This is a genomic window from Streptococcus sp. IsoGale021 (assembly GCF_031142795.1).
Lineage (GTDB): Bacteria > Bacillota > Bacilli > Lactobacillales > Streptococcaceae > Streptococcus > Streptococcus hominis.
This window is the reverse complement of the sequence record NZ_JAKZJH010000002.1, coordinates 115,343-173,013: the sequence shown is the minus strand read 5'-3', so window position 1 is coordinate 173,013 and position 57,671 is coordinate 115,343. Positions and strand designations below refer to the sequence as shown.

Annotated in this window: 55 protein-coding genes, 1 pseudogene and 1 riboswitch (2 of these 57 running past the window's edge); of the genes and pseudogenes, 44 read left to right on the top strand and 12 right to left on the bottom strand. The window is 38.0% G+C overall.

The annotated features are described in order from the left end of the window. From RG565_RS02480 to RG565_RS02380, 21 genes are all read left to right on the top strand, one after another. Positions 1-504: the 3' portion of an NAD(P)-dependent alcohol dehydrogenase gene (locus tag RG565_RS02480; protein WP_247936636.1), read on the top strand. Its footprint begins 462 nt before the window's first position; the window shows 504 of its 966 coding nt (coding positions 463-966); its start codon lies off the left edge, out of view; it ends in the stop codon at positions 502-504. A 258-nt stretch (positions 505-762) separates the two neighbouring features. Beyond that, positions 763-1,968, top strand: a complete 1,206-nt coding sequence (locus RG565_RS02475; protein WP_268732137.1) for a multidrug efflux MFS transporter — start codon at positions 763-765, stop codon at positions 1,966-1,968. After that, positions 1,952-2,101: a 50S ribosomal protein L33 gene (gene rpmG / locus RG565_RS02470; RefSeq protein ID WP_003024746.1), complete on the top strand. Its 150-nt coding sequence runs from the start codon at positions 1,952-1,954 to the stop codon at positions 2,099-2,101. The genes RG565_RS02475 and rpmG overlap by 17 nt, the downstream gene beginning before the upstream one ends. Positions 2,102-2,140: 39 nt before the next feature. Next, on the top strand, positions 2,141-2,374 hold the full coding sequence (gene secG, locus RG565_RS02465; RefSeq protein ID WP_003024744.1) for a preprotein translocase subunit SecG: 234 nt from the start codon (positions 2,141-2,143) through the stop codon (positions 2,372-2,374). Between the two features lie 91 nt (positions 2,375-2,465). Then, positions 2,466-4,799: a ribonuclease R gene (rnr, locus tag RG565_RS02460; protein WP_247936634.1), complete on the top strand. Its 2,334-nt coding sequence runs from the start codon at positions 2,466-2,468 to the stop codon at positions 4,797-4,799. Beyond that, complete coding sequence (gene smpB / locus RG565_RS02455; protein WP_003042669.1) at positions 4,762-5,229, top strand: SsrA-binding protein SmpB; 468 nt, start codon at positions 4,762-4,764, stop codon at positions 5,227-5,229. Before rnr ends, smpB begins: the two co-directional genes overlap by 38 nt. A 181-nt stretch (positions 5,230-5,410) precedes the next feature. Continuing rightward, positions 5,411-6,115, top strand: a complete 705-nt coding sequence (locus RG565_RS02450; RefSeq protein WP_247936633.1) for a helix-hairpin-helix domain-containing protein — start codon at positions 5,411-5,413, stop codon at positions 6,113-6,115. Beyond that, complete coding sequence (locus RG565_RS02445; RefSeq protein ID WP_247936632.1) at positions 6,099-8,327, top strand: DNA internalization-related competence protein ComEC/Rec2; 2,229 nt, start codon at positions 6,099-6,101, stop codon at positions 8,325-8,327. Before RG565_RS02450 ends, RG565_RS02445 begins: the two co-directional genes overlap by 17 nt. A gap of 80 nt (positions 8,328-8,407) precedes the next feature. Continuing rightward, on the top strand, positions 8,408-9,094 hold the full coding sequence (locus RG565_RS02440; RefSeq protein ID WP_224785099.1) for a DUF805 domain-containing protein: 687 nt from the start codon (positions 8,408-8,410) through the stop codon (positions 9,092-9,094). A 543-nt stretch (positions 9,095-9,637) separates the two neighbouring features. Beyond that, positions 9,638-10,624 carry a Gfo/Idh/MocA family protein gene (locus RG565_RS02435; protein WP_247905603.1) on the top strand — a complete coding sequence of 329 codons (987 nt, stop codon included), beginning with the start codon at positions 9,638-9,640 and terminating at the stop codon, positions 10,622-10,624. Between the two features lie 21 nt (positions 10,625-10,645). Continuing rightward, positions 10,646-11,299, top strand: a complete 654-nt coding sequence (locus RG565_RS02430) for a uracil-DNA glycosylase (RefSeq protein ID WP_003029851.1) — start codon at positions 10,646-10,648, stop codon at positions 11,297-11,299. A 36-nt stretch (positions 11,300-11,335) separates the two neighbouring features. Next, entirely contained in the window at positions 11,336-11,806 is a 471-nt protein-coding gene (locus tag RG565_RS02425) for an 8-oxo-dGTP diphosphatase (RefSeq protein WP_247936631.1), read from the top strand. Positions 11,807-11,818: 12 nt separating this feature from the next. Next, positions 11,819-13,096: a dihydroorotase gene (locus tag RG565_RS02420; protein WP_070497022.1), complete on the top strand. Its 1,278-nt coding sequence runs from the start codon at positions 11,819-11,821 to the stop codon at positions 13,094-13,096. A gap of 266 nt (positions 13,097-13,362) precedes the next feature. Further along, positions 13,363-14,556, top strand: coding sequence for a methionine adenosyltransferase (metK, locus tag RG565_RS02415; protein WP_022525427.1), 1,194 nt, complete (start codon positions 13,363-13,365; stop codon positions 14,554-14,556). Positions 14,557-14,914: 358 nt separating this feature from the next. Beyond that, the gene (locus RG565_RS02410; protein ID WP_247936630.1) at positions 14,915-16,174 is read left to right on the top strand and encodes a UDP-N-acetylglucosamine 1-carboxyvinyltransferase; all 1,260 of its coding nucleotides are present in this window, start codon (positions 14,915-14,917) and stop codon (positions 16,172-16,174) included. A gap of 76 nt (positions 16,175-16,250) precedes the next feature. After that, complete coding sequence (locus RG565_RS02405) at positions 16,251-16,802, top strand: GNAT family N-acetyltransferase (RefSeq protein ID WP_247936629.1); 552 nt, start codon at positions 16,251-16,253, stop codon at positions 16,800-16,802. Beyond that, positions 16,795-18,072, top strand: coding sequence for a CBS-HotDog domain-containing transcription factor SpxR (spxR, locus tag RG565_RS02400; RefSeq protein WP_247936628.1), 1,278 nt, complete (start codon positions 16,795-16,797; stop codon positions 18,070-18,072). Before RG565_RS02405 ends, spxR begins: the two co-directional genes overlap by 8 nt. 24 nt (positions 18,073-18,096) lie before the next feature. After that, positions 18,097-18,954 carry a methionyl aminopeptidase gene (locus RG565_RS02395; protein WP_247936627.1) on the top strand — a complete coding sequence of 286 codons (858 nt, stop codon included), beginning with the start codon at positions 18,097-18,099 and terminating at the stop codon, positions 18,952-18,954. Positions 18,955-19,004: 50 nt separating this feature from the next. Further along, positions 19,005-19,913 carry a YihY/virulence factor BrkB family protein gene (locus RG565_RS02390; RefSeq protein ID WP_003042389.1) on the top strand — a complete coding sequence of 303 codons (909 nt, stop codon included), beginning with the start codon at positions 19,005-19,007 and terminating at the stop codon, positions 19,911-19,913. A gap of 71 nt (positions 19,914-19,984) precedes the next feature. After that, positions 19,985-20,434 carry a MarR family winged helix-turn-helix transcriptional regulator gene (locus RG565_RS02385; RefSeq protein ID WP_003029833.1) on the top strand — a complete coding sequence of 150 codons (450 nt, stop codon included), beginning with the start codon at positions 19,985-19,987 and terminating at the stop codon, positions 20,432-20,434. A gap of 10 nt (positions 20,435-20,444) precedes the next feature. After that, positions 20,445-21,152 carry a B3/4 domain-containing protein gene (locus RG565_RS02380; protein WP_247936626.1) on the top strand — a complete coding sequence of 236 codons (708 nt, stop codon included), beginning with the start codon at positions 20,445-20,447 and terminating at the stop codon, positions 21,150-21,152. Positions 21,153-21,216: 64 nt separating this feature from the next. Here RG565_RS02380 and RG565_RS02375 read toward each other — a convergent pair whose 3' ends face one another. After that, complete coding sequence (locus RG565_RS02375; RefSeq protein ID WP_003029828.1) at positions 21,217-21,660, bottom strand: GtrA family protein; 444 nt, start codon at positions 21,658-21,660, stop codon at positions 21,217-21,219. A 28-nt stretch (positions 21,661-21,688) separates the two neighbouring features. After that, positions 21,689-21,797, top strand: a riboswitch (PreQ1 riboswitch). Between RG565_RS02375 and RG565_RS02370 the strand changes: the two genes are divergently transcribed. Then, a complete protein-coding gene (locus RG565_RS02370; protein WP_106082784.1) occupies positions 21,795-22,304 on the top strand; it encodes a QueT transporter family protein in 510 nt (169 codons plus the stop codon). It overlaps the preceding riboswitch by 3 nt. A gap of 124 nt (positions 22,305-22,428) precedes the next feature. Here RG565_RS02370 and RG565_RS02365 read toward each other — a convergent pair whose 3' ends face one another. After that, positions 22,429-23,376: a 2-dehydropantoate 2-reductase gene (locus tag RG565_RS02365; RefSeq protein WP_195323071.1), complete on the bottom strand. Its 948-nt coding sequence runs from the start codon at positions 23,374-23,376 to the stop codon at positions 22,429-22,431. Between the two features lie 198 nt (positions 23,377-23,574). Here RG565_RS02365 and ligA point away from each other — a divergent pair, with 198 nt between their 5' ends. The 5 genes from ligA (at position 23,575) to kphA (ending at position 29,464) form a co-directional block, all read left to right on the top strand. Next, positions 23,575-25,533 carry an NAD-dependent DNA ligase LigA gene (gene ligA, locus RG565_RS02360; protein ID WP_247936625.1) on the top strand — a complete coding sequence of 653 codons (1,959 nt, stop codon included), beginning with the start codon at positions 23,575-23,577 and terminating at the stop codon, positions 25,531-25,533. 8 nt (positions 25,534-25,541) lie between these two features. Then, positions 25,542-26,501 (top strand): diacylglycerol kinase family lipid kinase, encoded by a 960-nt coding sequence (locus tag RG565_RS02355; RefSeq protein WP_003029816.1) that lies wholly within the window; start codon positions 25,542-25,544, stop codon positions 26,499-26,501. Positions 26,502-26,514: 13 nt separating this feature from the next. Beyond that, positions 26,515-28,815 carry a type I pullulanase gene (gene pulA, locus RG565_RS02350; RefSeq protein WP_247936624.1) on the top strand — a complete coding sequence of 767 codons (2,301 nt, stop codon included), beginning with the start codon at positions 26,515-26,517 and terminating at the stop codon, positions 28,813-28,815. Positions 28,816-28,933: 118 nt separating this feature from the next. Next, on the top strand, positions 28,934-29,206 hold the full coding sequence (rpsP, locus tag RG565_RS02345; protein ID WP_003024685.1) for a 30S ribosomal protein S16: 273 nt from the start codon (positions 28,934-28,936) through the stop codon (positions 29,204-29,206). Positions 29,207-29,224: 18 nt separating this feature from the next. Next, the gene (gene kphA, locus RG565_RS02340; protein ID WP_003001620.1) at positions 29,225-29,464 is read left to right on the top strand and encodes an RNA-binding protein KphA; all 240 of its coding nucleotides are present in this window, start codon (positions 29,225-29,227) and stop codon (positions 29,462-29,464) included. 58 nt (positions 29,465-29,522) lie between these two features. On the opposite strand, the gene RG565_RS02335 is transcribed toward kphA, so the two are convergent. Both RG565_RS02335 and RG565_RS02330 read right to left on the bottom strand, forming a co-directional pair. Beyond that, positions 29,523-30,032, bottom strand: a complete 510-nt coding sequence (locus tag RG565_RS02335; protein WP_247936623.1) for a transcription repressor NadR — start codon at positions 30,030-30,032, stop codon at positions 29,523-29,525. 38 nt (positions 30,033-30,070) lie between these two features. Next, positions 30,071-30,595: an ECF transporter S component gene (locus RG565_RS02330; protein ID WP_003029805.1), complete on the bottom strand. Its 525-nt coding sequence runs from the start codon at positions 30,593-30,595 to the stop codon at positions 30,071-30,073. Positions 30,596-30,738: 143 nt separating this feature from the next. On the opposite strand from RG565_RS02330, the pseudogene RG565_RS02325 reads away from it, so the two are divergent. From RG565_RS02325 to RG565_RS02305, 5 genes and pseudogenes are all read left to right on the top strand, one after another. After that, positions 30,739-31,600, top strand: a pseudogene (locus RG565_RS02325) (GNAT family N-acetyltransferase). 55 nt (positions 31,601-31,655) lie between these two features. Next, positions 31,656-32,288 carry a copper homeostasis protein CutC gene (locus tag RG565_RS02320; RefSeq protein WP_247936620.1) on the top strand — a complete coding sequence of 211 codons (633 nt, stop codon included), beginning with the start codon at positions 31,656-31,658 and terminating at the stop codon, positions 32,286-32,288. A 12-nt stretch (positions 32,289-32,300) separates the two neighbouring features. After that, a complete protein-coding gene (locus RG565_RS02315; RefSeq protein WP_247936619.1) occupies positions 32,301-32,972 on the top strand; it encodes an MmcQ/YjbR family DNA-binding protein in 672 nt (223 codons plus the stop codon). A 95-nt stretch (positions 32,973-33,067) separates the two neighbouring features. Further along, positions 33,068-34,807 (top strand): ABC transporter ATP-binding protein, encoded by a 1,740-nt coding sequence (locus RG565_RS02310; protein WP_247936618.1) that lies wholly within the window; start codon positions 33,068-33,070, stop codon positions 34,805-34,807. Between the two features lie 2 nt (positions 34,808-34,809). Beyond that, positions 34,810-36,552: an ABC transporter ATP-binding protein gene (locus RG565_RS02305; protein ID WP_247936617.1), complete on the top strand. Its 1,743-nt coding sequence runs from the start codon at positions 34,810-34,812 to the stop codon at positions 36,550-36,552. 228 nt (positions 36,553-36,780) lie between these two features. Here RG565_RS02305 and RG565_RS02300 read toward each other — a convergent pair whose 3' ends face one another. Beyond that, positions 36,781-38,067, bottom strand: a complete 1,287-nt coding sequence (locus RG565_RS02300) for a PLP-dependent aminotransferase family protein (RefSeq protein WP_247936616.1) — start codon at positions 38,065-38,067, stop codon at positions 36,781-36,783. A gap of 221 nt (positions 38,068-38,288) precedes the next feature. Between RG565_RS02300 and RG565_RS02295 the strand changes: the two genes are divergently transcribed. From RG565_RS02295 to rpsU, 3 genes are all read left to right on the top strand, one after another. After that, on the top strand, positions 38,289-40,604 hold the full coding sequence (locus RG565_RS02295) for a CAP domain-containing protein (protein WP_247936615.1): 2,316 nt from the start codon (positions 38,289-38,291) through the stop codon (positions 40,602-40,604). 226 nt (positions 40,605-40,830) lie between these two features. Then, the gene (locus tag RG565_RS02290; protein ID WP_003042152.1) at positions 40,831-41,169 is read left to right on the top strand and encodes an ATP cone domain-containing protein; all 339 of its coding nucleotides are present in this window, start codon (positions 40,831-40,833) and stop codon (positions 41,167-41,169) included. Positions 41,170-41,368: 199 nt separating this feature from the next. Beyond that, a complete protein-coding gene (rpsU, locus tag RG565_RS02285) occupies positions 41,369-41,545 on the top strand; it encodes a 30S ribosomal protein S21 (protein ID WP_000048054.1) in 177 nt (58 codons plus the stop codon). Positions 41,546-41,786: 241 nt separating this feature from the next. Here the strand turns inward: rpsU and mscL are convergent, their stop codons facing one another. After that, positions 41,787-42,167 carry a large conductance mechanosensitive channel protein MscL gene (gene mscL, locus RG565_RS02280; RefSeq protein WP_247936614.1) on the bottom strand — a complete coding sequence of 127 codons (381 nt, stop codon included), beginning with the start codon at positions 42,165-42,167 and terminating at the stop codon, positions 41,787-41,789. A gap of 154 nt (positions 42,168-42,321) precedes the next feature. On the opposite strand from mscL, the gene dnaG reads away from it, so the two are divergent. From dnaG to RG565_RS02235, 9 genes are all read left to right on the top strand, one after another. Further along, the gene (gene dnaG, locus RG565_RS02275) at positions 42,322-44,097 is read left to right on the top strand and encodes a DNA primase (protein WP_282187022.1); all 1,776 of its coding nucleotides are present in this window, start codon (positions 42,322-42,324) and stop codon (positions 44,095-44,097) included. Between the two features lie 2 nt (positions 44,098-44,099). Further along, positions 44,100-45,212 carry an RNA polymerase sigma factor RpoD gene (gene rpoD / locus RG565_RS02270; RefSeq protein ID WP_003042522.1) on the top strand — a complete coding sequence of 371 codons (1,113 nt, stop codon included), beginning with the start codon at positions 44,100-44,102 and terminating at the stop codon, positions 45,210-45,212. Between the two features lie 18 nt (positions 45,213-45,230). Next, a complete protein-coding gene (locus tag RG565_RS02265; protein WP_003024629.1) occupies positions 45,231-45,560 on the top strand; it encodes a metal-sulfur cluster assembly factor in 330 nt (109 codons plus the stop codon). A 154-nt stretch (positions 45,561-45,714) separates the two neighbouring features. Then, positions 45,715-47,043: a branched-chain amino acid transport system II carrier protein gene (gene brnQ, locus RG565_RS02260; protein ID WP_247936612.1), complete on the top strand. Its 1,329-nt coding sequence runs from the start codon at positions 45,715-45,717 to the stop codon at positions 47,041-47,043. A gap of 284 nt (positions 47,044-47,327) precedes the next feature. Continuing rightward, complete coding sequence (gene ccdA2, locus RG565_RS02255; RefSeq protein WP_247936611.1) at positions 47,328-48,038, top strand: cytochrome c biogenesis CcdA family protein; 711 nt, start codon at positions 47,328-47,330, stop codon at positions 48,036-48,038. Positions 48,039-48,051: 13 nt separating this feature from the next. Further along, positions 48,052-48,615: a redoxin family protein gene (locus RG565_RS02250; protein WP_247936610.1), complete on the top strand. Its 564-nt coding sequence runs from the start codon at positions 48,052-48,054 to the stop codon at positions 48,613-48,615. 12 nt (positions 48,616-48,627) lie between these two features. Beyond that, complete coding sequence (gene msrB / locus RG565_RS02245; protein WP_006269564.1) at positions 48,628-49,737, top strand: peptide-methionine (R)-S-oxide reductase MsrB; 1,110 nt, start codon at positions 48,628-48,630, stop codon at positions 49,735-49,737. 57 nt (positions 49,738-49,794) lie between these two features. Next, the gene (locus tag RG565_RS02240; RefSeq protein WP_049534012.1) at positions 49,795-50,529 is read left to right on the top strand and encodes a response regulator; all 735 of its coding nucleotides are present in this window, start codon (positions 49,795-49,797) and stop codon (positions 50,527-50,529) included. After that, positions 50,526-52,235, top strand: a complete 1,710-nt coding sequence (locus RG565_RS02235; RefSeq protein ID WP_247936609.1) for a sensor histidine kinase — start codon at positions 50,526-50,528, stop codon at positions 52,233-52,235. The genes RG565_RS02240 and RG565_RS02235 overlap by 4 nt, the downstream gene beginning before the upstream one ends. A gap of 28 nt (positions 52,236-52,263) precedes the next feature. On the opposite strand, the gene RG565_RS02230 is transcribed toward RG565_RS02235, so the two are convergent. From RG565_RS02230 to RG565_RS02205, 6 genes are all read right to left on the bottom strand, one after another. Then, the gene (locus tag RG565_RS02230) at positions 52,264-53,043 is read right to left on the bottom strand and encodes an ABC transporter permease (protein ID WP_186832738.1); all 780 of its coding nucleotides are present in this window, start codon (positions 53,041-53,043) and stop codon (positions 52,264-52,266) included. Between the two features lie 2 nt (positions 53,044-53,045). After that, positions 53,046-53,825 (bottom strand): ABC-2 family transporter protein, encoded by a 780-nt coding sequence (locus tag RG565_RS02225; protein ID WP_151380266.1) that lies wholly within the window; start codon positions 53,823-53,825, stop codon positions 53,046-53,048. Further along, on the bottom strand, positions 53,818-54,801 hold the full coding sequence (locus RG565_RS02220) for an ATP-binding cassette domain-containing protein (protein WP_022525120.1): 984 nt from the start codon (positions 54,799-54,801) through the stop codon (positions 53,818-53,820). Before RG565_RS02220 ends, RG565_RS02225 begins: the two co-directional genes overlap by 8 nt. A 149-nt stretch (positions 54,802-54,950) precedes the next feature. Further along, positions 54,951-56,195 (bottom strand): NAD(P)H-dependent oxidoreductase, encoded by a 1,245-nt coding sequence (locus RG565_RS02215; protein WP_308937440.1) that lies wholly within the window; start codon positions 56,193-56,195, stop codon positions 54,951-54,953. Between the two features lie 18 nt (positions 56,196-56,213). After that, positions 56,214-56,822 (bottom strand): NADPH-dependent FMN reductase, encoded by a 609-nt coding sequence (locus RG565_RS02210; protein WP_022525121.1) that lies wholly within the window; start codon positions 56,820-56,822, stop codon positions 56,214-56,216. Positions 56,823-56,841: 19 nt separating this feature from the next. Continuing rightward, a protein-coding gene (locus RG565_RS02205; protein ID WP_247936717.1) for an FAD:protein FMN transferase crosses the window boundary here: on the bottom strand, positions 56,842-57,671 show its 3' portion. The gene runs 100 nt beyond the window's last position; 830 of the gene's 930 nt are visible here — the last part of the coding sequence; its start codon lies beyond the right edge, outside the window — the gene reads right to left on this strand; the stop codon is at positions 56,842-56,844.

The following is a 57,671-nucleotide window of genomic DNA, read 5'->3' as shown; positions in this document are numbered from 1 at the left end:
GTCTTAATTTATGGTGCTTCGGGTGGTGTAGGGCACCTTTTAGTGTGTTACGCCAAAGTTTTAGGAGCATCTGTAACAGGTGTATGCAGCCAGCGCAATTTGAAGATGGCAACTGATTTGGGATGTGATAGAGTCATTGATTATCAACATGATGACTTTGAGAAAGCGGCAGGAAAGTATGATCTCATTTTAGCTGTTAATGGACATGTTGATTTGAAGATATTAAAGGCACATTTGAAGAAAGATGGTATTCTAGTAGGTGTAGGAGCGAGCTATCTGTCTGCTTCATTCTTGCAATCTTTCTTTTCAAAAAGGGTTCGTTATTTTAGTTACTTTCTAAAACCAAGGGCGGCTTATTATAATGAAATACAGATGTTAGTGATGAAGAAAGAAATCAAACCTTTCATTGATAAGGTCTATCCTATTACTCAAGTTTCACAAGCTATCCAATATGTGATGAACGAACACCCCCAAGGAAAGATTGCTTTAAGAATGCATTTTTAGTATAGATACCCCCATATTAGATGGGCTATCATTCAGATGATGCTCGAAGTATTCTAATAGATTGATTATTGGTTAATGACAAAGGATAAGAATTGTGTCAATTGAACATTGATTATAAAAAATTTTTAAAGATTGGCTGGGAAAATAATTATTAAAAGTGCACAACTAGAATCTTTAGAAGAATTAAAAAGGCAGAGTGATGTTTATTATTCTGTGTTATAAACAAGTTGGAAAGAAGATGATTTTATTAAGAATCAAGTGAATTGGAAACGGAATTTATGGATTGCTTGGCTGGGGAACTTTTTTGTAGGTGCTAGTATGTCACTAGTGGTTCCCTTTATGTCTTTGTATGTGGAAGAATTAGGTGCTAGAGGCTCCATGGTTGAATTTTATTCAGGTTTGGCGGTTTCGAGCACAGCTTTGACAGCCGCCCTTTTATCTCCTGTCTGGGGAAGTTTAGCTGATAAATATGGCCGCAAGCCTATGATGATTCGAGCTGCTTTTGCAATGACTTTTACCATGGGAGGCTTGGCGTTTGTGCCAAATGTATTTTGGCTCATTGTATTGAGACTGTTAAATGGGGTGTTTTCTGGTTATGTACCAAATAGCACGGCATTGATTGCTAGTCAAGCGCCTAAAAAGCACTCTGGATATGCTTTGGGAACATTGTCAACAGGTGTCGTAGCGGGGACGCTGATGGGACCTCTTTTAGGAGGAATGATTGCTCAGAGTTTGGGAATGAGAAATGTCTTCCTTTTGGTTGGATTTTTCTTGTTTGTTGTTACTTTGTGGACCATTTTTGGGATAAAAGAAGATTTTCATCCTGTTTCTAAGGAAAAAGAAGTTTCGACCAAGCAACTATTTCAACGAATTCCTCAAAAATCAATCCTTTTTGGTTTGTTCATTACTAGCATGGTGATTCAGATGATTGGGCAGTCCATTTCCCCTATTTTGACACTTTATATTCGCTCTTTAGGGCAAAAAGAAAATCTGCTGCTAGTATCTGGTGCAATCGTTTCAGCTATGGGAGTTTCAAGTATATTTTCTTCTAGTTGGCTGGGAAAACTAGGAGATAAAATGGGAAATCACCGTTTGCTCTTGCTGGCTCTCTTATATAGTTTTGTAATTTATATTTTCTGTGCGAGGGCTGGTACGCCGCTTGAATTGGGAATTTATCGTTTCCTGTTTGGTCTGGGAACGGGGGCGCTTTTGCCTGGAGTTAGCTCTCTGCTAAATAAAATCACTCCCAAAGAAGGTATTTCCAGAATTTTTAGTTACAATCAAACATTCTTCTATATTGGAGGTGTTATTGGTCCTCTAATGGGCTCAATGATTTCTGTACATTTTGGCTATCATTGGGTTTTCTATAGTACAGCAGGCTTAGCATTATTGAATTTTTTCTTTTTATTATTTAGTTTTAGAAAGTATTTAGGAGTGAGAGAAATCAGTGCGGGTAAAGATTAATTTAAAATGTTCAAGTTGTGGCAGTCAGAATTATTTAACAAGCAAAAATATGAAGACTCATCCAGAGAAAGTTGAAGTCTTAAAGTATTGCCCTAAAGAGAGAAAAGTGACCCTACATCTTGAATCAAAATAAATTTTATGATAAAATAGATGAGATTTTAAGGAGTTTGATATGTATAATTTATTATTAACCATTTTATTGATTTTATCAGTATTTATTTTAATCGCAATTTTTATGCAACCTACAAAAAATCAATCAAGTAATGTATTTGACGCAAGTGCAGGAGATTTGTTTGAACGACCAAAAGCAAGAGGCTTTGAAGCAGTTATGCAGCGTTTGACGGGAGTGATGGTTTTCTTTTGGTTGTTGATTGCACTAATGCTGACAATCTTATCTAGTAAATAAAATGGGCTCTGACTTTGTCTTTGCCTATTTTTTCTGTAGTAGATGAGAAAAGGCAACTTAAAGTTTAGAAAACATAAGAGAAAAGGAAAGAATGAAAGAAGAAATTTTAAGCTATTTAAGAGAGAAAAAAGAAGCTAGCATAGATGAACTGGCGCAGGGATTAGGGAAAGAAAAGGCAAAAGACTTTAGAAACCTAGTTAAAACGATTTCTGAAATGGAGCGAAAACGTCAGTTGAGCTTTAGCAATGCAGGCAAAATCCAGCTTCACAAAGAAAAGCAAATGCTTACTTTGAAAGGGACCTTTCACGCCCATAAAAATGGCTTTGGTTTTGTTACCTTAAATGAAGAAGAGGATGATCTTTTTATTGGTCGCAATGATGTCAACTATGCGATTGATGGTGATACGGTAGAAGTTTCAATCACTAAGATTGCAGATCGCAGCAAGGGAACATCTGCTGAAGCGAAGGTTATTGATGTTTTGGAACACAGCTTGAAAACAGCAGTGGGTCAGCTTATCTTAGACGAAGAGAAGCCTAAGTATGCTGGCTATATTCGATCAAAAAATCAGAAAATCAGTCAACCTATTTATATTAAGAAGCCTGCTTTGGTTTTGGATGGAACAGAGATTTTAAAAGTAGAGATTGATAAATATCCAACTAGAAAGCATGACTTTTTTGTAGCTACTGTTTTAGATGTGGTCGGTCATAAGGAAGATCCGGGGATTGATGTTCTGGAAGTTTTGGAGTCCATGGACATTGTGTCTGAGTTTCCAGAGAGAGTGTTGAAGGAAGCGTCAACGATTCCAGAGGCGTTGTCTGAAAAGGACTTTGAAGGACGTTTAGATCTACGTAATGAAATTACCTTTACCATTGACGGGGCGGATGCGAAAGATTTGGATGATGCAGTTCATATCAAGAAACTATCAAATGGACATTTTGAACTGGGAGTTCATATTGCAGATGTTTCTTACTATGTTCAAGAAGGTTCTGAATTAGATAAGGAAGCGCTCAATCGAGCAACATCTGTTTATGTGACGGATCGAGTAGTACCTATGCTGCCTGAACGCCTATCAAACGGTATCTGTTCACTCAATCCTAATGTAGATCGGCTGACGCAATCAGCTATTATGGAGATTGATCAAAAAGGTCGAGTTGTCAAGCATACCATTACACAAACAATCATTAAAACTACTTTTCGTATGACTTATAGCGATGTGAATGACATGATTGCGGGAGACGAGAAAAAACGAGCAGCTTTTAAAGCGATTGTGCCAAGTATAGAGCAAATGGCAGAGCTTCATGCTATCTTAGAAACGATGCGTTTCAAGCGAGGAGCCCTTAATTTTGATACGAAAGAAGCTAAAATTTTGGTCAATAAGACTGGACGTCCAGTAGATATTATTTTACGCCAGCGTGGACTTGCGGAGCGTATGATTGAGTCCTTTATGCTAGTCGCCAATGAAACAGTAGCAGAGCATTTTGCTAGATTAAACCTGCCCTTTATCTATCGGATTCATGAAGAACCTAAAGCTGAGAAAGTGCAGAAGTTTATTGATTATGCTTCTACTTTTGGCGTTCGGGTTTACGGAACTGCTAACTCTATGAGCCAATCTGCCCTTCAGGATATTATGAAAGCAGTCCACGGTCAGCCTTATGAAGAAGTGCTGTCTATGATGCTTTTGCGCTCCATGCAGCAGGCTCGTTACTCAGAGCACAATCACGGTCATTATGGTTTGGCAGCCGAGTTTTATACGCACTTTACTAGTCCGATTCGCCGTTATCCAGACCTTTTGGTTCACCGTATGGTGCGCGATTATGGGCATTTTAAAGAAATAGTAGAGCATTTTGAGCAAGTCATTCCAGATATTGCCAGTCAGTCTTCCAGCAGGGAACGGCGAGCTATTGAAGCAGAGCGAGAAGTAGAAGCTATGAAAAAAGCTGAGTTTATGGAAGAGTTTGTCGGAGAAGAATTTGATGGTATTGTGTCTAGTGTTGTTAAATTTGGTCTTTTTGTTGAACTCCCCAATACAGTTGAAGGCTTGATTCATGTAACCAACTTGCCAGAATTTTTTCACTACAATGAACGCAATCTAACTTTGCAGGGCGAAAAGTCAGGTGTTGTTTTCCGTGTCGGTCAACAGATTCACATTAAGCTAGTTCGGGCTGATAAGGCTACGGGAGAGATTGACTTTGAATACCTACCTAGTGAATATGATGTGATTGAAAAGAGAAAGCAATCCAATCGTGATAGGCATCAACAGTCGCATCAAGATAACAGAGGACGAAGAGACAAGTCTCCGAAAGGAAAAGTTTCTAGGGATAAGAAATCAAAGAAAAACAAGGGTAAGAAACCCTTTTATAAAGAAGTGGTAAAGAAAGGAAGCAAGAATGGCAAAGGGAGAAGGAAAGGTCGTAGCGCAAAATAAAAAAGCACGACACGACTATACCATTGTTGATACGATTGAAACGGGCATGGTTCTGACCGGAACTGAAATCAAAAGTGTGCGGGCTGCACGAATTAACCTGAAAGACGGCTTTGCTCAAGTCAAAAACGGAGAGGTCTGGCTCAGTAATGTTCACATCGCTCCCTATGAAGAGGGCAATATCTGGAATCAAGATCCTGAACGTAGGAGAAAATTGCTATTGCATAAAAAGCAAATCCAGAAATTAGAGCAGGAAACGAAAGGAACTGGAATGACTTTGGTTCCCCTCAAAGTTTATCTTAAGGACGGTTATGCCAAGTTACTTTTAGGATTGGCTAAAGGGAAACACAACTATGATAAGCGTGAATCCATTAAACGTCGCGAGCAAAATAGAGACATTGCTCGGACGATGAAGGCTTATAATGTGAGATAATGTACAAGATATAAAAATCGGAAGTTGTTTCCGATTTTTTAGTAGTTCGAGGTAGTTGATTGGTCAATCTTTATCAAAAACCCTTTTCTAACATGGCAAAAGCTGAGAAATTTTTTCAACTTTTTTATTTGTTTTACGAATAAATAGATAAAGCAAATTTTCATTCAACTTAGGAGGAAAGATGTTAGAGACAATCATTGAAAAGATGAAAGAGTATAAAATTTTGATTGGTTTAAGTTTGATTGGTTTGATAATAGCAGGATTTTTTATGATAAATGGTCAATCTAGTAGACAATCAAATGTAGCAGAGCTTGCACAGGAAACAGTTACGAGTTCGGAGGCAGAATCAAAAGAAATTTCAACTGGAACGAAGAAAAACTCACAGAAAGAAAAAGCAGAGACTCAAACGAGTTCAAGTGAAGAATCAGAATTTTTAACCGTAGATGTCAAGGGTGCAGTCAAAAATCCAGGTATTTATCAACTGAAAAAGACTAGCCGTATCAATGATGCAATTCAAAAAGCGGGTGGTTTAACGACAGATGCTGACAGCAAGTCTATCAATTTGGCGCAAAAACTAACAGATGAAGCTGTTGTTTATGTGGCAACTGTGGGTGAGAATGCGACAAGTGTTGCAAGCGGAACAGGACAATCTTCAACGTCAGGAACTAGTGAAGTCGCATCGCAAAAAGGGAATAAGGTCAATCTAAATACAGCTGATTTATCTGAGTTGCAGACCATTTCTGGCATCGGTCAAAAACGTGCGCAAGATATTTTAGATTATCGTGAGGCAAACGGGAAATTTAATTCAGTTGATGACCTGAAAAATGTATCAGGAGTTGGTGCCAAAACACTAGAAAAATTGAAAGAATATGTCACAGTGGATTAAAAGATTTCCGATTAAGCCAATTTACATAGCTTTTTTGCTTGTCTGGTTATATTTTGCAATCTACCAAAGTAGTTGGTTAGCTTGTCTTGGTTTTATCTTTCTGGTGATTCGTCTTTTTCGCTTTTATTCACCGAAAGAATATTTCATGACCTTCATGATCCTCTCTTGTTTTGCTGGTTTTTTCTTTGTTCGTAGGGAAATGGTAGAGCAGAAGACGAAAGTAGAACCTTCTCCCGTAAGACAAGTAGCAGTTCTACCTGACACGATTAAGGTAAATGGAGATTCACTTTCTTTCCGTGGTAAAACAAATGGGCAGACTTATCAAGTTTACTACAAATTGAAATCAAAGGAAGAACAGTTGGCTTTTCAAAATCTCTCTAGTCTGGTTATATTGACCGTTGAAGGGGAATTTGAAATCCCTGAGAAGAAGCGTAATTTTGCTGGTTTTGATTACCAATCCTATTTAAAAACGCAAGGGATTTATCGAATTTTAAAAGTGGATACCATTTTATCGAGCCAAGATCGAATCAGCTTGCACCCTTGTGAGTGGCTTTCTAGCTGGCGAAGAAAAGCTCTAGTATTTATCAAGAAGCATTTTCCAAATCCGATGAGTAATTACATGACAGGACTCTTATTTGGTGCCTTGGATACAGACTTCGATGAAATGAACAATCTTTACTCTAGCTTGGGGATTATTCATTTATTTGCGCTGTCTGGCATGCAAGTTGGCTTTTTTATGGAGGGTTTTCGTAAGTTGCTGTTAAGGCTGGGTCTTACACAGGAAATGGTCCATAAATGCCAATATCCATTTTCTTTCTTCTATGCGGGAATGACTGGATTTTCAGTATCCGTTGTACGGAGCTTAGTTCAGAAATTACTGTCGCAACATGGTATCACTAAGTTAGATAATTTTGCTTTAACGATGATGATATTGTCCTTGATTATGCCTTCCTTTCTTTTAACGGCAGGAGGAGTTCTCTCTTGTGCCTATGCTTTTGTTATTAGTGTGATAGATTTTGAAAGTCTGACTTCTTGGCGAAAGATTGTTGTAGAGAGTAGTGTCATTTCGCTTGGTGTTTTACCGATTCTAATCTTTTACTTTGGTGAATTTCAACCTTGGTCTATTTTGTTGACATTTGTTTTTTCACTGATTTTCGATGCAATGATGTTGCCAGGATTGACGTTGATTTTTCTTTTTTCGCCTTTGATAAAGCTAACTCAGGTCAATTTTCTATTTGAAGGGTTAGAAAATAGCATTCGTTGGATAGCAAGTGTCTTTGGCAGACCAATCGTTTTTGGGCAACCCAGTCCGCTTTTGCTGATTGTTATGCTACTTGTACTGGCTATTTTGTATGATATTAGAAAAAATAAAAAATGGGTAATATTTCTTAGTCTGTTTCTTTCATTGCTCTTTTTCATAAATAAATTTCCTTTGCAAAATGAGATCACAATGGTTGATGTTGGGCAGGGAGATAGTATTTTTCTGAGAGACTGGAAAGGACGAAATGTACTGATTGATGTTGGTGGACGTGAGGAAATTAGAACAAAAGAAGCTTGGCAAAAACGAGCGACTAGCTCAAATGCAGAGAAAACTTTGATTCCTTACTTAAAAAGTCGTGGCATAGATACGATTGATGCTTTAGTCTTAACAAATCCTAATCCAGATTATGCAGGAGATGTATTAGAAGTTGCTAAAAAATTTGCAATAAAGAAAATTTATATTTCTAGAAGTAGTCTAAGCAATGCAGATTTTCTAGAGAAATTAAGGAAAATAAACACATTCATTCATGTTGTAAAACAAGGCGACAAACTTCCTATTTTTGATCATCATTTGCAAGTTCTTTCGGGTGCTAGCAAGAACGACCATTCAATCGTTTTATATGGTCAGTTTTTCCGTACAAGATTTTTATTTGCGAGCGACTTGAAAGAAGAGGGCGAAGCAAAGTTAATGCAGCATTATCCAAAGTTGAAAACAGATGTTTTGAAAGTCGGACAGCATGGAGCCAAGGACTCATCAAGTTCAAAATTTTTGCAACAAATAGAACCAACGGTTGCGCTCATTTCTGTCGGGAAAAATAATCAATCTAAGCAACCAAGTCAAGATATAATAGAGCGATTTGCACAATTGCCTGCTAAAGTCTATCGGACAGATGAACAAGGGGCAGTTAAATTTTCAGGGTGGACAAACTGGCGATTAGAGATGGTCAAGTAATTGTTCTCTAAAAATTAATTTCCGTTGATTTATTAGGAAAAGTATGGTATTCTATTAAAAATTTAAAAATTAGGAGATTTATGATGTTTACCGCTTATAAAAAATTTTGGACTCACTATGCTGATTTTGAAGGAAAATCAACTAGATCTGACTATTGGTGGTCTGTTTTATGCAATGCTTTAATTACCCTTCCATTTGTGATAATAGCTTTTGGAGCGATTATGACAGCGATTTTCAGTGCTATTCAACAAGCAGCTTACTATGAAGGAGGGAGTGGTTTTGATCCAAGCGTCTTTATAGCTGGATTAGGTTCTACACTTTTCGTCTTTGTTTTATTGAGTTTATTTGGGATAGCAACTTTAATCCCAAATTTGGCGATTATTGTGCGTCGTTTGCGGGATGCTGGCTATCATTGGGCATTTATCTTTTTATATGCAGGTCCTATACTTTTGATGTGGGTTCCAATTTTAAATATTTTGGCTGCCGTTGCTATGTTACCATGTTCTATCGCTTTAATTGTCCTACTTTGTATGCCAACTAAAGTACAACCTATGGTTTACCAAGGACAATTTACAACGCAACAAGCACAACCTCAGCAACAATCTGTTCAAGCACAACAATTTACTCAACCACAAGAACAAGCAGTTGAACCTGAAATAACACCAACTCAACCTCAACAAGAATCTGCGATTACCACTGAAACTCCAGAACAAGTTGTTCAATCAGATGAGAAAGAGTTGGACTCAGCTATCTCTGAAGATAACTAAACTAGAAATGCTCCAATAATGTATTGGGGTGTTTTTTAGAAATGACGATTTTTTTTAATAACATTTTTAGGATTTACTCCTGAATAAGCCAATCTTGCATCTTATTTATCCCATTAGAAAAATGACCTATTTAAGCCAATTTTTAGTCTTTATTTGGATCATTGTGAAAATCAATGATAAGGCAAATGATAGCAATCGCAAAAATAAATAATCCAAATCCGATAATAGTTTTTATTATGATATTTGAAAAGTAAAATAAAGCAATAATCAAAAGTAAAAATACAATAAACCAAGACCACATAATAAACTTCCTTTCTGTCTTCATTATAACACAGGTGAATCTTTTTATATTATTTGAGATAATGTATGTCGCCTGTAGAGAGTTATGTTAGATTTCTTTTGAATGTAAAAAAAGATTGGTTTAAACGTTGAAAAGAAGTACTACTTTTCTTTCACTAAAGCAATTGATTTCTACACAAAAAGTCAGCTAAATGAAGGAAAATTTGGTATGATAAAGATAATTATGTAGATAGGAGAATGACCATGGAAAATAAGGTACGCTATAATTGGGCAACTTTAGGTACAGGTGTGATTGCTAATGAATTGGCACAGGCTTTGCAGCAGCTAGGTGGAAAGCTCTATTCTGTTGCTAACCGAACACATCAGAAAGGCTTGGACTTTGCACAAAAATACGGTATTGAAAAAGTTTATGATCAGATTGATGACGTATTTAAGGACGAAAATGTGGATATTATTTACATTTCCACGCCACATAATACGCATATTGATTTTTTACGAAAAGCATTAAAAAACGGAAAACATGTTCTATGCGAGAAGTCCATTACGCTCAATTCAGAAGAATTGGAAGAAGCGGTTTTATTAGCCGAGCAAGAACACGTCGTTTTGGCAGAAGCGATGACGATTTACCACATGCCAATCTATCGACAATTGAACAACATCATTTTTAGTGGTCAATTGGGTGATTTAAAAATGATTCAAATGAACTTTGGTAGTTACAAAGAATACGATATGACCAATCGTTTCTTTAATCGTCAGCTTGCAGGCGGTGCACTGTTAGATATTGGCGTGTATGCCTTGTCATTTGTTCGGTGGTTTATGACATCTAGCCCTCATCAAGTCCTTTCGCAAGTAAAATTTGCACCAACAGGCGTTGACGAGCAAGCAGGGATTCTTCTAACGAATGCCCAAGGAGAAATGGCGACTTTGACCTTGAGTCTTCATGCTAAACAGCCCAAGCGTGGAACAATTGCTTATGATAAGGGCTACATTGAAATGTATGAATATCCTAGAGGGCAAAAGGCGGTTATTACTTATACTGAAGATGGGCATCAAGAAATCATTGAAACAGGAAAGACGAGCGAAGCTTTAATGTATGAAGTTCTTGATATGGAAGCAGCAGTAGCTGGTGACAAAAATGAGATGCATTTGGATTACAGCTGTGATGTCATGAAAATCATGACGGATTTGCGAAAAGAGTGGGGCATGGCTTATCCAGAGGAAGAAAAATAACGATACAGAACAGGAGAAACAATGGGACATTCAGCTTGGCATAGTTTGATTAAGCAGCAGTTGCCTGACGGCTATTTTGGTAAAATCAATTACTTTTTAAATCAAGTTTATTCATCAGGGACAATCTATCCACCGCGTGAAAAAGTTTTTAATGCGATTCAGACGACGGATTTAGCAGATGTAAAAGTAGTGATTTTGGGGCAAGATCCCTATCATGGTCCGCGTCAAGCTCAGGGGTTGAGCTTTTCAGTACCAGATGATATTCCGGCACCGCCTTCTCTTCAAAATATTTTGAAAGAGTTAGCAGATGACATAGGCATCAAAGAATCTCATGATTTGACACCATGGGCACGACAAGGAGTCTTGCTGCTGAATGCCAGTTTGACCGTTCCTGCTGGGCAAGCAAATGGACATGCTGGTCAAATCTGGGAACCGTTTACGGATGCTGTGATTAAGGTTGTCAATGAAAAAGATACACCTGTTGTCTTTATACTCTGGGGCTCTTATGCACGCAAGAAAAAAGCCTTGATCACTAATCCTAGACATCTCATTTTAGAATCTCCTCATCCAAGCCCTCTCTCAGCTCATCGTGGATTTTTTGGTAGCAAACCTTTTTCTAAAACAAATGCCTTTCTAACGTCTCAAGGGATAGAACCGATAAATTGGTTATTGTGAGTAGTTTTATATAGTGGTACTTTCGAAAGGAGAAAAATGGTTAAATTAGCAACGATTTGCTACATTGACAACGGCAAAGAATTTTTATTGTTACATCGAAATAAAAAGCCTAATGATGTCCATGTTGGTAAGTGGATTGGTGTTGGGGGTAAGTTAGAGAAAGGTGAAACGCCGCAGGAGTGCGCTGTAAGAGAAATCTTAGAAGAAACAGGCTTGCGAGTCAATAAGCCAGTATTAAAAGGTATTATCACGTTTCCAGATTTTACACCTGATAATGATTGGTACACGTACGTATTTAAAGCGACAGAATTTGAGGGAGAATTGATTGACTGCGATGAAGGTACTTTAGAATGGGTGCCTTATGAACAAGTTTTGTCCAAACCGACTTGGGAAGGAGATCATACGTTTCTATCTTGGATTTTAGAAGATAAACCATTCTTCTCGGCTAAATTTTCCTATAAAGGGGATAAATTAGTGGAGAGTCATGTTGATTTTTATGGAGAATAAGGAGAAAAGTGCATGTTGTTAATTAAAAATGGTCGCGTTATGGATCCAAAATCTGGTTTTGATAAGGTTTGCGATGTCCTAGTTCAGGATAAAAAAATTCTTCAAATTGGTCAGGATTTGAAGGCAGAACATACTCAGGTGATTGATGCGACTGGATTGGTGGTAGCGCCAGGGCTGATTGATATTCATGTTCATTTTCGTGAACCTGGTCAGACGCATAAAGAAGACATTCATACGGGTGCTTTAGCTGCGGCAGCGGGTGGATTTACAACGGTTGTCATGATGGCAAATACCACTCCAACGATTTCAACAGTAGAGACGTTGAAAGAAGTAATAGAATCTGCCCATCGTGAAAACATTCATATTAAGTCTGTCGCGACCATTACAAAGAATTTTGATGGACAGCATTTGACAGATTTCAAAGCGCTTTTGGAAGCGGGAGCTATTGGTTTTTCAGATGACGGAATTCCATTAAAAAGTACAAAAGTGGTACGCGAAGCTTTGGAAGAAGCTGACAAAAATGGTACATTTATCTGCCTTCACGAAGAGGATCCAGAACTCAATGGTATCCTTGGATTTAATGAACAGATTGCCAAAGAACATTTTGGATTTTGCGGTGCGACTGGGGTCGCTGAATATAGTATGATTGCGCGTGACGTGATGATTGCTCATGCAACCAATACTCATATTCATATCCAGCATTTATCAAAAGCAGAAAGTGTGAAAGTCGTGGAATTCGCTCAGCGATTGGACACTCACGTAACAGCAGAAGCAGCGCCCCAGCATTTTTCTAAGACAGAAGAGCTATTGTTGTTAAAAGGTAGCAATGCCAAAATGAACCCGCCACTTCGTTTGGAATCAGATCGTTTAGCTGTCATTGAAGGACTTAAGTCTGGAGTTATTTCAGTCATTGCGACAGACCATGCACCTCATCACGCTGATGAAAAGAATGCAAAAGACATCACCAAAGCACCGTCTGGTATGACAGGTCTAGAAACGTCACTTTCGCTTGGTTTGACTTATTTGGTGGAAGCAGGTCATTTGACACTCATGCAGTTGCTGGAAAAAATGACAATTAACCCAGCGCAACTCTATGATTTTGAAGCGGGCTATCTTGCTGAGAATGGTCCAGCCGATCTCACGATTTTTGATGCAAATGCCGAACGCATGATAACAGAAGATTTCGCCTCAAAAGCGGCTAATTCACCATTTATCGGTGAAAAATTAAAAGGTGTTGTTCACTATACGATCTGTGATGGGCAAATTGTCTATGGAAGCAAATCATCATAACAAGCATAAGGTTGGAAGTGTTTTTCAACCTTATTGTATTTTAAATTTCTTATAATTTTTAGAAAATTTTCTGTTTATTAGGATAAAAAATGATACAATAGAGAAGTTAAAATAGTCCCGAAAAGGTAGTCAAAGGTTAAATATTAACCATAGAGACTAGTGCTTTGTAACTTTTTAACGTAAGTCTGTTTACAGATTTTCAAGTAACTTCCTAGCAATAATAGAATTTTTAGGAGGGAATATTTCATTAAAAGGGGGACATGAATATGTCAGAACGTAAACTTTTCACGTCTGAATCTGTATCTGAAGGACATCCAGATAAGATTGCAGACCAAATTTCAGATGCTATTTTAGATGCTATCTTGGAGCAGGATCCAGAAGCTCATGTGGCTGCTGAGACAGCTGTCTATACAGGCTCTGTCCATGTTTTTGGGGAAATATCCACAAATGCTTATGTGGATATTAACCGCATAGTTCGCGATACAATTGCAGAGATTGGTTATACAAAAGCTGAATATGGTTTTTCAGCAGAAACGGTGGGGGTGCATCCGTCGCTTGTTGAGCAATCACCAGATATTGCTCAAGGGGTAAATGAAGCCCTTGAAATTCGTGGAAATGCTGAACAAGATCCGCTTGATTTGATTGGTGCCGGTGATCAGGGGCTGATGTTTGGTTTTGCTGTAGATGAAACACCTGAACTAATGCCGTTGCCTATTTCTCTCAGTCACAAATTAGTCCGTCGTTTAGCAGAGCTTCGCAAATCTGGAGAAATTTCCTATCTTCGTCCGGATGCAAAATCTCAAGTAACGGTTGAATACGATGCAAACGACAAACCTATACGTGTGGATACTGTTGTTATTTCCACTCAACATGACCCAGAAGTAAGCAATGAGCAGATTCATCAAGATGTGATTGAAAAGGTGATTAAAGAAGTGGTTCCAGCAGAGTATTTAGATGAAAAAAGTAAGTTTTTCATCAATCCAACTGGTCGCTTTGTTATTGGCGGACCTCAAGGAGATTCTGGTTTAACTGGACGTAAAATTATCGTTGATACATATGGCGGTTATGCACGCCACGGAGGTGGGGCTTTCTCTGGAAAAGACGCCACAAAAGTCGATCGTTCCGCTTCTTATGCAGCGCGTTATATTGCCAAGAATATTGTTGCAGCAGGATTAGCTAAGAAAACAGAAGTTCAGCTAGCCTATGCTATCGGAGTCGCACATCCAGTATCAGTCCGCATTGATACTTTTGGCACAGGTACAGTTTCAGAAAGCAAGATTCAAGAAGCAGTTCGACAAATCTTTGATCTTCGTCCAGCGGGTATTATTCAAATGCTTGATTTGAAACGACCAATTTACCGTCAGACTGCTGCCTATGGGCACATGGGACGTACAGATATTGACCTGCCGTGGGAAAAACTTGATAAAGTAGATGCTTTGAAAGCAGTTGTTGCAAAATAAAGAAGAAGTTAGGATACAAGTCTCTTGTTTATAAATTTTTTATGAGGCATTTTACAATCAGCCGCAGTTGCAATCTGACTTAAAACGTATTTATTTGTGCCGATTATATTAGTGTTATCTGCAAACTCCAGCAGTTCCCTAGATTGTCGGATCTAGTTATCATTTTGAGGAGCGGGACAAAATTGATTTTTGTCCCGCTCTTTTTAGAATACCACCAAAATAAAAGAGTTTTGTAATCGGTTATATAACAAGAATAACAAGTTAAAAGAGATTTCTTTAAAAGGATAGGATTTTCACAGAAACTGTGTTATAATAAAGTGCAGTATATTTGATTATAAATTCCTTGAAAGAGCTAAAAATGAAAAAAATTGTAATTAATGGTGGTCGCCCCTTAAAAGGAGAGGTGACTATTAGTGGTGCTAAAAATAGCGTAGTCGCTTTAATTCCGGCGACAATTTTATCCGATGAAATCGTGACATTGGACTGTGTGCCAGATATTTCCGATGTTGTGAGTTTGATTGACATCATGGAAGCTATGGGAGCAAGCGTTGAGCGTCAAGACGATACGCTGAAAATTGATCCTCGTGGGATAAAAAATATGCCTATGCCTTATGGTAAAATCAATAGCTTGCGTGCTTCTTATTACTTTTATGGTAGTTTGCTTGGACGCTATGGCGAAGCAACAGTTGGCTTGCCTGGTGGCTGTGATTTGGGGCCTCGACCGATTGATTTGCATATCAAAGCTTTTGAAGCTATGGGGGCTACTATGACCTATGAGGGAAATTCCATGAACCTTTCGACAGGTGGCGAGCGGCTTCATGGAGCTAGTATTTACATGGATACAGTAAGTGTCGGAGCGACTATTAATACCATGCTTGCAGCGGTAAGGGCAAAAGGGCGTACTGTTATTGAAAATGCGGCTCGTGAGCCTGAAATCATTGATGTAGCAACACTTTTGAATAATATGGGAGCACACATTCGAGGAGCTGGTACGGATATTATTGTCATTGAAGGTGTTGACAAACTTCATGGTACTCGTCATCAAGTCATTCCAGATCGAATTGAAGCAGGAACTTATATCTCAATGGCTGCTGCAATTGGTGAAGGTGTGCAAATCAACAATGTCCTTTATGAACACTTAGAAGGCTTTATTGCGAAATTAGAAGAAATGGGAGTTCGCATGACCGTTTCTGAAGATAGTGTGTATGTCGAAAAGCAGCATAATTTGAAAGCAATCAATATTAAGACGGCTCCTTATCCAGGCTTTGCTACAGACCTGCAACAGCCTATTACGCCACTTTTGTTAACTGCTAAAGGACGTGGCTTAATTATTGATACGATTTATGAAAAGCGAGTAAATCATGTCCCTGAGTTAGCAAAAATGGCAGGAAAGATTTCAACGAGTACCAATCATATTGTTTATGAAGGGCCTAATCAATTGCAAGGTGCAGCGGTTAAAGCAACTGATTTGCGAGCAGGAGCAGCTCTTGTAATCGCAGGATTGCTAGCTCACGGAAAAACTGAGATTACAAATGTAGAATTTATTTTGCGTGGCTATTCAAATATTATTGAAAAGTTGACGAGTTTAGGGGCAGATATTCAGCTGGTTGAAGAATAACTTTGAATAGTGTTGGCATGATGAAGTGGGATAGCTCAGTTGGTACGCCAGCTGAGCTTTATCTTCGAGGTAAGGTATGAATTTGTGGACAAAATTGGCAGAATTTGCCTTTATAGAAACAGAACATTTAGTATTGCGCCCCTTTTCCTTTATGGATAGTGAAGATTTTTATAAAATTGCCTCCAATCCTGAAAATCTACATTTCATTTTTCCTGCACAGGCTAATTTGCAAGAAAGTCAACATGTATTGGCTAATTATTTCATGAAATATCCTCTTGGAATTTGGGCGATTTGTGATAAATCTTCTAAGCAAATGATTGGTTCTATCAAATTTGAAAAGATAGACGAAATCAAGGGTGAAGCAGAGCTTGGTTATTTTCTTCGGCATGATTATTGGGGACATGGTCTGATGACTGAGTGCGTCAAAAATATTGTTTATTTGGCATTTACACAGTTTGATTTGAAGCGACTTTATATTGTAACTCATCTGGAAAACAAAGCTAGCCAAAGGGTTGCCGAGAAGACAGGCTTTTCTTGTAGGCGGCAGTTCAAGGGGAGCGACCGTTATACACGTAAAATGCGGGATTATTTAGAGTTTTGCTATGAAAAAGGAGACTTTCATGAGTAAACATCAAGAAATTATCGCTTATTTGGAAGAATTACCAGTAGGAAAGCGTGTTAGTGTACGCAGTATTTCCAATTATTTAGGAGTAAGCGAGGGGACTGCTTATCGTGCGATTAAAGAAGCCGAAAATCGTGGATTGGTAGAAACACGTCCTCGTAGCGGCACGATTCGCGTGAAATCTCCCAAAGTAGAGCTGGAGCACTTAACATTTAAAGAAATTGCTGAAATTACGAGATCAGAAGTATTAGCTGGTCAAGACGGACTCGAAAAGGAATTCAGTAAATTCTCAATCGGAGCAATGACCGAAAAGAATCTCTTACGCTACTTAACAGAAGGAGGTCTCTTGATTATTGGAGACCGCACCCGTATTCAGTTATTGGCTTTGAAGCATGAAAATGCTGTTTTAGTGACAGGTGGTTTGGATGTGAATCATGATGTCTTAAAATTGGCGAACCGCTTAAGCATTCCTGTTCTAAGATCCCAACATGATACCTTTACAGTTGCAACGATTATCAATCGTGCTCTGTCCAACATGCAGATCAAAACAGATATTTTAACCGTGGAACAGGTTTATCGTGGTAGTCATGAGTATGGTTTCTTAAAAGATACAGATACCGTTCGTGATTTTATGGATTTGGTTCGGAAAAACCGTAGCAGTCGTTTTCCTGTTGTTAATCAGCATAATATGGTCGTTGGCGTGGTGACTATGCGTGATACTGGTGACAAGTCTCCTCACACTATTTTGGACAAAGTTATGACAAAAAATATCTATGCCGTTACTTTAAACACCAGCATTGCCAATGTTAGCCAGCGCATGATTACAGAAGACTTTGAAATGGTGCCAGTCATTCGGAGCAATCAAACTCTTCTTGGAGTCATTACGCGTCGCGATGTCATGGAAAAAATGAGTCGGGAACAAATCTCCAGCCTACCGACTTTTAGTGACCAAGTCTCTCAAAAACTTCGTCATATCAACAATGAATTTTCTTTTGTTGTGGAACCTTTTATGTTAGAAAGTAACGGTGTTTTATCTAACGGGATTCTAACAGAGATTTTAACGACAGCAACACATCAATACATGACATCTGGCAAGAAAAATATTATTATTGAGCAGATGATGATTTATTTCTTGCAAGCTGTTCAGATTGATGAAACTTTGACGCTGCGATCAAGAATTGTCCGACAAACACGGCATTCTGCTATTTTGGATTACGATATTTACCTAAAACTTCAACTGGTTGCAAAAGCAACAATTACAGTAAAAATAAATTAATACTTCAGATATTAAGGAGAAAGAATGATAACTTTAAAATCACAACGTGAAATTGATTTAATGGAAAAAAGCGGTGCATTTCTCGCCAGTATTCATATCGGTTTAAGGGATTTGATTAAGCCAGGTATTGACATGTGGGAAATTGAAGAATACGTCCGCAGACGTTGTCAGGAAGATAATGCTCTTCCGCTTCAAATTGGTGTAGAAGGGAGCATCATGGACTACCCTTATGCCACTTGCTGCTCATTGAATGACGAAGTGGCACATGCTTTTCCACGCCACCAAAAATTAGTTGAAGGTGACTTAATCAAAGTAGATATGGTCGTTGGCTTAATTGATAAAGCTGAGTTAGATGTTTCTAAACTCGATTTCAACAACGTAGAACAAATGAAACACTATACAGAAAATTTCCGTGGAGGTGTTGCAGATTCTTGCTGGGCTTATGCAGTTGGTCAAGCTAGTGAAGAAGTGCACCAACTGATGGACGTGACAAAAGAATGCCTTTATCGTGGAATTGAGGCTGCTCAAGTTGGCAATCGAATTGGTGACATTGGTGCAGCGATTCAAGAGTATGCGGAAAGTCATGGCTATGGTGTTGTTCGTGACTTGGTAGGACACGGTGTTGGACCAACTATGCACGAAGAGCCAATGGTGCCTCATTACGGACGCGCTGGACGCGGATTGCGTCTTCGTGAAGGCATGGTTTTGACAATTGAGCCGATGATTTCAACAGGTACTTGGGAGATTGACACAGATTTTGAGACGGGTTGGGCTCACAAAACGCTGGACGGTGGACTTTCTTGTCAATACGAACATCAATTTGTGATTACCAAAGATGGTCCTGTTATCTTAACCAGCCAAGGAGAAGAAGGAACTTATTAAAAATAAGAATGGAAAGGGGCTTTTTGCTCTGTATTCTAGTAGGAGACGAGATGAAAAAGTTTGTTTCTAAGATTGGACAGAACCCGTTTTTACAATCCTTTTTTAAATTTTATCAAGCATCAGAGATTGATTTGACAAGCATTGCGGTGGCATATTATTTGCTGATTTCGATTTTTCCGTTGCTATTGATTGTTGTGAATATATTGCCTTATTTTCAAATTCCGATAGCAGAATTTTTGGAAGCAATGGAAGATGTTCTGCCTGAATCGCTGTATGAAGTCGTTGCAAAGGTTACCCGAAATTTGCTAACTCAGCCTTCTTCTGGCTTGTTGAGTTTTTCCATCCTTTCGGCTCTATGGGCATTTTCACAATCAATGTCATTTTTACAAAAAGCATTTAATAAAGCTTATGGTGTTGCAAAAGATAGAGGTCTGATATCACATAGATTATTTAGTTTAGTCATTAGCTTGGGGTTGCAATTTCTCTTTGCTTTGTCTCTTTTACTGACAATGTTTGGGAGAATGTCGCTTCGCTTGCTTCATAGCTTTTGGGAGTTTGACGATCAATTATATGCCAGTTTGCAAAGAATGACCCAGCCGACTATTTACACCTTGCTGTTTCTTTCTTTACTGATGCTTTATTACTTTTTACCCAATGTAAAAATCAGGAAAATCCGCTATGTTCTGCCAGGAACGATTTTTGTAGTTTTTACGATTGGGGTATTGTTAAATTTATTTTCCGTTTATTTGGACACTTATGTAAATCACTTAATGGATGTTCGATTTTTTAGTTCCATTTTTGTTGTCGTCGTCATGATTTGGTTTACCTTCATTGCCCAAATTATGATTATTGGGGCAATCTTAAATGCGAGTTACCAAGGATGTCACGAAAAAGAATTTGAAACGAGACACAAACAACTGACAACGAGACTTATAAAAAATAAAGAGAAGTTCAAATGAAACTTCTTTTTTTGTGGTTATTTTATTGCATTTGCAATAAAATGTGATATAATATTGCTTAAGGAGGCAATATGACGATTTTGCGAGAGATTGGTATCATCGCCCGAGCGTTGGATTCAATGGCGAATATTGAATTTCGCCATGTTGATTTGGCCAAAGGGCAGTATCTTTATTTGGTTCGTATCGTAGAAAATCCCGGTATTATTCAAGAAGAACTTTCGGATTTGCTGAAAGTTGATCGGTCAACCGTTGCTCGCTCTGTCAAAAAATTAGAGAGTAAAGGTTTGATTGAAAGAAGAAGTGCAGCTGGAAATTTAAAAAATAAAGAGCTTTTTGCGACGGATACAGGAAAAAAACTTTACCCGTTTATCTTAGCAGAGCACACTTATTCTGAGCAGCAGGCTTTGACAGGATTTTCAAAAGAAGACGCCCAAATGCTAGAAGATATGTTAGCAAAGGTGCGACAGAATATTACTGATGATTGGGAATTGGTTAAAAAAGGACAAAAAAGAAATTATTGAGAGGTGTAAAATGAAAGTCACAGTTGAAAATGAATTTTGGGAATTATTCCCTCAAGCGCAAATTAGCATTATGGTCGCTAAAGGACTGGATAATAGCGTTGACGAAAGCAAAGACCCTTATTTTAAATCTTTGTTAGATAAGGGAAGCAAACGAGCAGAAGATTTCATCGTAGATGAAACTTTTACGCAAAATGACGTGATTCAAGAATGGCGTGGTGCTTTTAGTAAGTTTAAAACTAAAAAAGGTGCGCGTTCTTCCATTGAAGCTCTTTTAAAAAGGGTAAGTCAAGGTCGTGAGTTCAATCCAATCAATCCATTGGTGGATATTTATAATAGTGTATCACTTTCCTATGCCGTTCCTTGTGGTGGTGAAGATATTGCTAAGATTCAAGGAGGGTTGCATCTTGGAAAAGCGCAAGGAGGCGAAGCTTTCTTTCCACTTGGTGCAGAGACGGATGCACCAGCTCTTCCAGAAGAGATTATCTATTATGATAATGAAGGAGCGGTTTGTCGCTGCTTTAACTGGCGGGAAGCGCAACGGACAATGCTGACTGAAGGCACAACGGACGCAGTACTAGTCATCGAGGCTATCAATGAAGACCAAGCCAAACGCGCGCAAGCAGCTATGCAGGAATTGCAACATTTGGTAGAAGATTATTTTGGAGTCAAAGGAGAAATTACTCATCTGACAATTGACAATCCAAGTGTAGAAATTTAAGAAAAAAGAGCCTTAAGGCTCCTTTGGATTTAAGACAAACCACCATTGAGGTAGGTTTGTCTTTTTAATTAGTTGATTTATTTTTAAATACAAAGATTTTGCTAAAAACATAATTAAGCACAATAATAACGATTTGAGCAAACAATGTTTCAATAGTGTTGACCGTTTTAATGTCATTGTGGACAAATTGACCGATAATGTTAGGAAATGTTGTGACAAAAATGAATGTGAGTCCCATGTCCAGCAGAAAAGTAGAAAGTCGCGCAAGAGCAAATTTGACAAAACGAGCGCCCCAGCCCCTTCTTTCTTGCTTAAAAACAATCGTGTCATTTGTCGCAAAAGCAAAAAGGATTCCAGCGATATTGCCTATCGCTGTAGAAAGTAATTCATTACTCGTGAAAGCATAACAAAGCATACGTGTAAGAACTGCAACAGCAGTTGTAGCAACACCAAAAAACAAATAGGATAAGATTTCGTTATCGAAAAAGCGTTTTATATAATTTTTCATAGATTTAGTCTATCATATTTGAAAAAAATATGCTATACTTGAAAAGCTGTATTCGTTTTGTCAATGCAGCCCTTGGTGCTTAGTTCCCTTTCGCCAAGCATATTACACGCGGTTTGACCGCTAAAGGAGAAAACATGGAAAAAATTACGGTTCGTGATATGGCTCAGATTGCTCTTGTTGCTGCGATTTATGTCGCACTAACAATGACACCGCCCTTGAATGCTATTAGCTATGGTGCCTACCAATTTCGGATTTCTGAAATGATGAACTTTATGGCTTTTTATAAACCTAAGTACATCATCGGAGTCACCCTGGGTTGTATGATTGCAAATTTATTTAGCTTTGGAATCATCGATGTCTTTGTCGGTGGTGGCTCAACTTTGGTCTTTTTGAGCTTAGGTGTGTATTTCTTTAGAAAATACATGAATGAATACTTGTTTAATGGACTGATCAATAAAGCTTTCTTTTATTTTGCGATTTTCTTTTCACTTTCTATGGTGACCATTGCAGCTGAATTGTATCTTGTCGCTAAAGCACCGTTTTTCTTGACTTGGTTTACGACAGCGGTAGGAGAGTTTGCTTCACTCATTATTGGTGGAATCTTAATGGATAAGCTGAATAAACGGATTGATTTAGGAAGATAACATATCAACAAAACATGCCAAGGGATTTCTCAGCATGTTTTTTATATTTCATGAATGACAGAAATGAGTCATTTCCAATGAGCAAGAAGCATAATCAATAGTAAAATCTATTGCAAGTTTTATGTTATTTGGCACCAAGTAATTGTTCTTTACAGTGAACGAGTTCAGTTATAAGGGCACAATATGGCGTGTCTACACCATATTGTTGTCCCTTTCGTGCAATAGCTCCGTTGATATAATCAATTTCTGTCAAACGATTGTGCTCGTTCAAATCTTGATACATGGAAGGATAATGCAAGCCAATTGTATCGCGATTATAGCAGTTCTTTTCAATATAGTCCACGGTTTCTGTGACATTCAAGTCTACATTTTCGTGTTTTGCAACTGCTGCAAACTCACTCACAATCTTTTCAACGATAGCATGTGCAGGAGTAGTGTCTCCAAAGTCTGCCATATTAGCAAGCAAAAGGGTACACAAACTATTCATCGTTCCGTTGACACAGGCTTTTTTATAAATGGCATATAAGATATTTTCTGTATATTGCGCATTTAATCCAGCAGAATTCAAGGTTTCAATGACTTTATAAGCTACTTGTTCAGCTTTTGGATCTGCGACTAAATTCTTCAAAGCGATTGAGCCGTTTCCGAATAATTTTGCACGCCCAGGTTTTTCCATACCAGCAGTCCACATGGTGTTTCCAATCATAATTTGATTTCTTGGGACATATTTTTCAATGACTTCTTCGTGACCAATCCCATTTAATAGGCAGAGAACAGCTGTATCATCATGTATCAAAGGTTGAATATCTGCTAACATCGCTTCTAGCTGCATAGCTTTCGTAAATAGAATAATTAAGTCATTAGATAAACTTGGATCTACTTGACTTTGCAAATAGATGGGCAACTTGGCAACAACTTCTTCGCCGTTTAAGTTCGCTTGTAAACCATCTTTTTGAATAGCTGTGACATGTTCTTCCCAGCCATCTACTAAAGTCACTTTATGTCCTGCTCGATGCAACATCAGAGCAAAGCGGCTACCCATGGCACCGACACCTGCAATTGTAATATTCATACTAACAATTCTCCTAGCTTTTTTATTTATAGTATATTTTACTTCTTTTATGTATTTTAATCAATTAAATTTTTGAAATTTATCATATTTGATGTGATGAAGATTATTTTTCTGCTATTTTACATTTTTGTCTAATTTTTTGTAAAGAATATAGGTAAGAATGCTGTAGAAACGCATGAATTATGATAAAATAGAAATATGAAAGACAGAATGTTAGAACTGGTGAAGCTGCTCAATCAGTATGCTCATGAATATTATACCACCGATAATCCAAGCGTATCGGATAGTGAATATGATAAGTTGTATCATGAATTATTAGATTTAGAAAAGCAGTATCCAGAGTTCGTTCAGCCTGATAGCCCAACTCATCGTGTGGGAGGTAAGGTTTTAGAAGGTTTTGAAAAATACCAACACCAGTATCCGCTCTATAGTTTGCAGGATGCTTTTTCACGTGAAGAGTTAGATGCATTTGATACAAGGATTCGGAAAGATTTTCCAGATGTTAGCTATCTATGTGAACTAAAAATTGACGGCCTCTCTATTTCTCTCATGTATGAAAGGGGGATTTTAGTTGCAGGAGCGACTCGCGGAGACGGTTCTGTCGGGGAAAATATCACAGAAAATTTGAAAAGAGTGAAAGATATTCCTTTAAAGTTGCCAAGTGAAGTTGATATGACTGTTCGTGGTGAATGTTATATGCCACGCAGCTCTTTTGATGCGGTGAATCAGCTACGTCAGGAAAACGGAGAACCAGAATTTGCTAATCCGAGAAATGCTGCAGCAGGAACGTTACGCCAGTTAGATACTGCAATTGTAGCCAAACGTAATCTTGCAACCTTTCTCTATCAAGAAGCCAGTCCGACAAGTGCGACGAGCCAAGAAGCTGTTTTAAATCAGTTATCTAAAAATGGCTTCAGTGTGAATGAGCGGCATATTTTGGCACATTCGATGGATGAAGTGTGGCAGTTTATTGGACAAATCACTCAAGAACGCGACCAGTTACCGTATGATATTGACGGTGTTGTAATCAAGGTAAATGATTTGGTTATGCAGGAAGAACTCGGTTTTACTGTAAAAGCACCAAAATGGGCGATTGCTTACAAATTTCCAGCTGAAGAAAAAGAAGCGCAGCTTTTATCAGTTGACTGGACAGTTGGACGGACTGGAGTTATTACGCCAACCGCCAACTTGACGCCTGTGCAATTAGCGGGGACAACGGTCAGCCGAGCCACTTTGCACAATGTGGATTACATTGCTGAAAAGGACATTCGCAAAGGCGATACGGTCATCGTTTACAAAGCAGGTGACATCATTCCAGCTGTTTTGCAAGTGGTTGAAAGTAAGCGCCAATCAGAAGAGAAATTGGAGAGTCCAAAGAATTGTCCAAGTTGCAACAGCGAGTTGATTCACTTTGAAGATGAGGTTGCTTTACGCTGTATCAATCCACGTTGTCCTTCACAAATCAAAGAAGGCTTGATTCATTTTGCCAGTCGCGATGCCATGAATATCACAGGTCTTGGTCCTGCTGTTGTAGAAAAGTTATTTGATCAGCAGTTGGTAAATGATGTGGCTGGTATTTATCGCTTGACTGTTGAAGATTTGCTGCAATTGGAAAATTTTAAGGAAAAATCAGCTAATAAGTTGTATACTGCCATTCAGACTTCTAAGGAAAATTCTGCTGAGAAATTATTATTTGGCTTGGGCATTCGCCATGTTGGAAGTAAAGCTAGTCAGATTTTGCTAGAGCATTTTCATGATTTGGAGCAATTAGCAAAAGCAGAAAAAGAAGAAATTGCTGCGCTGGATAGTCTAGGAATGGTGATTGCTGAGAGTCTTTCTAGCTATTTCGCACAAGAAGGAACTCATATTTTATTGTCGGAATTAAAAGAAGCGGGGTTAAATTTCACTTACCTTGGCGAAAAAGTGGCAGCAGATGCAGCGCTTTCTGGATTGACCGTTGTTTTAACAGGAAAATTGGAGCGTCTCAATCGTTCAGAGGCGAAAAAGAAATTAGAAAGTTTAGGTGCAAAGGTGACGAGCTCGGTCTCTAAGAAAACAAGTCTAGTCGTTGCCGGAGCAGATGCAGGAAGTAAATTAACAAAAGCTCAAGAGTTAGGAATTGACATTCGTGATGAAGCTTGGCTTGAGAGTTTATAGAGGTTTGTATGGAAACAGCTAGAAAAAGAGCACGATTGATTTATAATCCGACCTCTGGTCAGGAAATTATTAAAAAAAATATCGCAGAAGTTTTAGACGTTTTAGAAGATGTTGGCTATGAAACAAGTGCTTATCAGACAACCCCAGCTCCTTTATCAGCTCAAAATGAAGCAGAGAGAGCAGCTAAAGCAGGATTTGATTTAATTGTTGCGGCTGGTGGAGATGGGACAATCAATGAGGTGGTCAATGGGGTAGCACCGTTGGAAAATCGACCTAAGTTAGCCTTTATTCCAACTGGTACGACCAATGATTATGCACGTGCTCTCAAGATTCCAATGGGGGATCCGGTGGCAGCTGCGCGGATTATTGAAAAAAATCAAACCATAAAAATGGATATTGGTCAGGCTTATGGGAAAAAATATTTTATTAACATTGCTGCAGCGGGAACTTTGACAGAATTGACCTATAGTGTTCCAAGTGAAGTCAAGTCACGTCTAGGCTACCTTGCCTATGTCGCAAAAGGAGCAGAAATGCTGCCAAAATCTAAATTACGCAAGGTACACATTGAACATGACCACGGTGTGTTTGAAGGTAAAGTTTCTTTAATCTTTGTTGCCTTGACAAATTCAATCGGTGGCTTTGAAAAATTAGCGCCAGATACAGTGTTAGATGATGGTAATTTTACCTTAATTTTGGTGAAAACTGCTCGGTTGTTTGATATGTTGGCGTTGATGATTCAAGCAATCAATGGTGGTCAACATGTGACAGATGTGAATGTAGAATATTTAAAAACAAGTAAGTTAAAGTTAGAAGTTTTAGACAAAAAAGCCCCATTCATGTTAAATCTGGATGGCGAATATGGTGGAGATACTCCTGTTGAATTGGAAGTTCTTCATAACCACTTAGAATTTTTTGCAAATATTGATGAGATTAGCGATAGTGCTTTGTCATTGGAGAATAAAGAATAATCAGGAGAATGTGATGTTAAACTATCGTGTCTTAATCCATTACCATAATCAATTAGGAAATTATGCAGCCTATAATATGTGGAAATGGCAAATGAATAAATGGGGAGAAGAGAGTGCTTTTTTCCAGTATGATGATTTTGGGATTCAAGGAACCTTGTCCTATACAAGCGAACAAGCTTTGAGTAATGTCCATGTCATTGTAAAAACAACCGATTGGTCTCACCAGTCAGTTGACTACTCCATTCAGTTGTTACCGCCTCATTTAGTGACTGAGGTTTGGATTATCGAAGGAGACAGTCAAGTTTATTATTCTAGGCAGGCTGCTATGACTAGTCCGTATTACGCAAAGTGTGATCCTCACGCCTTTGATATGGCATTGGACAGCAAATATTTTGACCAGCATTGGGGGTACCAAGGTTGGTTGGGATGCCGGTATAATGGTGAGCAAGCAGAATTCAAACTCTGGGCACCGACTGCAAAAAAAGTTCAGTTAGTAGTCTATAAGAATAGCACTAACAAAGCGAAAATCTGGAAGGTCTACGACTTACAAAGAGGAAAAGATTTTTCCAAAGATCATGCTAAAAATACAATCGGAGTCTGGTCTCGGGTGATTTCGGATGACTTGGCAAATAAAGCCTATCAGTATCAGCTAGAGTTTGAACATCACAAAACAGTAACACGCGATCCGTATGCGGAAGCCGTAACGGAAGACGGAAAGCGTTCTGTCATTTTATCGCCTGCGGAGCGAAATCCAAAACATTTCCAAGTGAAACAAGGGCAACAAGCAATTTGGCGTCTAGAGAATCCTTGTCAAGCTGTTATTTATGAGATGCATGTACGAGATTTGACGAAGTCTAACAGTTCTGGCGTGTCTAAAAAACACCGAGGAACCTTTTTAGGGGCTTGTCAAAAAGGAACAAAAAATAGAACAGGTCAAGCGACAGGATTTGATTATATTCAATCATTAGGTGTCAATGTCGTACAATTGCAGCCCATCTCTGATCGACACAAAGAGTATGACCAAGATGGAAATGTAATGTATAATTGGGGCTATGACCCTCAAAATTACAATGCTCCCGAAACGAGTTTTTCAACAGATCCAGCAAACCCGTCTCAAGGAATGCGGGATTTAAAAACGATGATTCAAGCCTATCATGATGCGGGCATTTCCGTAGTGATAGATGTTGTATACAACCATATTTATTCGACTCATGATTCACCGTTTCAACAAGCAGTGCCTGATTATTACTATCGGATGAATCCAGACGGCTCTTTCCAAAATGGAACAGGTGTGGGGAGCGAGACAGCCAGCGAGCATGAAATGTTTCGTAAATATATGATTGATTCTATCCTTTATTGGGTAAAAGAGTATAATATTGATGGTTTTCGTTTTGATTTAATGGGCATTCATGATATTGAAACGATGCGTCAAATTCGGGAAGCGTTAGATGAAATTGACTCGAGAATTCTCACATACGGTGAAGGTTGGGATATGGGGACAGGATTGCTTCCGCTTGACAAAGCAAAAAAAGACAATGCCTTTGAATTACCTAATATCGGATTTTTCAACGATACTGAACGTGATGCTATCAAAGGAGCAGAAGTCTACGGTGGCTTAAAAGCCGGCTTTGTAAGTGGTCAAGCGACAGAGTCAATTGTTGCCAAGGCAATTCTGGGAAGCAGTGAGTTAGGAACCTATCTAGAGCCAAAACAAGTCGTTAATTATGTAGAAGCACATGATAATTACAATTTGCACGATTTGTTAGCCGAACTTCATCCAAATGATGATGAATTGACTCGTACTAAGCGGATTGAATTAGCGACTGCGATGAATCTCCTCTTGCAAGGTATGAGTTTTATGGAGCTGGGACAGGAATTTTCACGTAGCAAACTAGTGGCAACTGGAGCAAATGGGAATACCATTCAGGCAGATCATAAGCGTGCTATGAACAGTTATAACGCTCCTGACGCTGTCAATCAAGTAGACTGGGATTTATTAGCTCATCATCAAGAAAGTATCAACTATATCAAACAGATGATTCATTTAAAAACGACAACAAAAGAATTTTCTTACCAGCATTATGATGACATTTACCAGCATGCCTTTGTACATTCAGCGCATTCCGGAAGTGGCATTGTCATTTTTGAAGTGAAAGATGATAATTATTACCTCGTAATTTTTAATGCAAGTGGTGATAGATACAATATTGAAGATATTGGAAATTTGAAACTTGTAGCTGGAAATAGTCGTCAAGTTAGCGATTCTTTTGTTGAAGATCTGACAGCTACAGTCTTTGAAGTTGTAGAATGGTAATATCAAAAGATGTCAAGATTTTTTCTTGACACCTTTTCTTTCTTGTGATAAGATAGAGTATGTTGGGAGTAGCTCTGCTATTCCTAAAAATAAAAAAGAGAAAAGAGAAATTTTTAAAATGGCAGTTAAAATCCGTTTAACTCGTATGGGTTCTAAGAAAAAACCTTTCTACCGTATCAACGTAGCAGACTCACGTTCACCTCGTGACGGACGTTTTATCGAAACAGTTGGAACATACAATCCACTTGTTGCTGAAAACCAAGTAACTTTAAAAGAAGATCGTATTCTTGACTGGTTGTCAAAAGGTGCTCAACCTTCTGATACTGTTCGTAACATTCTTTCAAAAGCTGGTGTGATGAAGAAATTCCACGATTCTAAATACTCTAAATAATAGAAGTGCAGGTTGACTATGGATACGATTGAAAATCTTATTATTGCGATAGTGAAACCTTTGATTTCACAACCAGATGCTTTAACTATCAAGATTGAAGATACACCAGAATTTTTGGAATATCATTTAGATCTTGACCCTAGTGATGTTGGACGTGTAATCGGTCGTAAAGGTCGCACGATCTCTGCGATAAGGACGATTGTTTATTCTGTCCCAACCGAAGATAAAAAAGTCAGAATTGTTATTGATGAAAAATAAAAATGGAGCCATTCAGGCTCTATTTTTTTGAAATCTATATAGAAAGCATGTTTGAATTTTATATTAAAAATCCCAATTCTTCTAATGCTTTTTCGACATAGTCTAAATCTTGTTGCGAATCAGCTTCTACTAGATGATAATGGACACCGTCTGTCAATTCAGATAAACCGCGAAAATTGGTCTCGTGAATTTGTTGGATGAAATGCTGAACATCTCTGCGACAAGTTAATTTCAGATAGGTTTGAATTTCCCCATAAACGGGATGCTCTACCATAATATTTTGAACTCGTCCACCGTTATCTACAATTGCCAGTAATTCCGCTTCAATATCTTCAATCGTATGCTTAACTTTAAAAAGCTGGTGATAATATTTAGCACTATCATTCGTTTTGTAAATATAGCCTCGATTTGTACTAATAATAGGGGCACCATCTGCTCGTAAAACGGCAATGTCTTGCACAATGATTTGCCGAGTAACATGGAATTTCTCAGCTAAAATTTGTCCATTTAAGGGAGTTTCTGCAGTTTTTAAAAGCTGTAATAAATCTGTTCTTCTTTGTTTTATCATAAATTCATTGTAGAATAAATCTGTTAAATATTCAAGATTTAGCGGATTTTTTGTAGAGCTTTATAGATAAATTGTGCAATGATAAAATCAACGATACTATGAATGATAGTTCCAACTCCTACGAGTATGAAAAGAAGATAAAACATATTTGCTGGAAAAGAAGTTGAGGCGTAAAAGATGAGGCAAGCAAGGACTTCAGCAATCGCATGAATAAAAGCAAGGACAATATTAAGAATCCAAGTCTGGATTGGTTTATCTAAAGCTTTAGGATATTTTTTAAGATAAAGAGCGCCTACCAAGCCGAAGAATAGGTGTGACAGGGCGCGAAGAACGATAACAATGGGATAACCAGCTACTAAAAAACCAAAAGTAGAACCTAAAATAACAATCAAAGTCATTAACGGCGAGATAAACATGGCTAAGAAAATAGGAACGTGGCTTGCTAAAGTATAAGAAGCAGGTGGAATAATAATTTTTGCAGGCATAACCATTGGAATAACAATAGCTAGTGCAGTCAAGAGAGCTGTAAGAGTTATAAATTGATTTTTTGTTTTAGGTTTCATAATTTCCTCCTTTTAACTGTATATACATAAGTATAGTATACTGTTTTTGCAGATAATGTCAAGAGAAAATTTTGATAGAATAGGACAGAATTTCTAAACAATCCGTCTAATTTCTGTTAGAATGTCAGTAGTAGGAGAATATTATGATAGATGTAAAGAAACAACCGGAGTATATTTTCATTGATTCTTCCTTACGTTTGCGAAAGTATGATGGACAAGCTCATCTTGCCTTTTCTTGGTATCAAGACCCTGAGGTAATCCGTTTGATTGATGGTGGTCGAGAGCCTTACACACTTCAACGAATCAAGAAAATGTATGACTATCTTACTCGTCATGGAGAAGTGTATTTTATTGAAGTTTTGACAAATGCAGGTTGGCAGCCGATTGGTGATGTGAGTTTTTGGCAAGAGGACATGCCGATTGTGATTGGAGACTCAGCTTATCGTGGTCAGGGAATCGGGAGGACAGTTGTTCAGGCATTGGTTGAACGCGGACGCAAGTTGGGCTATAAGCGCTTGTATGTTCAAGAAATCTATGATGACAATGAAGCTTCTAAGAAGATGTTTGAGTCAGTAGGATTTTATCCTTTGGAAAAGACTGAAAATGGGCATCGCTATGCTTTGGATTTGATGCTTCCTTTGTCAGCTATTCAACCAAGTCAATTTTATCTTTCTGAAAAGAAATTAGAGCAGGTACAGATATGTTCGATACAAAGGACATAAACGCCTTAAATCCTTTACCAATTAAGCGATTGAAAGGTAAAATCTTTTTCACTGATGGCCACAGCAGAGCATTTATAGCCTATCAATCTGGTTTTGAAGAGATTCCAGTTTATGCAGAAGAGGACGATTTGAATTGGGATTTCTATTACTATTGTCTTCAAACTTGTGAAGAAAAAGGAATTTTAACGATAAAAGATTTAGAAAATCGTATCTTGCCTGAGTCGGATTATAGGAAAAAATGGTTGGATTGGTGCCAGCGGTCGCGAAAGATTTTGAAGAATAAATAGTGATTATATTATAATAAACAAGAAAACACTTTCACATAGAAGAGGTCAAAAATGATTTATGAATTTTGTGCAGAAAATGTGACTAATTTGGAAAAAGCCATGCAGGCTGGTGCTCGACGAATTGAACTTTGCGATAATCTAGCAGTTGGCGGAACAACGCCTAGTTACGGTGTCATAAAAGCAGCTGTTGAGCTAGCAAAACCTTACAATGTGACCGTTATGACGATGATTCGTCCACGCGGGGGAGACTTTGTATACAATGACTTGGAAATGGAAATCATGCTAGAAGACATTCAAATGGCGCGCAGCGCTGGGACACACGGACTTGTTTTTGGTGTTTTGACAACTGCTAATAAAATTGATTATCCAAAAATGGAAAAATTATTAAAAGCCTCGCAAGGGCTGGAAGTCGTCTTTCACATGGCTTTTGACGCCATTCCAAGAGAACATCAATTTAGTGAAATGGACTGGCTAATGGAACATAGCGTGAAACGGATTCTAACTCACGGTGGACTGGCAGAAGAGCCGATTCAAGAGCATTTTTCTTGGTTATATGAATTGATAAATCATGCAGCTGGTCGAATTGAAATTTTACCAGGAGGTGGTATTACGGTTGATAATCGTGATGAAATTGTTGCAAAGCTTGGGGTCAATCAACTTCATGGCACCAAGATTGTATTTTAGAAAGTGAAGATCATGCTAGACTTATTTGAGAAATACCAAGCAAATCCAGAAAAATTACAAGCTTTTGGTTTTGAAAAAAGAGGAGAAGAGTTTGTTTATTCTCAGGAAATAATGAATGGTGATTTTCTGTTACAGCTAAAATTGCAGGGTGAGAAGCTGGACTATCAAGTGTTTGATCAAGAGACTGGTGATGAATACGTGCAAGTCAAAATAGAGACTATGACGGGTGAGTTTGTCGGTCAAGTCCGTGAAGCCTGTCAGGAGATTTTTTTGACGATTCGAGCTAATTGTTTTGAAGAAATTGGTTTTCTTTATGAACAGAGTAGCCGCTTGCAGGAGTACGTAGCGAAGACCTATGGCGGACGACTGGAATATCTCTGGGAGAATTCTTCAAAAAATAGCAATCTTCATGCTGGTGTTTTTCGACATCAGGATACTAAAAAATGGTATGGTATTTTTATGACGATAGACTGGTCGAAGTTTGAAAATGGCAAAACTGGTCAAATAGAAGTGCTGAATGTCAAAAACAATCAAGTGTCTGATTTACTTAAAAAAACAGGGATTTACCCAGCATTTCACATGAACAAAAAATATTGGCTGAGCCTGCCCTTGGATGATACTTTATCAGATACAGAACTTTTTTCCCTTTTGGATAAGAGCTTTGAATTGACCCAAAAGAAATGAGGAACACAGTTAGGTTGCGCTAGCTGCGTTTTATTTTTACAGATAATGCAACAAAATAGTGTATAATGGTAATCAGTAATAGCAGAGGAGAGAGCATGAATCTTATTAGAAAATTGGGCTGGTTTTTCAAACTGGAGAAAAAACGTTATATTATCGGAATTCTAGCCTTGTCTTTGGTTAGTGTTTTTAATTTAATTCCTCCTAGAGTAATCGGTGTGGTGATTGACCGCATTGCTAGTCATAATCTAACATCAAATCAATTAGTTTTAAATCTTTCGGTTTTGCTTGCTTCAGCTTTTATCATGTATGGTCTGCGTTATATTTGGCGTCTATATATTTTTGGTACAGCAAATCATTTGGGACGACTTTTGCGTTCTCAGCTTTTTGAGCACTTTACCCAAATGGCACCGTCTTTTTACCAAAAATATCGAACGGGAGATTTGATGGCGCATGCAACAAATGATATTAATGCAGTTGTGAACGTGGCAGGTGGAGGCGTTATGTCGGCGGTAGATGCCACTATCACAGCTCTGGTAACGCTGTTGACTATGTTTTTTGTTTTAGACTGGCGCCTGACTTTGATTGCTATTTTGCCATTGCCATTTCTTTCTTGGGGAACCAATTTAATTGGACGAAAAAATCATGAGAGCTTTAAAGCGGCTCAGGAGGCTTTTTCTGACTTGAATAACAAGGTACAGGAAAGCGTTTCAGGGATTAAAGTAACGAAATCTTTTGGCTATCAAAAAGCAGAAAGTCACTCTTTTGCTAGGACAAATCAGGATGTCTATGAGAAGAATATTCTCGCTGCTAAATACAATTCTCTCTTCGACCCTATGGTTCTGATTTTCATTGGCTTATCTTATGCGTTAACTTTGATTTTTGGAGGAATCTTCATCTCTAGAGGGCAATTTACAGTTGGGGAGTTAGTGACGTTTATTACTTATCTAGATATGCTGGTATGGCCTTTGCAGGCGATGGGTTATCTCTTTAATATTAGCCAGAGAGGAATGGTTTCTTATGAGCGGATTGAGCGACTGTTGACAGAAAAGTCGGATGTCAAAGAGACCAACAATCCCGTTTCCCCTATACAAAATGGTCGTTTGCTTTATGATATTCAGCGTTTTTCTTACGAGAAAGCAACCACTTTATCCAATATTCATTTTGCATTAGAAAAAGGGCAGACGCTAGGAATTGTTGGACAAACAGGTTCTGGCAAAACAACACTATTACGCCTGCTCATGCGAGAACAGGATATTCAAGAAGGTGCTATTTATCTGAATGATCATGATATTCGAGATTATAGCTTAAATGATTTGCGGAGCTTGATTGGTTACGTGCCACAAGAGCAGATTCTTTTTGCGATGTCAATTGCGGACAATATTCGTTTTGCAAATCCAGACTTGTCAGATGACGAAGTGATTCAAGCTAGTAAACTTTGTGGCCTTTATGAGGATATTATTGCCATGCCGGAAGGCTTTCATACGATTGTTGGTGAACGTGGAGTGTCACTTTCAGGAGGCCAAAAGCAACGTTTAGCGATGAGTCGTGCGCTCGTTATGAAACCAGATATTTTAATCTTGGATGATTCTTTGTCTGCTGTTGATGCTAAAACAGAGCATTTGATTTTAGAAAACCTTAAGGGAGAAAGAGATGGTAAAACAACTATTATTACTGCTCACCGACTGTCAGCAGTTGTTCATGCAGATTTGATCTTAGTTATGGAAAATGGGCGCATTAAAGAGCGAGGCACACACCAAGAATTGCTGGCTCAAAACGGTTGGTATGCGCGCACTTATCATAATCAGCAATTGGCAGAAAGTCTGAAGGGGGAGTGATTATGAAAAAACAAGCAACTTTTCATCGCCTTCTGACTTATATGTGGCGTTATAAATGGGTGAGCATTTTGGCACTTACTTTTATCTTTGCAACAACTTTGGTAACGACAGCTTTGCCACTTTTGGCTCGGTATTTCATTGACCATTTTATCAGTCGTCATCAGATTATGGCGGGATTTTATATTCTGATTCTCTATTATGCTCTCTTTCTGTTGAGGGTGCTATTTACTTTCTTAGGACAGTATTCTTTTGCCCGTGTGGCATATAGCATTGTTCGCGATCTGCGTCAGGAGAGTTTTGAAAATATTGAACGGTTACGTATGGCTTATTTTGATCAAACGGCTGCAGGAGCGATTGTCTCCCGTTTGACGAATGATACACAAGCGGTAGCAGATATGTTTAGTAGCATCTTCTCAAGCTTTATAAGTTCCATTTTTATTCTTGTTGTAACAGTAGTGACGATGTGCACCTTGAATTGGCGCTTGACAGGACTTATTGTACTTTTTTTACCAGTCATGCTGGGCTCCATTTTACTTTATCAACGCTTATCTAATCGTCTGCTAAAACTCGTCCGAAGCAAACTGAGCGATTTGAATGTCAAACTTTCTGAAAGTATTGAGGGGATGCGAATTATTCAGGCGTTTGGTCAGGAAAAGCGTCTGATAAATGAATTTGAAACGATTAACGGCGAGCATTTGGAGTATACAGTTCGTTATCTCAATATCAATAGCCTTTTTCTGCGTCCAGCTATGTCTTTGCTGAAAATTTTAGCTTATGCGGTTATTTTAGCCTACTTTGGCTTTACTTGGCAGGTTGCAGGAGTGACAGCAGGTGTCATGTATGCTTTTATCCAATATGTCAATCAACTTTTCAATCCTCTGATTGATTTGATGCAAAATTACTCTGTTTTGCAGACATCTATGGTGGCTGCAGACCGTGTTTTTGCAATCATAGACCGTAGAGACTATGAGCCCAATCAAGCTAATCTTCCATTGGAAATTACAGCTGGGAATATTGAATTTCGTCATGTTTCCTTTTCATACGACGGCAAGCGTGATGTTCTGAAAAATATTTCATTTTCAGTCAAGCAGGGGGAAACAATCGCCTTTGTCGGTTCGACTGGCTCAGGCAAGTCTTCAATCATCAATCTTTTTCTGCGATTTTATGAATTTGAAAGAGGAGAAATTTTAATTGATGATAAAAATATTAAGAATTACAGCCAAGCTGAACTGCGCCGGAATATTGGTTTAGTTCTTCAAGATCCTTTCCTCTATCACGGTACCATTGCTTCTAATATCCAAATGTATCAGGAAAATATGAGTCGAGAGGATATTGTAGAAGCTGCGAAGTTTGTGGATGCTCACGATTTTATTAGTCAGCTTCCTACAGGATATGACAGTCCAGTAACCGAGCGAGGAGCGACTTTTTCAAGTGGACAAAGGCAATTGCTAGCTTTTGCTCGAACAATCGCTACCAAGCCTAAAATCTTGATTTTGGACGAAGCAACTGCTAATATTGACTCAGAGACCGAAGAACTTATCCAAACTTCGCTGAAAAAAATGCGCCAAGGACGAACAACGATTGCCATTGCTCACCGGCTGTCCACCATTCAGGACGCTAACTGCATTTATGTCATGGAGCAGGGACGTATCATTGAATCTGGCACACACGAAGAGCTTCTAGCGCTTAAGGGGACTTATTATAAAATGTATCAATTGCAGGCTGGAATGATGAAAGAAGAGTGATATGTTAAGGGCAAAAAGTGTCCCAGCTTCTATTAGATTTAGTAATAAACAAATAACGCAGTAGGTGATTGGACTCTTCATTCGCTTTTCAAGCTCAGAAGAGCGCTTTTGGCGAAAACTTCGTTTTCTTCATCTGCAACCTTAAACAGCTTGATAACTGTTTAAGCACCCTTGCGGGGGTGGGACTACGAACTAAAAATTTTCGATTTTTAGTTCTGTCCCACTCCCTTATAAATATTCATTTAAGCGTTCTAAGGTTTTTTCTAGATCCCCGTATTTAATTTTTGCATATTGATAAGGACAATCCTGTATATAACTTGCTTCAAAAAAATCCAATGGCAGATTGCTATGTTTGAGGGAGCTGACAGATTTAAGTCCACGTAGATCTAGTAAGATACCATCTCTATTGATAAAGTAGGAAAGTTTGATCTGATTTTGGCTTAAAAGTTTTCTAGCTCTCGTCAATTCTTTTTCTTGTTGATTGAGCAGAGAAAGACGATTTTTTTCAAACATGAGATTGTCAATATAAAGGGATAGAGCTTTCTGCATGATGAGATTGCTGTCGTAGTCTACTGCTTTTTTGTAGGCTATAAAAGTGGGCTGAATAGCTGGAGGAAATAGCAGAGCTGTTATCCGAAGGGCAGGGAAGAGGCTAGTAGAAAAAGATTTGATATAGATGACATGCTGGCTGTCGTCCAAGTAATGGAAGGTCAGTTCGCGTTTGCTGTCAAAGTCAGCCAAATAATCATCTTCTATGATATAAACATCATAAAGCCGAGCGAGACGAATGATTTCTTCCTTCTCCTTTCGACTGTAAGAATGTCCCAAGGGATAATGAAAGCGCGGGATAGTATAGAAGAATTTGATACGACCAGATTGAAAAATCCGCTCCAATTCTTCTAAATCAATCCCTTCTGGAGTTCGCTCAATTGTTTGATAAGGAAGTTGTTGCGCAGTTAGCAAATCATTTATCCGATGATAGGTCGGCTGCTCAACTAGAATTTCATATTTTTTATTTGGAAAGGCAATTTGCGAAAGAATATAAAGAGCTTGCTGGGTACCAGATGTCAGAACGAGCCTGTCAGCAGAGGTGTAGATAGCTGAATCCAGAAGCAGCTGCTGGACAGATTGTCGTAAGTCTTCCAGCCCTTCTTGCTGAGAATAGTAGTTAAAAAGATAATTCTCTCGTCCAATCAGCGTTTCATTAAGACAAAGTCGAAAGTCTTCATAAATTTGGTAGTGGTCATCTCTGACGGTTAATTCTATGTCCTGCTGGTCTTCCAGACTATTTTCCAGCACATAGTAGCCACTTTTAGGAACTGCATAGATATACTTCTGATATTTCAACTCTATCAGTGCCTTCTGGGCTGTGTCTTTGCTACAGCGATAGTCGTCTGCCAGCTGACGGACAGAAGGAATCTTTTGTCCCTTGGACAATTTCCCACTTTTAATATCTTGGCTAATCTGATCTACAATACATTGATACTTAGGTTTTATCATCTTAACTGTCCCCATACAGAAGAATTTTTTCTCTATTGTAACGTATTTTGAAATCTTTTACAATCAGGAAATGATAAGTTGTATTGTGTAGGATTCCCCCATAGATTTCTCCCTACCAATAATTGATGTAAAAGAATTGTAATCTAATAGTTATCTGAGTAATACATTAGCGGAATTGTAATTTAGGCTGAAATGGTTTATAATGAAAAGTAGCAAGTATATTAGGAGGCCGTCTAATGGAGAGAAAAATTAAAAAATCAGTAGTTGCGACCGGTTTAGCTGCAACCACTATTATTTCAGGCAGTTTATCACATCAAGTAAATGCCGAAGAAGTAAAAACACAATCTACTGAGCCAAAGACATCTGAAAAAATCACCAAACCAGTTACAGAAACAGATGTTCAATCAGCAAAGATGCAAGCCGATGCTGCAAAGGTTCAGACAGATGCTCAGCAAAAAGTTGTAGAGCAAGTTAAAGGGGATGTAAATACTTCAAAGGACGCGGTAGCAGATAGCGAAAAAGCTATTGCAAATGCTGAGGCAGAAAAGAAAGAAGCAACTCCAGAAGTTATTGAAACCGCAAAAGAAGAAGTGGCGACATCAGAGAAGGCGGTTACAACAGAGGAAAATAAGGTTCAAGAAGCAGAACAGTCTGAAACAAAGGCAAAAGAAGCTGTTAAAAATCAAGAAAATGTTGTTGCAGGGCAACAATCACTTGTTGATGTAGCACAACGTGAATTAGATACAGCTAAAGCTCCGGTTGCAAATGAGCAGCAAGAGCTCAACCAAGCACAAGATTCAGAAAAACAAGCAGAAAAAGATTTAGCAGAAAAGCAAAATAATCTTGCTAAAGTGAAGGAAGAAGTTGCTAATCTTCCTAAAGAAATCAAATCAGCAACTGAACAAGTCAAGCAAAGTGAGCAAAAAGTTGCAGAAAATCAAGCAGCTATTGATCAAAAAGCCGCTGAAGTAGCCCGCGCTGAACAATCAGCTGCTAATAGAAGAAATGTTGATTTGAGTAAAGCAACCTATGGTGAATTTTTACAACACGCTAAAACAAATGGAGCCAACCAAGCGATTCGTAATGCAGCTGCTGAAGCTCTAACAACTTATGAAAGAGCTAAACATGAAGACGGCATTACAGTTGGTTCTGACGCAACAAGCCCAGCAACTTTAGAAAATAATTTAAAAGCAATTGAGTTAGTTAGAGCTATCAATGCTTATCGTAGACAAGCTGGATTAAAAGAATTATTGATTGATCCTTACAAAAATCCAGCCAGCCAAGTCCAAACTCTTTATTTTGAAAGAGCAAATTGGCATATGGGTAAATATTTGAGAAATGAAAATGTGGCGATTAGTTTTACTCCAAAAGGAGCCGTTGACTTCTGGCATAAGGAAAAATCTATCTATATGGCTGAGGCAGCTAAGTATGGCTTAACAACCAATGAGCAAGACATTGATTCCAATCAAATTTATACCACCTTACGTAATCGTGGTCAACTTGCTTTCTTCTATAGAGTTGGTCACTATCTTCAAATGATGGATAAAAACTTTAATACCATTTCAGCTGCATATGATAAAGTTCCAAATCAATACAGCAATGTATATGGAACGTCTGAAGTTGGATTTCATAGAGAACCTAATTTTAATGCGCGTGTTAATAATGGCACTCTTCTTAGCGCAGATGATTATGAGCAAGCAATCCGTAATTTTGCTGGTGCTGCACAAGCTGTAGATGCACAAGCAACAGTAGCCAAGAATCAATTAGCTATGTTGCGAGCTCAAAGAACAGGCTATGTATCTACTTTAAATATCCAAAAGGCAAAATTAGCAGACCTTCAAAAGTTGACTGCGAATCGTTCAGCTGCTCTTGCTACTGCGAATGCTGGAGTGATTACAGCTGAAGCAGCTTTGAAAAAAGCAAAGCAAAATGTTGTGACAAAAGAAGCTGCTTTGAAGCGCGCTACTGCAGCTATTGCGTCCAAGTTAGCACCAAAACAAGTAGCTTTAGAAAAAGCTCAAAAAGTGCTAGATAGTGCTAAAAATAAATTAGCAAAACTAAAGAAAGCTTTAATTACAGCGGAGTTAAATGTTGCCAAGGCAAAAGACGCTTTGCAAGCTAGTCAAACCAAGCTAAAAGAAGCACAAGATAACTTGGAAAAATTACAAAATGCACCACAAGCACTTGAAGCAGCTCAAAAGGCTCTTCAAGCTGCACAAGCTGACTATGCCTCTAAGGTTAAAACGTTAAAAGATGAAGAAGCAAAACTAGAGATTTCTCGTTCAATTTATACCAAGTTACAAGAAAACTATGAGCAATTGAGAAGTCAACTTCCTCCGAAGGCTCAAAAAGAAACAGGTGGAAAAGTACCAAACTTACACTTATCCAGAACTTACCAACCAAAACCATTGTTAGTTAGACAACAAAATACTGGTCAAAAAGTTCTGCCTGCTACAGGTACTAAAGCAGATCAGGTTGCTGCATTAGGCCTGCTACTTGGTTTGGGAACTCTAGCTAGTGCTCGCCGTCGTAAAAGAAATAACGAAGATTAAATAATTGAAGATTTTAGAAAAAATCTAATCTTTCTTCCCAAAGACAAACAACTCTGTTTTTGAGTGTTTGTCTTTTTTTAATCAAGATAATCAAAAGCAAGCATTGAAAACCGCAGCTTTTGTCTACCAACTCTCCCACAGTATCTATCATTTTGAGAATCAGCACAAAAATAGTATAATAAACTGTATTCTCTTAACGAAACGAATAAAACTAAAGGAGTTTTCTATGCAAGTCATCAAACGTAATGGAGAAATTACTGATTTTAATCCAGATAAAATTTATCAAGCTATTTTGAAAGCAGCACAAACGGTTTATGTCTTGACAGACGATCTACGTCAAAATTTAGCGCTTGTAACTAAAAAAGTAGTGTTAGATCTGGAGGAGGCTGGTGTTGAACGAGCTACTATCAGTATGATTCAATCTATGGTAGAAAATCGTCTGCTAGGTGCTGGTTATATCACTATTGCCGAGCATTATATTTCCTACCGCTTGCAACGAGATTTGGAGCGCAATGGTTATGGCGATCATATTGCAGTCCATTTACATTTTGAACAAATTCGATAATAAATTTACAGCCTAGATTACAGAATGAAGTAGTTGGCAGATTTTTTTGAAAAATTTGCTAAAAATCAACTTCCTTTTAAGTTAATAATAATGCTTGTTCTAGAAAAGTTTACCACATTCCCTTAATTTCTGGGACTTGACAAGTGTATTTTAATATGATAAAATTTAAAAGATTTTAAGCTTGAAGGGAGTGAAAAAAATGTCAAAAACAGTAGTACGTAAAAATGAATCCCTTGACGATGCTCTTCGTCGTTTCAAACGTGCGGTTACTAAAGCTGGTACTCTTCAAGAAACACGCAAACGTGAATTCTATGAAAAACCTTCTGTAAAACGGAAACGTAAATCAGAAGCAGCTCGTAAACGTAAAAAATTCTAATTGAGCAAAATGACAGACTTCGGTCTGTTTTTTGTTTCTATTTAGATAAAATCGAACTCGTACTCAATAAAAATCAATAGCTTTAGCAGTTTTACCGTATGGACGTTATCTGTCATCTCAAAACTCCACCGCAAGTTTAATAGAAGTAGCAGCTAGAGGGGCAGGTTAAGGCAAACAGAATATCAAGAAACCGTGAGAGTAAACAAAAAAACTGATTTTCATCAGTGAATTTTTTTCATAATTATTTGCTTTCGAGCAATGCTTTGATTTCTTGAAGAACTTCTAATTCAGTTGGTCCTGCAGTTTCTTCAGCAGTGTCTTCTTCTTTTTTAGTAAGACTTTGCGCTTTTTCAACAGACTTGACGATGAAGAAGAGAACTGTTCCGATGACGAGGAAATTGATAACAGCGCTTAAGAAACTACCGTATGCAATCCCATTCCATTTTAGACCAGCAATTTGTTCTACACCAGCAGCTTTTAAAGCTGGATTGAGAAACAAAGGAGTGATAACATCTCCAATAAGCGAAGTCACAATAGCTCCAAAAGCATTGGCAATGATAACACCGACTGCCAAATCAATTACATTGCCGCGAAGCAAAAACTCTTTAAGGTCCTTTAACATTTTCTTTTTCCTTTCAAAATACTAAACTATATTATATCTAAAAAAAGGGGAAAGTCAATAAAATATCTAAAAAATATAGTGAATATTTTACTTTTTGGTAAATTTATTATAAAATGTAAGTTGTTATTCTATGATAAATTGGGGGTGTTGTCTATTGATTGATAAAGAAATCATTTCTGATATTAAAAATAGCGTCAATATCGTCGAAATCATAGGAGAAGTCGTTGCTCTAACAAAGGCCGGAAGGAATTATCTGGGGCTTTGTCCTTTTCATGGGGAAAAAACTCCATCATTCAATGTAGTAGAAGAAAAACAATTTTATCACTGTTTTGGCTGTGGAAAGTCAGGTGATGTCTTTAAATTTATTGAAGATTATCGTGGTGTTTCTTTTATGGACGCTGTACAAATTGTTGCAGATCGTGCAGGGATTCCATTAGAAATAGAGCATAGTAGAAAAGAGCAGTCAACACATACACATCCTCATCAAGCACTTTATGACATTCATGCGGAAGCTGCAAGGTTTTACCATGCAGTATTGATGACAACAAAGATAGGAGAAGAAGCACGTTCTTATCTTTATGAACGTGGCTTAACAGATGAGGTTATCAAGCATTTTCAAATTGGTTTAGCGCCCAATGAAAATAACTATCTTTATAAAAGTGTTAGTGGAAAGTTTGATGAGCAAGTCATTATGAATTCTGGTTTGTTCAACTTAGCTGATAACAATTTGGTTTATGACGCCTTTCAAAATCGGATTATGTTTCCATTGACAAATGATAAAGGACAAGTCATTGCTTTTTCAGGTCGTATTTGGCAACCAAGCGATATAGAGCAGAAAGTCGCGAAGTATAAAAATAGTCGCAGTACACCGATTTTTAATAAAAGCTATGAGTTGTATCATCTGGACAAGGCCAAAGCGACTATCAAGAAAAGTCACGAAATTTACTTAATGGAAGGCTTTATGGATGTTATAGCCGCTTATCGTGCTGGAATTGAAAATGCTGTAGCATCTATGGGGACAGCATTGACGCATGAGCATGTGGAGCATCTTCGTAAGTTCGCAAAGAAAATTATTTTAACGTACGATGGTGACAAAGCAGGACAAGCAGCGACAGCAAAAGCTCTGAATGAATTGTACGATTTATCAGTTGAAATTGTCAGGATTCCTGATAATATGGATCCAGATGAATTTATCAAAAAAAATTCTGCTGATGATTTACAAAATTTACTGACTAAAACACGAATTAGTGATATAGAGTTTCTTCTGAACTATCTGAAGCCAGATAATATCGAAAACTTGCAAGCTCAAATTGAATTTGTTGAACAAATGTCTCCTTTGATTGCGCAGGTTCAATCAATCACTGCACAAAATTCCTATATTTATATGTTAGCTGAATTGTTACCTGATTTTGACTACCAGCAGGTGGAGCAAGCTGTTAATAATCATCGTTTAGTAAATAGAAGAGAGCAACAACAGCAATCTCATCAACAAGTGTCAAGACTTGACATTCCGGTAACACAGCAAGTATCGCGGCTAATTAAGGCAGAGAGTCATCTTCTGCAGCGGATGATTGATAATCCTGTGATTTTAAATGATTATCGTTTGAGGAAAGATTTTCATTTCGCAACAATAGAATTGCAGACTTTGTACGATATTTTAAAAACAAATGGCGAGGTAACGCCACAAGATTTGTCTGAGCAAAATGATTCGGTACAGCAAGCTTGGTATCGGGTCTTAGAAGAAAATCTACCAGAGGAAGTTTCTGAGCAGGAACTGATTGAAGTGGAGCAAACGCGAGATAAGGAATTGCTTCGCAAAGAAAATCAATTGATTGGTAAAAAAGTCCGTGAAGCATCTCATAGTGGAGATGCAGATACGGCATTAGAAGAGCTAGAGCGATTTATTGCTCAAAAAAGGAGAATGGAGTAGGAATGGCTACAAAACAAAAAGAAGTAACAACTTTTGATGTTCAAGTTGCAGAATTTATTCGCAACCATAAAAAAACTGGTACAGCAACCGATGATGAGATCAATGATCAATTAGTCATTCCATTTACTTTGGAAGCTGATGGTATTGAAGATCTTCTTCAACGGATTCAGGACGCAGGGATTGCTATTACGGATAAAGAGGGCAACCCAAGTGAACGGGTTTTAAATACAGAGGAAGAAGAAGCTGAATTAACAGATGAGGAGTTGCTTGGTAGCAATTCTGCTAAAGTGAACGACCCTGTCCGTATGTATTTAAAGGAAATTGGTGTTGTTCCGTTATTGACCAATGAAGAAGAGCAAGAATTAGCTGTTCTTGTGGAGCAAGGCGACTTAGAAGCGAAACAACGTTTGGCAGAAGCTAATTTGCGGTTGGTTGTCTCTATTGCTAAGCGCTATGTTGGACGCGGCATGCAGTTTCTTGACTTGATTCAAGAAGGCAATATGGGATTGATGAAAGCCGTTGACAAGTTTGACTATACCAAAGGTTTCAAATTTTCAACCTATGCTACTTGGTGGATTCGTCAAGCAATTACTCGTGCGATTGCTGACCAAGCTCGTACGATTCGGATTCCGGTTCACATGGTTGAGACAATCAATAAATTAGTGCGGGAACAACGAAATCTTTTGCAAGAATTGGGGCAAGATCCAACGCCAGAGCAAATTGCGGAGCGCATGGATATGACACCAGACAAAGTTCGTGAAATTTTGAAGATTGCTCAAGAGCCGGTCTCTCTTGAAACACCAATTGGAGAAGAAGATGATAGTCATCTTGGCGATTTCATTGAGGATGAAGTGATTGAAAATCCAGTTGATTATACAACACGTATCGTTCTGCGTGAGCAATTAGACGAGGTTCTTGACACATTAACAGACCGTGAAGAAAATGTACTACGTCTGCGTTTCGGTCTAGATGATGGGAAAATGCGTACGCTGGAAGATGTTGGAAAAGTCTTTAACGTAACTCGTGAACGGATTCGACAAATTGAGGCCAAAGCCCTACGCAAATTGCGTCATCCAAGTCGTAGCAAGCCACTTCGTGACTTTATTGAGGATTAGTAGACAAAAGGAGGCACCATGGCATACACAAATGAACAAATTGATGATATTAAAAATCGTATCTTGGAAAGTTTGGAACAAGTTATTGATCCTGAATTAGGAATTGATATTGTAAATCTTGGTTTGATTTATGAGATTCGATTCAATGGTGAAAACGGCGAGACACAAATTGATATGACTTTAACAACAATGGGCTGTCCACTGGCTGACTTATTAACTGATCAGATTCATGATGCGATGTCAGATGTACCTGAAGTGAGCAAAGTAGAAGTTCGATTGGTGTGGTATCCTGCCTGGACTGTGGATAAAATGAGTCGCTACGCTCGTATTGCTCTAGGGATTAAATAAGAATATAGCAGCATGACTTGATTATGCTGCTTTTGTTTTGCTCAAACATTCAGAATTTGTGCAATATTTTAACTTTATACTTTATATCACTTGAAGTATTGTAAGAATCTGTTATAATGGTTGAACATACTAAATTTTAGAAAAGGGAGAGAAGATGTTTAAAAAGGGAGCACTGACGGGATTACTCTTGTTTGGAATATTTTTCGGCGCAGGGAATTTAATCTTTCCGCCAACTTTAGGAGCTTTGTCTGGCGAACACTTCTGGTCAGCGATTGCAGGATTCGTACTTTCAGGAGTTGGAATTGCTATTTTAACATTGATTATCGGTACTTTAAATCCCAAAGGCTATGTTTACGAAATTTCTAAAAAGGTTTCTCCTTGGTTTGCGACCGGTTACTTGATAGTTCTATATCTAGCGATTGGTCCATTTTTTGCCATTCCTCGGACGGCAACGACTTCTTATGAAGTTGGGATTGCACCATTGCTTTCGAGTAATATGACTGGATTAGGACTTATTATTTTTACAATCTTGTATTTTGTGGCTGCTTACTTGATTTCATTAAATCCTTCCAAAATTTTGGATCGGATTGGTCGGATTTTGACTCCTGTGTTTGCCATTTTGATTGTCATTCTAGTCATTTTGGGGGCGATAAAATATGGAGCAGCTGCACCGCAAGCTGCTAGCACGGAATACGCAAAAGCAGCTTTTGGAACTGGCTTTCTTGAAGGGTATAATACGCTTGATGCACTTGCCTCTGTTGCTTTTAGCGTTATCGCTGTGCAAACATTGAACCAACTCGGCTTTGCTAATAAAAAAGAATATATTTCGACTATTTGGATTGTTGGAGTGGTGGTGGCACTTGGATTTAGTGCGCTTTATATTGGATTAGGATTTCTTGGAAATCATTTCCCAATTCCGGCTGATGTAATGGCTTCTGATGCCAATAAAGGAGTTTATGTCTTATCTCAAGCTACACAAGCTATTTTTGGTCCGACAGCACAGATTTTCCTTGCAGCCATGGTAACAGTGACCTGCTTCACGACTACGGTTGGTTTGATTGTTTCAACATCAGAATTTTTCAATAAAACCTTTCCTAAAATCAGCTACAAAACTTATGCAACAGTCTTTACATTAATTGGATTTGCAATTGCAAATCTTGGTTTGGGAGCGATCATTCAGTATTCAGTTCCTGTCTTGCAAATTTTGTACCCGATTACCATTGCGATTGTAATGATTGTGATTGTCAATAAGTTTGTTGCCTTATCTAAGATTGGAATGCAGCTAACGGTCGCAGTTGTAACAATTATTGCCTTTGCGAATATCATCGGCTCGCAATTTAAATTGACTAGTGTGAGCAATTTAATCAATGCTTTGCCATTTGAGCAAGCTTCAATTCCTTGGCTGGTACCAACGATTGTCGGGATTGTGTTGTCTTTGTTTTTGCCAAATAAACAAAAGAGTGACACATTTGAAATGGAATGATAAAAAAGAAGCTGAGACAAAAGTGCTCAGCTTCTATTAGATTTAGTAATAAACGAATAACGCAGTAGGTGATTGGACTCTTCATTCGCTTTTCAAGCTCAGAAGAGCACCTAATCACCCTTGCGGGGGTGGGACTACGAACTAAAAATTTTCAATTTTTAGTTCTGTCCCACTCCCTTTTTTATGACCATATCAAATTCAAGTTTTTACAAATCGTATCCTCTATTTTTAGATAGTGAACCAGTGTATACTTTTCCTAGAAAGAAAATGAGGAGGAAAAGATAATGATATCTATTGTGTTTTTGATTTCTGTATTTCTAGCGGGAATTTTATCATTTTTCTCGCCTTGTATATTGCCATTGCTTCCTGTATATGTTGGTATTTTATTGGATACAAATGAACCAAGAACAATCATTATTTTTGGAAAGAAGATTGCTTGGTATGGAATTGTAAAAACACTATTTTTCATTGCAGGATTATCAGTAGTCTTTTTAATTCTTGGATATGGCGCTGGCTTTTTGGGCAAAGTTCTCTATACAGAGTGGTTCCGCTATGTATTAGGAGCAATTGTTGTTTTTCTCGGTGTTCATCAAATGGAACTGATCAATTTTAAGCTACTACAACGACAGAAAAGTGTTCAATTAAAAAAAGATAAAAATAGAAATGATTTTTACAATGCTTTCTTGCTAGGTGTGACCTTTAGCTTTGGTTGGACACCTTGTGTAGGTCCTGTTTTGAGTTCTGTTCTCGCAATTGCAGCTTCTGGTGGTAATGGAGCAGTACAAGGTGGCTTCCTCATGTTAGTTTATACCCTTGGTCTTGCTATCCCATTTCTCATTTTGGCACTTGCCTCTTCTATTGTTTTACGCCATTTTGGGAAAATAAAACCTTATATGGGACTACTAAAGAAAATTGGCGGGTTACTTATCATCCTGATGGGAATTTTACTTATGCTGGGAAATCTTAATGTTCTAGCTTCAATATTTGGTGGATAAAAGGAGGAATCTCATGAAAAAAACAATGTTAGTCATCACAGGTCTTGTTTGTGTTGCTTTGTTGGGCGCCTGTGGAAATCAAAAATCAGCTAGTGGAACTAAATCTGGACACGGACAATTTACAAATAAAACGACAGCTACAAAGTTGAATCAAGGCGAAACTGTTCCTGATTTTAATCTAAAAGGAGTCGATGGCAAGACTTATAAACTATCAGATTTTAAAGGAAAGAAAGTTTATCTGAAATTCTGGGCATCATGGTGCTCAATCTGTCTATCCACGCTGAAACACACGGATGAATTGGCGAAAGAAAATGGCAAAGACTACGTTATTTTATCAGTCGTTTCTCCAGGTCATAAGGGTGAAAAATCAGAAGCAGATTTCAAAAAGTGGTATTCAAAACTAGATTATAAAAACTTACCTGTTTTGATTGATTCAAGCGGAAAATTACTAGAGCAATATGGAGTTCGCTCTTATCCAACAGCCGCATTTATTGATAGTAATGGAAAATTAGTTAAAACTCGTCCAGGTTTTATCAAAAAGTCTGAAATTGAATCAACTCTGAAAAGTATCAAATAGGAGGTAATGACAATGGATCACAAAATGAAATTGCTTTTACTCCTCGGATCCATTTTACTTATCCTTGGTACAATTGTTTTGGGTGGGCGTTTTATGACAACGAAGTCTTCTATTGACAAAATAAAAGAAGCGTCCGTTAGCCAAACGACACCCGTCAACAACAAGAAACCTGATTTGAAAAATGCTAATTTAAAACATATTTATCTTGCAGGTGGCTGTTTCTGGGGGGTGGAAGAATATTTCTCTCGTGTAAATGGTGTAGTAGACGCAGTTTCTGGCTATGCGAATGGAAATAGCGAAACAACGAATTATGAACTAATCTCACAAACTAAACACGCTGAAACGGTTCATGTGACTTATGATGCCAATAAAATTTCTTTAAGAGAAATCTTGCTGCATTACTTTAGAATTATCGATCCAACCAGCAAAAATAAACAAGGAAATGACCGTGGCGTACAATATCGCACAGGAGTATATTACAAAGATCAAGCTGATGTTGAAACGATTAACAAGGTTTTTGAAGAACAAAGCAAAAAATTTAAAACAACTTTGGCGGTTGAAAAAGAGCCGCTCAAACATTTTATCAAGGCTGAAGAATACCATCAAGATTATTTGAAGAAAAATCCAAATGGATATTGTCATATCAATGTTAAACAGGCTGCCTATCCAGTCATTGATGCTTCTAAATATAAAAAACCGTCAGATGCTGAAATTAAGAAAAAACTGACAGAGGAAGAGTATGCAGTAACTCAAAAAGATGATACAGAGCGCGCTTTTTCAAATCGTTATTGGGATAAATTTGATGCAGGAATCTATGTCGATGTTGTAACAGGTGAGCCATTATTCTCATCAAAAGATAAATTTGAATCAGGCTGTGGCTGGCCAAGCTTTACACGTCCGATTAGCCCGGATGTCGCAAACTATAAAGAAGACCATAGCTTTAATATGACTCGGACAGAAGTGCGAAGTCGCGTTGGAAATTCCCATCTGGGGCATGTTTTTACAGATGGTCCTAAAGATAAAGGTGGACTTCGTTATTGTATTAATAGCTTGTCTATCAAGTTTATTCCTAAAGACCAAATGGAAAGCAAAGGTTATGGATATTTATTGAACTATGTCTAACAGCATTTTAAGAAAAAATTTGCTATAATGAGTTTAGTAAATGGTAGGAGTGCGCTCGTGTATTCAATTATGATTGTAGAAGATGAATACCTTGTTCGACAAGGTATTTCGTCTTTAGTAGATTTTGAAACATTTGATATGGAAGTCATGGGCGAGGCTGAAAACGGCTTGGATGCTTGGGAAAAGATACAGCTTGCACAGCCTGATATTGTCTTGACAGACATCAATATGCCACATATAAACGGGATTAAACTAGCTCAATTAGTCAAAGAACAATATCCTTCTGTTCATATTATCTTTTTAACGGGCTATGATGACTTCGATTACGCTTTATCAGCAGTAAAATTAGGTGCTGACGATTATTTACTAAAGCCGTTTTCGCGGGAAGATGTGGAAACGATGTTGTTTAAAGTCAAAGAGAAATTGGACAAGGAGCGAAAGCAGCAGCAAGTTCATGAACTGGTTGAGCAAGCAGAATTTTCTGATTTAGAACAAGCAATTCATGATCGTTTAACCGATACAGAATTATCTCTTAAATCACTCGCTTTTCAACTCGGGTTTAGTTCGTCTTATTTGAGTGTTCTCATCAAAAAAGAGCTGGGCTTGCCATTTCAGGATTACTTAATTCAAGAACGGATGAAGAAAGCAAAATTACTGCTTTTGACAACTGACTTGAAGGTTTATGAAATTGCAGAGCAGGTAGGCTTTGAAGATATGAACTATTTTTCTCAACGCTTCAAGCAAGTCGTTGGAGTAACACCGCGGCAATTTAAACGAGGAGAAGGGCAATGAAACGATATTCGCTCCTGATTCAGTTAGTGATTTATGTTTTTATTATGATATTAGCTCTTTTGGGAATTGTCGGTGGGATTTATTATCAGACTAGTTCGGTTGCTATTCGCCAGACAACTGAGCAAAATACACGCAAGACCATTCAGCAAAGTGGTCAGTTTATCACTTCTTATTTACAAAAGGTTAAACAGACAACGAGTAGTTTGGCTGAAAATGAGAAAATAAAGACATACGCACAAATACCAAGCCAAGAAAACGCTGAACAACTTTGGCAATTATTCGCAACGATTTTAAAAACAGATTCGGATTTGGTATCTGCTATTTTGGTAACAAAAGACGGAAATCTCATATCAACAGATCCTGAATTAACCATGAAGACATCCGCTGATATGATGAAAGAAAAATGGTATCAGGATGCTATCCATAAAGGTGCTATGCCGATTTTGACACCAGCACGAAGAACCGTCAGCCATACAATTGGTGAAAAATGGGTGATTTCAATCATGCAGGAAGTTGTAGATAAAGACGGTAAAAATTTGGGGGTTGTTCGCTTAGATATTGGATACAAGACGTTGGAAGCTTACTTAGATCAACTGCAGTTAGGAAAAGAAGGATTTACCTTTATCGTCAATGCCAATCATGACTTTGTCTATCATCCTAAAAAAGCAGTTTATTCTTCTAACGCTGAAATGAAAGCGATGGCGCCCTATCTTTCTGTCAAAAATGGCTATGTCAAATCAAAACAAGCTTATGTATCTCAATATCAAATTCCAAATAGTGGTTGGACATTGATTGGGGTTTCTTCAATGGAACAATTGCATGCAGTTCAAACGCAGATTTTGTGGTCTTTTATTGGAACAGGTCTGTTTGCTTTGGGTGTTTGTCTAATAGGGATCTGGTTTGTGCTTCGGCTTTGGATTAAGCCTTTGCGAGATTTGCAAGCAACCATTTTAAAGGTTGGAAGTGGGCATTCAGATTTGAGGGCTAATGAAACCGGCTCTCCTGAATTAGTTGATTTGGCAAGACAATTTAATATTATGTTAGACCGGATTGATCAATTGATGATTGCAGTCAAAGAAGAGGAACAGAATGTCAGAAAATATGAATTGCAGGCGCTTTCCAGCCAAATCAACCCGCATTTTTTGTACAATACGTTGGATACAATTGTATGGATGGCAGAATTTAATGACAGCAAGCGTGTGGTAGAAGTAACAAAATCACTAGCTAAGTATTTCCGTTTAGCTTTGAACCAAGGACATGAACAAATTTCTCTTAAAGATGAAATTGACCATGTGCGTCAGTATCTCTTTATTCAAAAACAGCGCTATGGTGAGAAATCGCAATATGAGATTAAAGAGTTGAAGCAATATGATGACTACAAAATTCCGAAGTTGATTTTGCAGCCTTTGGTTGAAAATGCGATTTATCATGGTATCAAAAAAATGAATCGTCAAGGGATGATTCGAGTTAGCGTTTCTGAAAATGACACGCAGCTCATCGTTTCAATTTATGACAATGGTCGTGGCTTTGTCGCCAGCGAAACTACAAATGCTACACTCGTTCGCTTGGGTGGTGTAGGTCTGAAAAATGTTGACCAACGTTTGCAATTACAATTTGGTAAATCTTATCACATGGAAATTAAAACTGAAGAAAATACTTATACGGAGATTCGTCTCTATTTTCCAAGGGCAAATAAAACCAACTGATGAAAGATTTCAGTTGGTTTTTTAATATTTAATTCCCAACACTGGAGAATTTTTTCATGCCGTATTTGAATAGAGCGTAGTTGATAGTAAAAATAACAAGTAGGACTAAAGGAAGTAGCAAACCAATCCAGCTTAGATTTAAAAAATAAAGAGCTGGAAAAAAAGAAGTAAAAGCATAAGGAAATACAAAAATTAGTATCAATTGGATAAAGGTTGGGTAAATTTTGATAGGGTATTGTGCCATTTGATTGAGGGAGAAAATCCCCATTGTGATAGGGAAAGATTCGACAATCCAAAAAGCAAGAGCAGTAGGTCCTAATTGAATAGCGGCATAGAGTAAACCAATACAAATACAGATAAAGACAAAGAGAAGTAGATGAAAAATGTTCCAATGCAGTCCGAGTAAATGATAGGATTGATAAGTTGCAATAGCTCCCATCAGTGTTGTGCCAAAGCCTTGTAGCTGCACGCGTTCACAAATTAGCTGAAAAAGAGGATTGATGGGCATGATAAGCAGGCGTTCAAACTCACCTTTGCGAATATAGCGGCTTCCAAACATCCAAAGATTGTCAAAGAAAATCAGGTGAACTGAACGTCCGATAGTTGCCATTCCATAAATAAATAGCATTTGTCCATAGTTGAATCCGGCAATTTCCTTGATATTTGCAAATAATACATTTAAAAAGATTAAATAAACAATCTGTTCAATCAAAGAAGAAATAAGTCCAATAAAGAAGTCCATCCTATAAGACATACTAGCAATCAAGTAAGCTTTTAAATTATAAAAATAAATATTGATGTATTTCATCTTCAACCTCCTAAAATGACTAAACGGCGTTTAGCTTGATACCAAAGCAGAGCAATGAAAGCTGAAAGTATCGGAATCCAAGCCAACTGAATCCAGAAGAGTTCAGTATTAACAGGTCTTTTCAAAAGGATATTGACTGGAAAATTAACAGCAAAGCTGTAAGGTAACAGTTTCAAAATATTTGCGATATTTTCTGGATAAAAACTCAGTGGCAAAAGCGATCCAGACGCAAGTGAAAAAAGCCCATTTCTGAGAATCAAAATTCCCCATGTATTCGTCGTGAAAAAGGCTGTTAAGCTAAACCCTAAATCTAGCAAGAGGACAATAAATATTCCTAATAAACTGGAAAATAGGAAAAGCAAACCTGTTTGCCAATTTGGAAGATAGAGCTGCCCTTGAATGAAAAGAATCATCAGTAAAATTGGAATGAATTTAACAATTTCAACAATTTTGACAGCAAAGTCTTGGAAAAAGAGCGAAGTAATTAAAGAGTAAGGATAAAGTAGCTCACCAGTAATATTCCCATCTACAATCATCAGAGATAGATCCCGTCCAATACTAAAACTATTTAGATTTCCTAGTAGATTTGCGAAGATAATATAGGTAGTGAACGTTTCTAAAGTATAACCATTAACATGAGATTGGGTGAAAAAAATGGTTTTCCAAACAAAAATAGAGACAAGAACTTGTATGAAAGTACGAATCAGGGTTGCAACAAAGAAAGATTTATATTGAAGTTGCGTAATAAGAGCTAATCGTGTGATATGGATATATTTACTCATCAAGCCCCTCCTCATAAATTTGTTTGACGATATTTTCAATTGTCAATTCTTTGATAGCTAGGTCTTCGATTGAATAATGATCAAAAATCTGATTAATAACTTGGGCATTAGTATAAATATCTGTCTGATAATGAATATTGAAATGATAAGAGTCAATTTTCTCAAAACGAAAACCATTGATTTGGAATAGCTCTTCTATTGGCGTTTGCGTTTTGAAAGAAATGGTTTTAACTGTTGAAAACTTTTCTCTTAATTTCGTCAGACTTCCATCATAAACCTTTTTGCCCTTATCAATGATAAAAATTCGTCCACAGAGTGATTCAATATCTTGCATATCATGAGACGTAATGAGGAAAGTTGTCTGGTGTTCTTTATTCATAAAGCGAATGAAGGAGCGGATTGTTTCTTTTACGCTGGCATCAAGACCAATTGTAGGCTCATCTAAGAAAACAACGGCAGGCTGATGAATGAAAATAGCAGCAAATTCGCAGCGAACTCGTTGCCCGAGCGAAAGATTACGAACAGGCTGGTGAATAAAATCTCCTAGCTGCAACAGGTCAATTAATTGCTCCAAGCGTTCCTCAAAAACTTTATCAGGAACGTCATAGATTTTCGCATGCAAAATAAAAGATTCCAGCACAGGAATATCCCAACGTAAATGTGATTTTTGTCCGAACAAAACGCCAATTTGCTTATTGACTGCTGTACGATGTTTCTGTGGGGTAAGTCCATTAATTTTAACACTACCTCGATCTGGATAAAGAACACCTGTCAGCATTTTTATAGTCGTGGATTTTCCGCTTCCATTCGAACCAATATAACCAATAATTTCACCTTTTTGAACCGTTAATGAAATATTCTGTACAGCGTGAATTTGTTTTTTCTTGGGGTGAAAAAAGGCTTTGATAGAACCTTTAAGGCCTAATTCTTTCTCGACAATACTATATGTCTTATATAATTGATTTGCTTCAATCATCATTATCTCCTTGCAGCAGAAAACGTTTGCGTATATTCATTATTATAACAAGTTCACGGAATCTGTGCAAGTGAATCTTATGGAATGATCTTTTACACAGAAAAAAGGATGAGACAAAATTGCTCAACCTTTTCTTTGATTTCTTTAGATCAATGACTGGAAGCGCTAGAAGTAGCATCTACCTCACTCGTACTCTCACTGTGACTACCTGTATCCGAAGCACCGGAAGTTGCATCAGCTTTAGCCTGTCCTCCTGCAGGAGCGAATGGACCGCTTCCACCAACTAGCTGCTGACCAGTTGTTTTCAAGTACCATTCCAGCCATGGTCTGAAATTAAAGACAATTTCATTGATCCCAGCGTAAGAGCCGTCTGGATAGTACATGGCCTGATAATTGTGTGTATTTAAAACTGGTGAATGCGGATTTGGAATCAGGGTGCGGACATATTCTTGATTGCCGTTACGCAAGGTTCCGACCACCCACTCTACATTTTTCATTCTGCCAGCCGGAAGTGAATTGTGAACCGTTGATAAGCGGTTTCCTGACTGAGATGGTACACGTTTTGCCAGCATGGTATCAGGGTCTTGATGTGCATTGTTGTAGTAGAGGAATTGGTTGTTGTCATCGGCGTAAGTCAGTTCAAAGGGCATGGATTTCAAGAACATATTGATCTGATCCACCGTTAAAATACCGTGGTCTAGTTTTACATAGGTATCTCCTGAGACGGCACCTACCATAGCAGCAGCCTTTTCAACCCATTCAGGATCATCTGGGTCAATGCCTTGAATCGTTGTTGCGATAGGTTTGGTCACATCTAAATCTTCTGGTTCAATTGGTTTTGGTTTTTTCAATTTTGAAACGACCTCTACATATTTCATAAAATTATCCAAGCAGGTTTCAAGGAATTTGACGGTTCCCTCGTTGATAATATTGCCCTCATCGTCGAAGGCTTCTTTGGCTTTTCCAAGCAGAAATTCATTTCCGGGAAGAGTATAAGCATTGACACCTGGTGCGTCAAGAATTTTGCGTAAATGGACCTGTGCGCGTGAAGTTCCTTGATCGTAGTAAGAAGCGCCCACAATCATGACAGGCTTATTTTCAAATGGATGAACTTCAAATGACAGCCATTCAAGCACGCTTTTCAGAGCGGCAGTAATGGTATGGTTGTGCTCAGGTGTTGCGATAATGACGCCGTCTGCACGGGTGATTTTGTTGTACAGGAGGCGAAGTTGGAAAGATTCGTCCCATTTTTCGTCTTGATTAAACATCGGAACTTCATCAATTTCCAAGACTTCCAATTCAAATTTTAGTTTAAAGTGTCTTCTGATAAATTCCAGTAATTTACGATTATACGATTGCTCTGCATTTGAGCCTACAATTCCTACAAATTTCATTGCGTCATTCTCCTTTACTTACAAGTTTTCCCAGTCAAAGTTTTCAGCTTCTTTGTGCAATAATTCCTGCGCACTGGATAGCTTCTCGGTAATTTTCACAAAAAGACGGAAATCATCAAAGAGTGCGTCCAATTTCTGAATGGTTTCAAGGTCAATGAGATTGCCATCTTTATCAAATGCTTGCAGAGAGTGCGACAGCAAAAACTCAGATCCGGGCATGACGGAAGCTTTTAACTCAGGGGCATCCAAAATCTGGCGAAGCTGTAACTGTGCACGAGACGAACCCAAGGTTCCAAAGGAAGCGCCTGTAATCATCACGGGTTTATTGAGCATTGGATAAATACCATAAGATAACCAAGCCAGAGCACTCATGAGTGAAGCTGGGATAGAGTGGTCGTACTCGGGCGTTCCGATAATGACCCCGTCAGCGGCTTCTATCTTTTCAGCAATTTCCGTTACAATAGCTGGAAGTTTTTTGTCTGCGGGTTTATTGAAAATGGGAATGTCTTTGATTTCCACCAGTTCAATTTCTGCTTTATCCGCAAAATGTTTTTGCATATATTGTAATAGTTGGCGATTGGTGGAACGTTTTGAATTTGTACCAACTAAACCGATGAGTTTTAACATAATTATTTCCTTTCCGATATTAAAATAGCAGTTCTGGCTTTAAACCAGAAGAATAGAATAATTGACCATCTTTTGTAATCCCTAACGCTTCAATCTGTTCTTCTTTTTCAACTTGTTCTAGAATAGACGATGGGCTTTCACCAAATAATCGTGTTGTCCAAATTTCACCATCTACAGAGCGATTAGACACAATCGTTAAACTAGCGACATTTGTCTCCACAGGATAGCCTGTCTTGCTATCAAGAATATGGTGATAGGAATGTCCTTGTTTTTCAAGGGTTCGCTCATAAATTCCTGAAGTCACAACGGATTGATTCACGATAGGAAGAATGGCGAGGTTATTTCCGCGTGTTAATTTTGGATGCTGAATCCCAATCCGCCAAGGACGCTTGGAAACTTGGTTGATTCCTAGGGTTAATACATTCCCGCCTAGATTGATGAGAGCAGAAGTCACGCCTTTATTTTTTAAGAACTCCATCACTTTATCAGCAATATAGCCTTTTGCAAGTGCTCCAAGATCAATTTTCATTCCTTCTTTTGCCAAAAAAACACTAGAAGAAGTAGAATCGAGTTTAATAAAAGTAGGTTTTATTAAAGAAAGACAATATTTGATTTCTTCCGGCTGAGGCACTTTAGCGTCTGAAAAACCAATTCGCCATGTTTGTACAAGTGGTCCGATAGTAATATTTAAGTGACTATTTTGAGCTAAACTATGCTGTTTTCCTAGCTCAATTAGCTCAAACAAATCAGGATGCACCTGAACCCATCGTTTTCCAGCTTGATGGTTGATTTTCATCAACTCCGAAGCATCATCATTTGCACTAAAGCGTTTCTCATACAGAAAAAGTA

Bases quoted from the DNA above. Each gene is read 5' to 3' on its own strand.
- RG565_RS02370 (WP_106082784.1), top strand. From the start codon at position 21,795: ATGGAAAAAATTACGGTTCGTGATATGGCTCAGATTGCTCTTGTTGCT.
- RG565_RS02385 (WP_003029833.1), top strand. From the start codon at position 19,985: ATGACGATTTTGCGAGAGATTGGTATCATCGCCCGAGCGTTGGATTCA.
- brnQ (WP_247936612.1), top strand. From the start codon at position 45,715: ATGTTTAAAAAGGGAGCACTGACGGGATTACTCTTGTTTGGAATATTT.
- RG565_RS02430 (WP_003029851.1), top strand. From the start codon at position 10,646: ATGGGACATTCAGCTTGGCATAGTTTGATTAAGCAGCAGTTGCCTGAC.
- RG565_RS02420 (WP_070497022.1), top strand. From the start codon at position 11,819: ATGTTGTTAATTAAAAATGGTCGCGTTATGGATCCAAAATCTGGTTTT.
- rpoD (WP_003042522.1), top strand. From the start codon at position 44,100: ATGGCTACAAAACAAAAAGAAGTAACAACTTTTGATGTTCAAGTTGCA.
- spxR (WP_247936628.1), top strand. From the start codon at position 16,795: ATGAGTAAACATCAAGAAATTATCGCTTATTTGGAAGAATTACCAGTA.
- rpsU (WP_000048054.1), top strand. From the start codon at position 41,369: ATGTCAAAAACAGTAGTACGTAAAAATGAATCCCTTGACGATGCTCTT.
- RG565_RS02390 (WP_003042389.1), top strand. From the start codon at position 19,005: ATGAAAAAGTTTGTTTCTAAGATTGGACAGAACCCGTTTTTACAATCC.
- rpsP (WP_003024685.1), top strand. From the start codon at position 28,934: ATGGCAGTTAAAATCCGTTTAACTCGTATGGGTTCTAAGAAAAAACCT.
- RG565_RS02395 (WP_247936627.1), top strand. From the start codon at position 18,097: ATGATAACTTTAAAATCACAACGTGAAATTGATTTAATGGAAAAAAGC.
- RG565_RS02220 (WP_022525120.1), bottom strand. From the start codon at position 54,801: ATGATTGAAGCAAATCAATTATATAAGACATATAGTATTGTCGAGAAA.
- RG565_RS02230 (WP_186832738.1), bottom strand. From the start codon at position 53,043: ATGAAATACATCAATATTTATTTTTATAATTTAAAAGCTTACTTGATT.
- RG565_RS02295 (WP_247936615.1), top strand. From the start codon at position 38,289: ATGGAGAGAAAAATTAAAAAATCAGTAGTTGCGACCGGTTTAGCTGCA.
- RG565_RS02320 (WP_247936620.1), top strand. From the start codon at position 31,656: ATGATTTATGAATTTTGTGCAGAAAATGTGACTAATTTGGAAAAAGCC.
- RG565_RS02440 (WP_224785099.1), top strand. From the start codon at position 8,408: ATGATGTTTACCGCTTATAAAAAATTTTGGACTCACTATGCTGATTTT.
- mscL (WP_247936614.1), bottom strand. From the start codon at position 42,167: ATGTTAAAGGACCTTAAAGAGTTTTTGCTTCGCGGCAATGTAATTGAT.
- RG565_RS02410 (WP_247936630.1), top strand. From the start codon at position 14,915: ATGAAAAAAATTGTAATTAATGGTGGTCGCCCCTTAAAAGGAGAGGTG.
- RG565_RS02375 (WP_003029828.1), bottom strand. From the start codon at position 21,660: ATGAAAAATTATATAAAACGCTTTTTCGATAACGAAATCTTATCCTAT.
- RG565_RS02435 (WP_247905603.1), top strand. From the start codon at position 9,638: ATGGAAAATAAGGTACGCTATAATTGGGCAACTTTAGGTACAGGTGTG.
- ligA (WP_247936625.1), top strand. From the start codon at position 23,575: ATGAAAGACAGAATGTTAGAACTGGTGAAGCTGCTCAATCAGTATGCT.
- RG565_RS02310 (WP_247936618.1), top strand. From the start codon at position 33,068: ATGAATCTTATTAGAAAATTGGGCTGGTTTTTCAAACTGGAGAAAAAA.
- RG565_RS02290 (WP_003042152.1), top strand. From the start codon at position 40,831: ATGCAAGTCATCAAACGTAATGGAGAAATTACTGATTTTAATCCAGAT.
- RG565_RS02315 (WP_247936619.1), top strand. From the start codon at position 32,301: ATGCTAGACTTATTTGAGAAATACCAAGCAAATCCAGAAAAATTACAA.
- RG565_RS02300 (WP_247936616.1), bottom strand. From the start codon at position 38,067: ATGGGGACAGTTAAGATGATAAAACCTAAGTATCAATGTATTGTAGAT.
- pulA (WP_247936624.1), top strand. From the start codon at position 26,515: ATGTTAAACTATCGTGTCTTAATCCATTACCATAATCAATTAGGAAAT.
- RG565_RS02215 (WP_308937440.1), bottom strand. From the start codon at position 56,195: ATGAAATTTGTAGGAATTGTAGGCTCAAATGCAGAGCAATCGTATAAT.
- RG565_RS02305 (WP_247936617.1), top strand. From the start codon at position 34,810: ATGAAAAAACAAGCAACTTTTCATCGCCTTCTGACTTATATGTGGCGT.
- ccdA2 (WP_247936611.1), top strand. From the start codon at position 47,328: ATGATATCTATTGTGTTTTTGATTTCTGTATTTCTAGCGGGAATTTTA.
- rnr (WP_247936634.1), top strand. From the start codon at position 2,466: ATGAAAGAAGAAATTTTAAGCTATTTAAGAGAGAAAAAAGAAGCTAGC.
- secG (WP_003024744.1), top strand. From the start codon at position 2,141: ATGTATAATTTATTATTAACCATTTTATTGATTTTATCAGTATTTATT.
- RG565_RS02330 (WP_003029805.1), bottom strand. From the start codon at position 30,595: ATGAAACCTAAAACAAAAAATCAATTTATAACTCTTACAGCTCTCTTG.
- kphA (WP_003001620.1), top strand. From the start codon at position 29,225: ATGGATACGATTGAAAATCTTATTATTGCGATAGTGAAACCTTTGATT.
- RG565_RS02210 (WP_022525121.1), bottom strand. From the start codon at position 56,822: ATGTTAAAACTCATCGGTTTAGTTGGTACAAATTCAAAACGTTCCACC.
- RG565_RS02250 (WP_247936610.1), top strand. From the start codon at position 48,052: ATGAAAAAAACAATGTTAGTCATCACAGGTCTTGTTTGTGTTGCTTTG.
- RG565_RS02445 (WP_247936632.1), top strand. From the start codon at position 6,099: ATGTCACAGTGGATTAAAAGATTTCCGATTAAGCCAATTTACATAGCT.
- smpB (WP_003042669.1), top strand. From the start codon at position 4,762: ATGGCAAAGGGAGAAGGAAAGGTCGTAGCGCAAAATAAAAAAGCACGA.
- RG565_RS02225 (WP_151380266.1), bottom strand. From the start codon at position 53,825: ATGAGTAAATATATCCATATCACACGATTAGCTCTTATTACGCAACTT.
- metK (WP_022525427.1), top strand. From the start codon at position 13,363: ATGTCAGAACGTAAACTTTTCACGTCTGAATCTGTATCTGAAGGACAT.
- msrB (WP_006269564.1), top strand. From the start codon at position 48,628: ATGGATCACAAAATGAAATTGCTTTTACTCCTCGGATCCATTTTACTT.
- RG565_RS02450 (WP_247936633.1), top strand. From the start codon at position 5,411: ATGTTAGAGACAATCATTGAAAAGATGAAAGAGTATAAAATTTTGATT.
- RG565_RS02380 (WP_247936626.1), top strand. From the start codon at position 20,445: ATGAAAGTCACAGTTGAAAATGAATTTTGGGAATTATTCCCTCAAGCG.
- RG565_RS02405 (WP_247936629.1), top strand. From the start codon at position 16,251: ATGAATTTGTGGACAAAATTGGCAGAATTTGCCTTTATAGAAACAGAA.
- RG565_RS02265 (WP_003024629.1), top strand. From the start codon at position 45,231: ATGGCATACACAAATGAACAAATTGATGATATTAAAAATCGTATCTTG.
- RG565_RS02335 (WP_247936623.1), bottom strand. From the start codon at position 30,032: ATGATAAAACAAAGAAGAACAGATTTATTACAGCTTTTAAAAACTGCA.
- RG565_RS02355 (WP_003029816.1), top strand. From the start codon at position 25,542: ATGGAAACAGCTAGAAAAAGAGCACGATTGATTTATAATCCGACCTCT.
- RG565_RS02365 (WP_195323071.1), bottom strand. From the start codon at position 23,376: ATGAATATTACAATTGCAGGTGTCGGTGCCATGGGTAGCCGCTTTGCT.
- RG565_RS02425 (WP_247936631.1), top strand. From the start codon at position 11,336: ATGGTTAAATTAGCAACGATTTGCTACATTGACAACGGCAAAGAATTT.
- RG565_RS02235 (WP_247936609.1), top strand. From the start codon at position 50,526: ATGAAACGATATTCGCTCCTGATTCAGTTAGTGATTTATGTTTTTATT.